Source organism: Curtobacterium sp. VKM Ac-2884 (assembly GCF_015350945.1).
GTDB lineage: Bacteria > Actinomycetota > Actinomycetes > Actinomycetales > Microbacteriaceae > Curtobacterium.
On sequence record NZ_JADKSA010000003.1, the window covers coordinates 108,304 to 164,022 of the forward strand.

Below are 55,719 nucleotides of genomic sequence, written 5' to 3' on the forward strand. Positions count from 1 at the left end.
GGGAGGAACGGGAACAGCACCCCGGACTCGATGAAGATCAGGACCGCGATCCCCGCAAGGACATAGGGGCCGAACGCGTGCAGGACGGATCCGGCGTCGAACAGGTGGACGGCGAGCGGGACGGTGGACATCAGTGCCTTTCCGGCTGGGTGCGGGCGAAGGGGTCTCGGTCAGCGGGACCAGGCGATCACGACGAGAGCTGCTCGTGGGCGTCGGTGCGCACGCGTTCGTGGCGGCCGACGGAGATCCATGCGATGAGCGCTGCGATGACGGCGAGGAAGACGATGCTGGTGGTGATGGTCCCGATGCCGAGTCCGCCGTCGTGCGTCGGCTGGGAGAGCAGGTCCCCGGTCGAGGCGCCGAGCGGGCGGGTGAGGATGTACGCGATCCAGAAGCAGGTGACGGCACCGCGACGGCCGATGAACCAGACGGCAGTGACTGTCGCGATCGCTGCCGCGAACAGCAGCAGGGACGGCAGGTAGCCGAGGCCGGTCTGCTCGGCGATGAGGTCACCGGCTGCGGTGCCGAGAGCGAAGGTGAACAGGATCGCCAGCCAGTAAAACGCTTCCCGCCTGGTGGTGTCGATCTTGTGGATCGAGAGCGTGCGCTCGCTCCGGTACCAAACGATGAACACCACGGCGAGAGCGACCGCGAACACGGTCGTGCTCACACCCAGCGGAACACCGAGCCCGTCGGTGAGGTTGTCCGTGATGCAGGTCCCGACAATGCTGATCAGCACGACCGTGACCCAGTACGTGACCGGCCGGTAGGCCCGCGCCCGGAACTGCAACACCAGGAACACGACGAGCACTGCGGCCATCACGGCCGTCGTCAGCGGGAGACCGAACCCGAGGGTGTCGCTGAGCAGATCGGCTGCGGTTTCACCGACGGTCGTGGCGAGGACCTTGATGATCCAGAACGACGGAGTGGGGTCGGGGACCTTGTTGCGCAGTGGGCGGGGCCGGGCGGTCAGCTGGGTCATGGCGTGCTCCTCGTCGTGCCGTGGGCCTCGAGCCCTGGTCGGTGCAACGACGGTATGAAAGGGCCTGCAAGACTTCACCAAGAAATCCGGATGGCCCGATTGGATCCGCTTCCTGGGCGTTTTCTTGCACTGAGTGACGAAACCTGGACCGGTGCTTTTCGTCGGCGGTCCCGATCTCGATCTCGATCTCGATGGAGCGCCAACCGGCCGGACGTCGATAGCAGGAACGGAGAGACCAGATGAGCAGCACACCATGGCATCGACTCATCGATGCCACTGCACGTTGGTCGCTCCGTCGTGCACCGGACCGGGATGCGGATCGACTCGCCTCTCAGCGTTCGGTCATTGGCATCGCCGTCCGCGTCGCGGCAGTGTCAGCCGCGTTGGTCGTCGGCATCATCGCTCTGGTCGTCGCGTACGTGCTCTGGCAACTCACCCCCGGACAGCAACGCGAGCAGCCCGGTCCGTTCGACGTGCACATCACCCTGGACACGCTCGATCTGACGGTCGCGATCATCGGGGTCGGCGGGCTCGCGATCGTCTTCGCGGGAATCGCGTCCTGGTTGATCGCGCGTCGCGCGGTCCGCCCGCTGACTGAGGCGTTGCGCGTGCAGCGGACGTTCGTCGCCGATGCCAGCCATGAACTTCGCACACCGCTCGCTGTCCTCCATGCCCGCGTGCAACGACTCCGCATGCAGACGCCCGTCGACGATCCGCGCCGCGTCATCGTCGACGATGTCACCAGCGACACGCGGATCCTGATCGACATCGTCAACGACCTGCTGGAAGCCGCTGCAGGCACGCCTTCCGAATCGGGTGTCGCGCGCCTGGAGGTGGGACTATCAGGGCTGCGTCGTGACATGAGCGTGCTTGCCGACGAGCGGCAGGTGCGTCTCTACGTGATCGACCACAGCGCCAGCGTGGGCCTGACGCCGACACAGCTGCACCGCTGTCTCGTCGCGCTCACGGACAACGCCATCGGCCACACCCCACCGGGCGGCACCGTCACCGTGACCACGACGCCGGAACACGACCGCGTGTGCGTCCGCGTGCAGGACGACGGCTCCGGCATCTCCGGGATCGAACCGACGCGGGTGTTCGACCGGTTCGCACACGGCACCGGCCACGGCGCGGACTCTTCCGGAACCCGCACAGGGAACGGCATCGGGCTTGCCCTGGTGCGTGAGATCGTGGTCCGCGCCGGCGGTGACGTCACCGTCGAATCCACTGGTGATCACGGTACCGTCTTCGCGCTCCGTATCCCGACGGTTCACGCAGCGACGTCCGTGCCGACCATCACTCGTCGCGCGGGCGGAAGATGATCGCCATGAGACAACGGCTGCTCCTCGTCGAGGACGACCCCAGGCTCGGACCGCTCGTCGCCGAGGTACTCAGCGACGACTGGGATGTCGTCCTCGCGTCCGACGGTGAGCAGGCACTCGTCACGGCAGTGGAACGGTACTTCGACGTCATGGTCGTCGATCGACGGCTCCCCGGCATGGACGGCACCGAGTTCATCAGCGCCATCCGGAGCCGGCGGATCAGTACCCCGGTGCTCATGCTCACCGCACTCGGCGAACTCCACGACCGCGTGTCCGGTCTCGACGCCGGAGCGAACGACTACCTCGTGAAACCGTTCGAGTTCGACGAACTCGCCGCCAGACTCCGGGCACTCACCCGCGACTACACCGGCACCGGAACCGGCGTGGAGATCGGAGGCTGGACCTTCTACCCCGACGACCACAGCATCCACTCGCCGTACACCGGTCGGGTCCTCCTCACCGAGAAGGAAAGCTCCCTGCTCCGGGTCCTCGCCGCTGAACCCGCGCGCGCATTCTCGCGGAAGCACCTGCTCTCCGCCGTCTTCGAACACGGCGAGCAGGAGAACACCGTCGACACGTACGTGCACTACATCCGGCGGAAGACCGACCGCGACCTCATCACCACGATCCGCGGCACCGGCTACCAGCTCGGCACGCCAACCTGACCTTCCCCACACCAGCCGCCAGCACGGCGACCTGAGCGTGTCCGCTGACCGATCCCCTACCGGGCAGGACCGCCAGGTGCGGAGGTGAGCAGGCGACCCTTTTCCGTGAACGGTCAAGGCGATCGCGGACCCGGCGCGGCTCCGGCTGATCTCGATGGTCGCCGCGCACGACGGCGCCGAGGCATGCGTGTGCGACCTGCAGGAACCGCTCGGCCTGTCGCAGCCGACAGTGTTGCACCACCTCAAGGTCCTCGTCGACGCAGGGATCCTCCGCTGTGAGAAGCGCGGCATCTGGGCGTACTTCTCCCTCGTTCCCGGCGCCCTCGACACCCTCGACACCCTCATCACCGCACCGACGAAGTAGGCGTTGGGCGAGCCCAGCGGATACTTGTCGCGGAGAATAGTGCGGAATTCGTCGGCCCATGGGAGGGCCGTACGGGCTTCGCGCTATGTCTTCGGTGTCCGCGACGTACGATTCGAACTCGGCTTCCAGCGGTCATTCGCTGATGACGGCGTTCTCGAATCCCGGTTGAGGTTTCCGTAGGACGTTCGGCCCTCCTCGTGCTGCTGTCAGTCTCGTACCGTCCAGGTGACGGCGTACCCAATCGTCGAATCGCGGAGAGCGGGCGCATCCCGCGAGGAGGAGACAACATGACCAGGTACACCGTTGCGATCGATGAGTCCCCAGCTGGTTGGAAGACCGTCGAGTGGGTCAGCACGTGCGTCGGCCAGCCGACGGACAGTGTTCGGCTGCTGACCGTGAGCGAGTTCTACGGGGAAGCATTGACCCGGTCGGAGCAGCGATTGCATAAGGCTGCCGCGTTCCTGCGCAAGGCGCACCCGGACCTTGTGGTCGAGGAAGACGTGACGGGGGGCCCGACCGCGGACCGGCTCGTCTTCGATGCCGGCGACGGCGATGTCCTGGTCATCGGTGGCAACCAGGTGCACCGGTTCCTCTCCGCGCTGTCCGGCCGGGTCGCGGAGCGGGTGGTCGCGCACGCGGTGACGCCGGTCGTCGTCGTCCCCGAGCGTTGGGTCGCAAGTACAGGGCCGGTGGTGGTCGGTGTGGACAGCCGCACGGCCGCGTCCGCGCTCGCCTTCGCCGCGGATGTCGCGTCGCAGCAGGGCCGAAGGTTGGTGTTCGTCCGCGCGTGGGAGCTGCCGTCGGTGGCGTCGCCGTACGGGATGGTGTACCTCGACACGGACCGGAAGCTGTGGGAGCACGAGTCGCAGCTGGAGCTCGACGCAGCAATCCGCGCCGTCAGCCGCTCGCACCCGGATCTGGTCAGCCGTGCGGAGATGCGACAGGGGTCCCCGCGGCATGTGATGCTCCGCGCTGCGGAGGAGGCATCCCTCGTCGTGGTCGGTCGGCGTCACCGCACGGCGATCGGTGCGTTCTTGCTCGGCTCGGTCGGTGAGACCCTGATGCACGACGGGCAGACGCCGGTGTGCATCGTCCCACCGTTGCGTGTCGCTGCGATCCGGCGCGAGGCTGTCGCTCAGACGACGTCCAGACGGGCGTAGTCGGCTGGTATGGCCGCCGCTTAGGCGGCGCGGAAGGTCCCGCGGTAGCGGGACCTTCGTGAGTCAGCGTGCTTGGTCGAAGAGTCGCCCAGTGACGCTCGTGGGCGTGATCGTGATGTGATGTGTCTTTGCGGGGGCGAACATGGGACGAATCTCGCTGCCCGCGGGGGTGGGGGCGGTGATGGTGGCGTGGCCGCGGACAATGACGCTCCATGCAGTCCACCCATCGTGGCCGTCGGCTTCGAACACCACTGATTCGTTGACGTCAGCTGCTGCGATAAGCGCCGTGCTTGCCGTCGCGAAGCTGATGACGCGTTCCTGGGCCGCGTAGTTCACGGGGCGGATATCGATGGCACTGTCTCGGATGAAAACGATGCGGCCGGTGCGGGAGTGCTGCAGCCATGACCAGCACTGGTCAGGTTCGAGCAGCAGCGTCACCGGGAACGTGTTCGGCGGGTTGGAGGTCGGCATCGGGTTGCCTTTCAGTTCACGGGTGGAGTGATGGTGTTCGTCGCGCCGTAGACGGCTGCTTGGGTGCGTCGTGCCATGCCGAGTTTCGCGAGCAGCCCGGAGACGTAGTTCTTCACGGTCTTCTCCGCGAGGTCTAGGCGTTCGGCGATCTGCCGGTTTGTGAGCCCGGCTGAGATCAGCGTGAGGACTTGCCGTTCCCGCATGGACAGGTCGGGGTCGGTGCTGGGCAGAGCGTGCGCGAGTCGGTCGCCGACTCGCGCTGTCAGCGCTTCCGGGAGCAGCCGCTCGCCGGCGGCGGCGCGGCGGATGTCGCTGACGAGGGACTGTCCGCGGATGTCTTTCACGACGTAGCCGGCGGCGCCGGCGAGGACGGCACCCTCAGCCGCGGCTTCGTCGTCGTATGCGGTGAGCATGAGGCACGCGATGTGTGGGAACGCGGACCGGATGTCGCGGCATGCGTCGATGCCGCTGCCATCCGGGAGCCTGACGTCGAGGACGACCACGTTCGGCTGCGTCGCGGCGACCCGGCCGAAGGTCTGCGCCACGGTCGCTGCTTCGCCGACGACGTCGAGGTCCGCTTCGGCATTGATCAGTTCGGCGACACCTCGTCGCACGATCTCGTGATCATCGAGCAAGAACACCGTTGTCATCGTCCTGCCCCGCTTTCGTCGTCCGGACGCAGTGGAACTGTCCACCGGACCTCCGTGCCGCCTCGCTCGCCTTTGGTGAGCGTGCAGGACCCGCCGCTCTGCTCAGCGCGGGCGGTGAGGTTCGCGATGCCGCTCTGCCGTTGCTGTGCCCCGGGGAAGGGACCTGGACCGTCGTCAGTGACGACGACGGTGAGCGTTCGGTCCTTCGTGGTGATCCGGAGCTGGCAGGACGCCCCAGGGGCGTGACGGGCCACGTTGGTGATCGTCTCGCGAACCACAGCGATGAGGTCGTCGGCGAGTTGGCCGTGCACGTCGAGATCAACGGGTCCGGAGAAAGTCACCTGTGGTGGGACGGCAAGCGAGGGCGCGATCGATGCGATCGTGGAGAGCACCTGGTCGCGGACCGAGTCCGTGCGGGGCCGTTCGATGGCACCGAGTGCGAAGATCGCGGTTCGGATCTCGCTGATCGCCGCGTCGATGTTGGTGACCTGTTCCTCGAGACGTTCCCGCAGCGCCTCGGGCCCGTCGCGGGCAGTCGCTTGGAGGGCCAGTCCGGTGCCGAAGAGCCGTTGCACCGCGTGGTCGTGGAGATCGCGGGCGATCCTGCTGCGTTCCTCGGCCCGGTCGAGTGCGCTGCGGTCGTGGCGGCTCCGTGCGACGGTGAGCACGACGCTGGTCTGCCGGCCGAACTCCGCAGCCATGGACAGTTCCGCCTCGGTGAACACGGCACCACCTGGAGCGCGTGCTGCGACCAACGCTCCGAGGGCGCCGCCGAACGCGCGAAGCGGGATCGCGATGGTCGGCCCGAGCGCGGGTTGCCAGTCGGCGACTGCAGGCGTAGTACTGAGATCGCTCGATACAGCGCGTTGCGCCGTCATCGCGTCACCGGCGAGGGTCCCGCGGATGTTGTACTCGCGGCCGCGCACGTCATGAGCGGCCGTTCCGGACGCGGCGGTGACGCGGATCGTTTCCGGGATGCCGGACGGTTCGACGATGCACACCAGGTCAGCTTCGACGAACGCTCCGACGCGCTCGACGACCATCGTCAGGACATCGGAGACGTCATCATCGGCTAGGAGCGCCGCGGTGACTTCCGAGGTGGTGGTTGTCCACTGCTCACGCAGTTGCACGTGCTCGAAGAGTTGGGCGTTGTCGATTGCGATACCGGCGGTCGCGGCGAGGGCGCCGGCGAGTTCCTCGTCCTCATCGGTGAACCCCGCATCGGCGGCGCCGTGCAGGCGGAGGGTGCCGTAGACGGTGTCACGGACACGGATTGGCACCGTGATGTGCTGCGACCCCGCACCTTGCAGCTCCGCCGAGGTGTCGTCTCCGATGTGGACGGAGCGTTCCGTTCCGCCGATCGCGCTGGAGACGGTCAGGACGCCGGAGCGCGCCGCGACGAGTTCGACGGCAGCCTCGACGACGGCGTGCAAGGTGTCGGCGAGGTCGAGGTGCTCGACGATGCGCCGGTTGGCGCTGAGGAGGCTCCGCAGCCTGCCTTGGGTGCGGAGCACAGCGTGGGCGTGTTGGACGAGGTCGGTGACGTTGCGTTCGAGATCTGATCGCGCCACGTCGGGGAAACGCAGTTGTCGTTCCATAGGGTTGGTCCCCTCCTGGGGTGCCCTGCACGCTAGCCCCGTGACGATGCGGGGACGGTCATTCCGGCAGCGGTGCGGATGGTCGACCGGCGCGGTCACTGCATGGCGGGTTGCCACGTGGGCGGGACGACGCAGACCGGTGTGCGGGTGCGGTGGAAGAGATCGCGTGCAGTGGAGCCGAACACGGCGCCGCCGATCGTTGTGCGATGTTTCCGCCCGACGACGATGAGCGCTGCGTCTGCCGCCACCTCGATCAGCGCGCGTGCCGGGGAGCCCTCGGCGAGCAGTTCGCGCACGTCGACCCCGGGCGCTTCTGCCCGGAGGACAGCCGTTGCGTCAGTCAGTTCAAGTTCGGCGCCCTCGCGGAACAGCTCGGGCCGCTCCGCGAGGGTCACGGGATGCGCGCCCATCGGGATCGGGAGCTGCCACGCGGACACAAGACGCACCGTGCTCCCGGCACGTGCTGCCTCCCGCGCGCTGAACACCACCGGAGGATCGGGCTCACCTTCGGCGATTCCGAGGACCACGTCGCCGTCGCGGATGTTCGCGTCATCGGCCACGACGACGGTCGGGACCGCGGCGAGGGTAGCGAGCGCTTCGGGCAGCGACCCGGCGAGGGCAGAGCGGATGATCCGTGAGCGGTGTGCACCGATCACGAGGAGGTCGCTTCGTTCAGATGCGTCGAGAAGAATCTGTTTCGGAGATCCAGCGCGGAGTGTGACGCTGACGGTTGCGTTCACGTTCTCGGCGGTGATGAGGTCACCGAGGTCCTGGAGCCGAGCCCGGGTCGTGTCCCAGTATGACTCCGCCTCGTACCACTCGATTGCGTGCACCAGTTCAACGCGCATCGGCCCGGTTCGTGCGCGGTGCGCCACCCACCGTAAGGCGGCATGCGCGCCAGTGCTGTCATCGATACCGACGGCGATCCGTTCGACGCTCATGATGCGGACCGCTCGAGGGTGTCGGTTCCGGATCGCTGAGGCGATTCCGTGGTTGTGGTCCGCGGGACGATGCAGACGGGGGTCTGGCTGTCGTGGATGAGTCGATGCGCGACCGATCCGCCAAGCGCACCACCGAGCGTCGTGAGGTGGTTCCGGCCGATGACGAGGAGCGTCGCAGCGACGGCGACGGATGCCAGAACCCGACCGGGGGTTCCCTCGAGCAGCAACGACCGGATGTGCAGACCCGGGAACCGAAGCGTGATGATCCGGGTCGCGTCATCGAGGACGCGACGCGCGTGCTCCTCGTGACGCGCCGGGTCGCCGAGCGCCGCGAGTATGCCCCCTTCATCGGTGCTCGGTGCGCGCCAGGCCCGGACGAGCACCAACCCGAGTCCGCGGGAACGTGCGGCACGCGCGGCGGCGTCGAGGGCGGGTACCGCGATGTCGTCGTCGACGCCGTGGACGACATCACCTGCACCGCGGGCCCAGTCTGATGGCACGACGACGGTGGGGACGGTCGACTGTGTCGGGATGCGCTCGGGCAACCACCCATCGAGTGCGGTGCGGATGGGGTGGTCCCGGCGGGAGCCGATGACGAGCAGATCCGTGTGACGGGCAGCGTCGACGAGCACCGTCGCCGCGTCGCCGAACCGAATGTCGAACCCGATCACGGAGCCGGCGCTCCCTGCAAGGCGGCGTTGCACCTCAGCGAGGTGCGCTCGGGCTGCGACAGGGCCCGACCCCATGCTGTCCATTGCAGTGATCAGTTCGATGTCACATGGGTGCGCTCGTGCGTGGTCTGCGACCCAATCCACCGCCCGGTTGTTCGCGTCGTGGTGGTCGATCCCAACCACGATGCGGTCGCGGCTTGTCGGCCCGTTCATCGTGCACCCAATACGGTGCGGACTGCGATGTCAGCCTTCAACTGAGCAATCTGCGCATCGGTATTGGCAGCGCTGGAGCGCACGGTTGCGTCCGGCGGGACCGTGGCGACGGGGATACCGGAGTCACGCAGCAGTTGCTGCCCGACTGAACCGAACAACGCGCCGCCGAACAGCGTGTGGTGCCGGCGGCCGACCACGAGCAGTGATGCCGACGTGGACAGCCCAGCGATGACATCACCGGCGCGCCCTTTTCGGACGGCCGTTCGGATGCGGAGGCCAGGGAACTGCTCCAACATGATGCGGGCGAAGTGCGCGACGAGCTCTTCGGCCTGGCGGGCCCAGATTGCTCGATCCTCTTCGACGTAGGCGTACCCGTAGGGGGTGGAAACGGTCGGCACCTGCCAGGCACGCACGATCGTCATCTCACACCCCGCGGCCAGGGCCCGCTCGGCCGCGAACTGGAGGGCAGCGCCGGAAGTGTCCGCGTCAACGCCGACGACGACACTTCCGGGACGTTCTTCCCAGTGTTCAGGAACAGCGATGACGGGGATCGTCGAGTTCGCGGTGACACGTTCCGGTACCCACCCAGACAGGGCCCGAGCAATCGGAGAGGCCTGCCGGACGCCGATGACGAGAACATCCGCGCCGGACGTGGCTGCCGCCGCGGTCTTCGTTTCCGACACGTCGTCGGTGATGACCAGCTGACGATGCCGCTGGTGCAACTGCTGACGTGCCGCCAACAGCCACCCGGCCCTGACCTCGTCCATCCCCGCATGCTGCTGCCCACCGACCAGGACGATTTCGACACGGTCGCCGTCTGGGCGGACGTTCCGCTCGATCCAGGCGAGAGCGTTCCGGTCGGCGATGGTCCCGTCGATGCCGATCCTGTACTGCGTCATGCTGTACTCCTTGACCTTCCGGCCGGAGGAAGCCCCGCCGACGCTTGAAACGGTAGGTCCGGGACCGCCAGCTGATCAGTGCCGAAGGTCCCACGCCCGCAGAACGCAGCACTTTTCTGATCGTCACTCAAGGCGTGGGGCGTTGTCCCCTACCCGGTGCCGGTGCCCGTATCGAGGCTCAGGGCATGACCCACACACCTGACTTCGAACCCTCCGACGTGGCCACGCAACCGTTCAACGTCAGAGCCCTGCAGGCCGCGATGCGAGTAACGCAGGGGCCTGACATCCTAAGTGGCAGCACAGTTCTCTCCTGGGGTGTGCAGAGCGTTCGACGTGGGACGTTCGACCCTGCGTCGACGGCGGTGCCGACCGTACGGTTCATCGCAGAGGCACCGATTGACCGCATGAGCGGCCGCGAACTGCCTCGTGGACCTCACCACACGTTGGTGAAGTAGGAGCCCCCACCATGACCGCCACTGCACCCTCCATCTCGACCGACCAGAGCACCAACGAACTCGGCACCACCACGATCGAACGCGACGTTGTCTCGAAAGTCGCCGGGATCGCCGCCCGCGACGTCGAAGGCGTTCACGCGCTCGGCGGAGCCACCCGCCGCGCGATCGGCGTCGTCCGCGACGCAATGAACAACACCGACCTCAGCCAGGGCATCGCCATCACGATCACCGACGACACGGTCAGCGTCGACGCTACCCTCTCCGCCGAGTACCCCATCGGCCTGCAGAAGGTCGCCTCCGACGTCCGCTCAGCAGTGGTCCTCGCCGTCGAGACGATCGTCGGCATGGAAGTCACCGCGGTGAACGTCACCATCAACGACATCTTCACCCCCGACCACGCGACGGACGCAGAGCCGGCGGAATAGCACCAAGCCACCACACTGACCAAGAACCCCGAGCCGCACGACAGCCCGGGGTTCTTCGCTGTGCGCCAACACTCGCGCGGACGCCCGAGTGCCCGTGGCGAGAACGTCCGCCAATCATCCCTGTCAAGCTCCGAGATCAGGTCGTGGGTGTCGGCGGCTGCGCTCGCGCGGTCCAGACGTCTCTGCCACGGAGCGCCCGCAGCGCGTTGAGCACCGTCGCGAAATCGAGGACTTCCTGCAGCGCTGCTCCGACGGTCGCCGGGATGGCTCCGGTCGAGGCGACGATCATCAAGACCATGCTGACGACGACTCCGATCCAGATGCTCTGGTACACGACACGCACGGTCTGTTGACTGATCGCGACGGCACGGCCGACGCGTGCGAAGTCATCGACGAGGATGACGGCCCCGGCTGTCTCACTGGCTGCGGTGGCACCGCGAGCCCCCATGGCCATGCCGACGTCGGCGGCAGCGAGGACCGGTGCGTCGTTGATGCCGTCACCGACCATGAGCGCTGGCCGCGCGGTGAGCCCGGCCACCGACGCGACCTTGTCACCGGGGAGGCAATCGGCCTCGAACGCGTCTGCTCCGACGACGCCGGCGATGTGACGAGCAGTCGAGGGAGCGTCGCCGGTGAGCATGATGATGCGCTCCACCCCGAGTTGTCGTAGCAGGTGGATCGTCTCAGGAGCTTCCGGTCGGACCGGGTCGGACGCGACAATCGTGCCGGCGAAGGCGCCCCCGATGGCGACGTACACAGCCAGTTCGCCGCCGACGAGCGGGGCCGGCGGAACATGGTGGCCCTCACTGCGGATGAAGGCCGCCGTGCCGATGGAGACCCTCTGCCCATCGACCGTCGCCGAGATGCCCTGAGCTTCCTTCTCTTCCGGCTCGCGCGCTTCTGCGATCGAGAGATGCTTCTCCTCCGCCGACGCGACGATCGATGCGGCGAGGACGTGCGAGGAGAGCCGCTCTGCCGAAGCGACGACCGCCAGGAGCGCATCGGCGGTCCACGGGGCGACCGGATCGATCCGAACGACCTGCGGGCGACCGGTCGTGAGGGTGCCGGTCTTGTCCACGACCACTGTTCGGATCCGGGAAAGGTTCTCGAGGACTGCCCCGCCCTTGACGATGACGCCGTTGCGGGCAGCGCGACTCATCCCTGCGATGAACCCGATCGGTGCTGCCAGCAGGAGCGGGCACGGCGTGGCGAGGACGACGACCTCAGCAAAGCGAACGGGATCGCCGGACAGCCACCAGGCGAGCCCGGCAATCGCCAACGCGATGACGGTGAACGGGATCGCGAAGCGGTCGGCCAACCGGACCATCGGGGCCTGATGCTTGGACGCATCGGCCACGAGCGCGACCACGGCCTGGTACTGACTGTCGCGGGCGAGGCGCTGCGCGGTGAGCGTGATCCCGGTTGCTCCGGTGACACAGCCACTCGGGACCTCATCGCCGCGTCGTCGCTCCACGGGCATGCTCTCACCGGTCAGGGGTGAGTCGTCGAAGACGGCGGACCCGGTGACGAGCACTCCGTCGACGGGGACGACTTCACCAGCCCGAACCATGAGGTGATCGCCGATCCGGACGGAGTCGACGGGGAGGTCTCGGATCTCCTCGCCGTGGACGAGGTGGGCCAGGCGCGGAGCTCGGTCGACGAGTGCGTCGAGGTCACGTGTGGCGCGCCGTTGGGCGAAGTCCTCGAGCGCGCTGCCGCTGGCGATCATGACGACGATGATGAGAGTCGCGACGACCTCACCGGTGAGGACGGTCGCAAGGATCGCGATCACCGCCAGGACGTCGACCCCGAACGTCCCACCGATCATCTGGCGCACCATGCGCACGGCGAGGAGCGCAGCGGCTCCGAGGCCGAACCACACCAACACGGTCCGTGCCGGTCCGATGTACCCGGAAGCCCAGAGGATCGCGGCGATGACAGCGACGACCGCAGCGGCGATCAGGAGCCACGACGCTGCTTTCCACTGGGCGGGCTTGCGCGCCGGCGCGAGCGGGTCTTCCTTCGCCGGCATCTCGCTGCGGTCACCCATCCGCGGGCAGCGGCTCGGGCACGGTGTACTGCGCCGGTTGTGGCATCTGCGGCCAGCGCGGGTTCGCCAGGTGCACGGCGAGCACGATGACCCCGGCGATCGGCAGGAGCAGCCAGAACAACTCCGGCCAGGCGCGTCCCGCGTCGCGGAGCCGCCGCACCGCCACCGCGAGGAGCGGCAGAATCGTCGCGACCCCGAAGACACCGGACAGGCTGGCGCCGAGATACGTCGTGCCCTCGTTCGTCACGATGTTCATCGAGTTCAACGCGAGATCCCCGAGCGCAACGAACAGTGCGAACCACCAGAACTCCGGCCGCGTCGCGATCCCGGTGAAGTCGCCGAAGCGGCGGAGCGCGCAGCGGACTGCATCCCAAAAGCTCACGATGTGCCCCTCAACAGCGGTGTCGGCGTCGGCCGGACCTGCTGGAGCCCGACCAGCTGTGTAAAGACGTCCAGCTCGAGCTCCTGCTCCTGCTCCTGCTCGTGGTCGCTGTCCGCTGGGCGGCTTATCCCGAGCCAGATCGATCGGTCGTGCCCGCCACTGACGAGTCGCTCACCGCACCGCACCGCTAGGACCCCGACGGGCAGCAGCACGGCGAGCCGTTCCAGGTAGAGCACGACGATCGGACCAACCGACGTCGGCACACCGAGCGCGACCTGGTTTCCGGCGACGATCGTCGCGGCGAGCTGCACGGCGAGCACTGGCGCCGGAACGCCGTCATCGACGATGAGTTCGACGGATCCGATCGCCGTCGGCTGCGAGGCCAGACCGTCACGGTCAGAGATCACGATCGGTGCGACAGCGGTGATCCGGGCGATGTTGCGAAACAGCCGATCGCTGCGACCGACGTCGCGCGCCCCACGGCGCACGCGGGACCGATCCGGATCGGTGCGGTCGAGGCTCGCGGTGTGGTCCACCGCCCGTTCACTCGACAGCGCGAGCAGTCCTGCTCGGTGTCCTATGGTGAGCCGTGCCCACGCGGTGCGCCGGTGGTCCGCGATGACCGGCGGCCGCACAGTCGTGATGGTGTCGATGCTCATGGTCGGGTCCTCTTCTGGTAAGCAGGGCCGGGTCGTAGGCAGGAGCCAGCGACCCGGCGGTCGGGTCAGAGCGTGATGCGTAGGTCGTTGTGGACTTCGGTGACGTGGGGTGAGGCCCACGCGGCGGCTTCGGCCTGCTTGCGCTCGACGTAGGAGCGCACCTTGCCGGTCAGCGTGACGATGGTGCCGGCGACGGCAACTTCCAGGCGGTTGGCGTCGAGCGTCGCGTTCCGGACCAGGGCCTTCCGGATGTTCTCCGCGGTCTCCGCGACGGACGCGCGGGGAACCAGGGTGATCTCGTTCACGACGAACGCGACTCCCTTGATGTGCTCGACCCTGCGCCGGACCCACTCGCGCTGGTAGTTCCACTCCACTTCGCCGCTCAGGGTGACGGTGTGGCCTTCGACCGTGGCTCGGACAGATTCGGGGAAGTTCGCAAGGACCGCGATGGCGCGCTTGACGTCGGCGGCGACGTCGGTCTCTGACACCGCCCACACGTACGACGCGTGGTGGATGACGAGGTCGTCGACGACCGTGGTCACGCCAGCGGTGCGCAGTGCGGCGTGTTCCGCGGCGATCCGTTCCGGGTGGTCTTCGATCTCTCCGGAGAGCGTGACGACCCGGTCCTGGACGGCGACGCCGATGCGGGCATCGTCGATCTCGGGACTCCAGAGCAGTTCGTCCTGAACGGCCTGCTGGATGTCGTGATCCGTCGTGGCGAGTGTGCCGGTGCTCATGGTGATGCCTTCCGTCGACGCAGTTCCGCGTGCCGCAACCATGACCCACGTCGAGCACTGCTGGCAGGGCACAAGGTCCCTGTCATGAGCGCAATGTTTGACCGCTGATCCGCCGGTTTCGGGCATCCGCGATGTTCAGCGGCATCATCGGGCACGGGTCCAGTGCGACTGGTCGCGGCGGGACGTCCGGCCGTTCCGCCGAGGTCATGACGTCGGTCCGTTCGGCGTGACGAGGATTTTGACCGCGGTCTCGCGGTGCTCGATCAGCGCCTGGAATCCGTCCGGTACGAGCCGCTCCAACGGGATCCTCGCGGTGATGAACGGTCCGAGGTCGACCCTCCCGGTCCGGACCAGGTCGATGGTCGCGGGATGGTCGTCTCGGTACGCGATCGTGCCGCGCAGGTCGAGTTCCTTCAAGACGACCTTCTGGATGTCGATCGATGCACGGGAGCTCCAGATCGACACGTTCACGATCACGCCGCCCGGGCGGACCACGTCGATGAGTTGGTCGAGGACCACCTGCACGCTGGAGCACTCGAAGCCGACGTCGGCTCCGCGCCCGTCCGTGAGTTCGAGGACCCGTGCGGGGACGTCGTCGGTCGTCGGGTCCAGCACGTGGTCGGCGACACCGGTGTTCGCGGCCATCGCCTTCCGAGCGGCACCGGGTTCGGAGATGATCACGGTCAGCCCCTCGGCGTGCAGCACGGCGGCGAGGAGGAGGCCGATGGGTCCGGCTCCGCCGACGAACGCGATGTCCCCGGACGTCGCGCCGCTCCGCATCCACGCGTGGTGGGCAACGGCGAGCGGTTCGATGAGCGCGGCTTGGTCGAACGGGATGTCGCCGATCGGATGCACCCAGCGCTGGTCGACGACGATGCGTTCGCTGAGCCCACCGCCGCCTCCGGCGAGACCGATGAACCCCATGCTCGTGCAGAGGTTGTAGCGGCCGGCGATGCACGGCGGGCAGTGACCGCACACGAAGTACGGTTCCACGACGACGTGCTCGCCGACGTGCAGGTCCGTGACGTCATCGCCGACCTGCGTGATGGTGCCGGAGAACTCGTGGCCCATCGTGACGGGCACCTGCTCGTGTGTCAGCGGGTGCGGGTGGCCGACGGGCGGGATGAAGATCGGACCGTCGAGGTACTCGTGCAGATCGGTGCCGCAGATGCCGCACCAGGCGATGTCGATGGTCACCGCCCCGGGGCGGGCCTGCGGGTCCGGGATGTCGTCGATGCGGATGTCACTTTGTCCGTGGAAGCGTGCTGCCCTCATGGTGTGCTCTCTCGTCGGGTCGGGGCGGCGAAGGTGCCGTCAGCTGAGCTTCGCCTCAAAGCCGCACTGCCCACAGAGCCAAAGGTCCTCGATCGCACCGACTCCCGGGACCTTCAGCCCTGCCCTCCGGCCGTCAGTCCGATGAGAGTTGCCGCAGCGGATCCTGACGGGCCGAACCTCGGCGGCGTCCCGATCCGATCGGGAAGGACCATTCCACGGTGATCATGTCGTCGGCAGTCATGTTCGTGTCTGAACTCGAACGCTCGATCCGGTTCTACGAACGTCTCATGCAGGTGCGGGCACGGCTCGTCACTGGCACCGCAGCGCTCCTCGAGACGCCTCAGCACCAGCAGCTCTACCTCCGTGCCGTCGGTGACCGCGCCACGCACCCTCTCGGAGCCGTCGGCATCCAGTACCTGGTGTGGGCGGCGGCGAACCCCGAAGAACTCGAGCGCTGCGAGGCGGTCCTGCGCGAGCAGTCGTCGCGGGTCACCCGACGGACCGTCGACGAGATCGACGTGGTCGAAGGGGTGGGACCGGACGACGTGCCGATCCTCGTCACGTTCCCCGGTCCGGAGCAGTTCCGCCGCACCGAGATCATCCCGCGGATCTACCGCTGGTGAGCAACGCGGACGCCGGGTGACTGCACGGGCCGTTCGGCCCTGTGGTGGCCGGCGCCGTGCGTCCAGGATCGTCCTGACCGGTGACCCGGGTCCGTCCAGGACCGGCGTCCCGGACCGAGCAGGAGGAACCCCGCCATGACCAGCTACACCATCGGACTCGACGACACCAGCAGCGGACGAGCGGCCTTCGACTGGGTGAAGTCGCTGCCACTCGATGCCCGAGACGTGGTGAAGGTGGTGACCGTCACGGAGTTCTTCGGCGAGGCGTCGGGTTCGGCGCGGCGGCGGCTCGTCGACGCCGCCGCCGCACTGCGCCGGGAACACCCGGGGGTCAACGTCGCGGAGATCTCCGCGGAGGGGCCGACCGTGCAGCGGCTGATCACCGAGGCCCGCGGCGGCGATCTGCTCGTCATCGGCTCGCACCGGGAGCGCATGCTGCGGTCCATGGCCACCGGTTGGCTCCCCGAACGCATCGCCGTCGCGTCCTCCGTGCCCACGGTCGTGGTCCCGGATGACTGGAACCGCTTCGACGGCGATGGTGACGTCGTGGTCGGCATCGACACGATCGACGAGGCGAACGCCGCTGTCGTGGGCGCCCGGTTCGCGGAGGTGTTCGGCCGATCGCTGCAGCTCGTCTCGGCGCGTCCGATCCCGGTCGGTGCCGTGGTCGCCGGCGGGCGGACCGCCGCGGTCGGCCTGGCGCAGATGCGCGCGCAGGACGCGGAGCTCCTGGAAGCGGTCATGGAGCGGGTCCGCACCCGGTACCCGGCCGTGCACGTCCGCGCGGAAGCCGTCGACGGCGATCCGATCGACGTCATCAGTGCCGCCGCGACCGATGCGCTCATCGTGTTCATCGGACGCGAGCACCACACTGCCGCCGGCGGCGCACTGTTCGGCTCGGTCGGCATGAACCTCATCCACGGATCCCGCACACCCGTGTGCGTCGTCCCGACCGCGTGACCGCCGTGCGCAGACCCCTGCTCACCACGCGCACCGTCGACACCGTGACCGAACAGTGGCGCGCATCCGCCGCGCTCGACGCGACTGGCCTCACCGCATCACTCCGGATCGACGAGGAACGCATCGTGCTTCGCGGGGACACCGGGTGCCACGCCGATCGGGCCCTCGCACTCGAGATCGCGGAAGCGGTCGCAGGCGCCGATGCCGTCCGGAGCGAGATCACGATCCGGCCCCTGCTCGTCGGCGCTGACGACTCCGACGGCACGGTCGCGGCACGCGTCGCCGCGGCGCTGGAGGTGCTGCCGGGTGGCGGCGCCATCACGGTGACCGTCGTGGACCACGTCGCGACCCTGCACGGTGTGGTGCCCGACACCGCGACCCGCGTCGCGGGTCACGCGGCGGTGGCGCGGACGGAAGGCGTCCACTTCGTCGACAACCGGCTGACGGTCCTCGAACGGGCAACGCCGTGACGGACGGGAGGCGCGGTGCACGCCCTCACCGTGCCTCCCGTCCGGCGCTCCGACGGCTGCTCTGGATCGTCGTCACGCTGGGCGCGCTCGGCTGGGCGGCCGCGCTGGCGGCACCGGAGGTGCCGACCGCACTGGCGACGGTCCGATCGCTCGGGACGGCGACCCCGCTGCTCCTGGGGACGGCGCTGCTGGCCGAGGCCGGTTCGCTGCTCGTGTACTCGCTGCTCACACGAGCGCTCCTCGCCCGGGACGCACCGACCATGCCCGTCGTCGTGGCGATCGACCTCACCGCGTTGGGATTGCGGAGCGTCGTCCCCGGCGGTGCGGCGGTGTCGGCCACCCTGCGGCTCCGCAGCTTCTCGCGAGCCGGGGTCCCGCTCGCCCGGACCACGGCGATCGTCGTCGTCCAAGCGGTGCTGGTCGCCCTCGCGCTGTGTTCGTTGTTCGCGATCGGGCTCGCAGTCTCCGCCGGGCGGTTCGCGTCCGACGAGTGGGTCGTCGTCGCGGCGGCGGTGGTGGCCGCCGTCATCGCCGGAGCGGTCCTGCTCGTGTGGTTCTGCATGCGCCGGCTCGGCCGCCTCGAACGGACGGCGGTCAGGGCCACCGTGCCGTTGCGGCGGTGGTCGGGCCGGTTCACCGAGGCCCGCGTGACCGCGTTCGTGCACTCCCTGGGGCTCGGTGTCCGGATCCTCGTCGACGCCCCGCGGTCCGCTGGCACCGCGTTCGCACTCGCCCTCGGCAACTGGGTCCTCGACGTCACAGCGTTCGGCCTCGTCTGCACGGCGGTCGGTGCGAGTCCCGGCCTGTCGGTCCTGCTCGTCGTCTACGGTCTCGGCAACCTGCTGGCGATGCTCCCGATCACCCCTGGCGGGGTCGGCATCGTCGAGAGCGCCATGGTCTCCGCGCTCGTGCTGACCGGCACACCATCGGGCGCCGCCCTCCTCGCGGTTGTCGGGTGGCGCGTGCTGGAGTACTGGCTCCCGATCCTCGCAGCTGGTGTCAGCTACCCGATCCTCCGCGTCGGGCTGCGCCGAGAGGCACGACGTCGGGCTGCGGGAAAGGTGCACGTTCCGGCCCCGGCACCGTCCGGACCAGGATCGCCTGGAGGTCAGCGAGCATGAGCAGCTGACGGTGGTTGATCTCGAGCAGCGCCTCGATGTCCACCTTCGCGGCCGCGTTGGTGTCGAAGTCGTGTTGCGCCAGAGCTGCAGCGATGCCGTCCTGCCGTTTCGCCGCGATCAGCAGGATCGCGCCCTGCAGGCCGGCGAGCATGCTGAGGAACAGGTTCAGCAGGATGTACGGGTACGGGTCCCATGCGACTCCCACCGTGTTGACGGCGGCCCAGACGAGCATGAGAACGACGAACCCGCCGACGAATCCCCAACTGCCCATCTTGTTGCGCATCGCGTCAGCCGCCCGTTCACCACGGGTGAGGGACGAATGGTGCCGTTGGTGCCAGGTCAGCCGGGGCTCGGAGCGGGCGCTCCGGCGCGGGGTTCCGGTGGTGTCCATGAGCGGTGCCTCTCGAGTGCGATGCGGATCCCGACGGACCCGGCACCATCCCAGTCGACGGCGGTCGGTTCGGCCAGAGCCGAACGTCCCGGGAGCGGAGGGACGGGCCCTTCGGCCCTGTGCACCGACTGCGAGTGGCCGGAGACTGACGACAGCCATCTCGGTCGAACCAGCAGGAGGACACGATGATGAACCGCCACAGCGTCGCACGGAGCACCGCCGAGATGCTCGACCCAGCCTCCCCGGCCGTCGCACTCGAGCCGTACCAGTGCTGGACGCGGCTGCAGACCTCTCGCACCGGCCGAATCGTCACCGTCGGGTCGGGCCGCATCGAGATCCGGCCGGTGAACTTCGTCGCGGACGGACACTCGATCGTGTTCGACACCTCGAGCGAGGTCGTGCGCTCCGCGGCAGCCGAGCACCGTGAGGTGGTCTTCGAGGTCGACGAGCACGACGGGTGGAGCGTCTGGAGCGTCATCGTGCGGGGAACCCTGGCGGAAGCGGAGGACCTCGACCTGCCCGAAGGCACGGAGTTGCGCTCCATGCTCCCCACCGTGAAACGGACGCGGCTCCGCGTCACTCCCGACGAGATCACGGGTCGCCTGTTCGACCAGGCGCCCTGAACATGGCCAGCGCAAGAACTCCGCAGCGCGTCCGGCCACCGGAGCCCGAGATCCTGCCGAGCATCCGCGACGGGATGATCGCTCGCTGGTCCGGCGCCGGCATCGTCGGGCGCGGATCGGCGCAGCTGTCGACGTCGGCGGCAATGAGGTCATCCTCACCGGGACGCACAACGGCGTCCTCGATCAGTGCATCACGCTCTGCCCCACCGATCCGACGAGGAGCGTCTGGACGATCGTGCGCCGATGTGGGCCCACGACGATGAACTGAGCCGGTTCGCCGGCACGGACGGGCACGTCCTCCGGTCGACCTTGGTGCAACTCACCCCGCATGCACAGTTCGGGATGCGACAGCGCGCCCTACATCGCGTTCTCAGCCCTTCCAGACGGACTCGGCGCCCGCGTGACCGATGATGACGACCTCGATCATCGAGACGACGCCGACCGTGAGCAGCAGCACCGGGCCGACGATCGCGACTGCCCGCAGCGCGCCGCCGCTCGTCATCCGAGCTGTCCCGAACCGGTGCCATCCCCACCACAGCAGCAGGAGCACGAAGACCGCGATCGACCAGGGCAGCAGCCCGTCGGCGAGCTCGGTGTGCCGCTCGAGCAGCGCTGTTTCCTGCTCGCGGTGTTCGAGCCACTCGCCGGACGAGGTCGCCAGGGGGACCGAGACGAGAGCGACCAGCCCGATGATCGGTGCGCCGACTGCGAGCCACCGTCGCGCTGCCGGCCAGACCGCGACCACGATCGCGGTCAGTGCCGCGACGGGGACCGCGACGGAGGTCAGGTGGACGAAGAGGGGGTGGAGCGGGATCCCGCCGAACTGCCAGTCCATGACGGCCTTTCACGTCGTGCGCCGGACGGTGCCGGCGGTGTTCGACCAGACAACAGGATCCTGCGGTCCGCGTCGTTCGAAACCTCACACGAACGGGGCGACCCGGACATGGTTCGCTGTGACCATGAGCACCTCGGAGCCGCACGCGGGCGAAGCACACACGGGCGACCTCGCTGCGCGCCTGAACTGGCTGCGAGCCGGGGTCCTCGGCGCGAACGACGGGATCGTGTCGACGGCGTCGATCGTCGTGGGCGTCGCCGGCGCCTCGTCATCCGTCCCGGCGATCGCGACCGCGGGGATCGCGGCGCTCGTGGGCGGTGCCGTGTCGATGGCGCTGGGGGAGTACGTGTCGGTGAGCAGTCAGAAGGACAGCCAGCAGTCCCTCATCGAGAAGGAACGCCGTGAGCTGGCCGACGACTCAGTCGCCGAGCTCGAGGAGCTCACCCAGCTGTGGCAGGGCCGTGGTCTCCGACGGTCCACGGCCGAACGTGTGGCGTCCGAACTGACCGAGCGGGATGCCCTCGCCGCGCACCTGAGCACCGAGCTCGGGATCGACGAGGACGAGGTGGTCAGCCCGTGGCACGCCGCGTTCGCGTCGGCGGCCGCGTTCTCGATCGGTGCCGTCCTGCCGCTGCTGGCGATCCTCCTCTCGCCCGAGGCCGTCCGGGTGCCCGTGACGTTCGTCGTCGTCCTCGTCGCACTCGCGCTGACCGGGGCCACGGGCGCCCGGATCGGAGGAGGCTCGGTGCGGCGTGCGACCGCACGCGTGGTCGTCGGCGGAGCCCTGGCCCTCGCGGCGACCTTCCTCATCGGATCCCTGCTCGGTACGAGCGGGGTGGTCTGAGATGGCGAACATCCTGGTGGTGGAGGACGACCCCGAGATGGGCGCCCTCGTCGAGCGCGGTCTGACCGGCGAGGGGCACACGGTCACGGTCGTGACGGACGGCGTCGCCGCACTGGTCCAGGCTCGGACGCAGTCGTTCGACGCCGCAGCGATCGACGTCATGCTCCCCGAGATGACCGGCTTCGAGGTCTGTCGACGGCTTCGTGAGATGGGGTCGGACTTCCCGGTGGTCCTGGTCACCGCACGCGACGCCGTGGACGACCGGGTGTTCGGGCTCGATTCCGGGGCCGACGACTACCTGACGAAGCCGTTCGCGATCGCCGAACTCAACGCGCGGATCCGGGCGCACCTGCGCCGTCGTGCCGCCGGTGGGACGACCGTCGTGGAAGCCGGCGCGGTGCGGCTCGACATCGTGGCCGTGCGCGCGTCAGTGCGTGGGCGGGACCTGCCGTTGAGCGTCAAGGAGTTCTCGCTCCTGCGGTTCCTCATGCAGGGAGCACCCGACACGCGCACCCGGACCGAGGTGCTCGAGGAGGTCTGGGGGAGCGCCGAGCACTTCGACCCGACCATCGTCGACCAGTACGTCAGCTACGTGCGCAAGAAGCTGCAGGCCTCGGACGCCGACGTCGCGATCCGGACGGTGCGCGGTGTGGGCTACGCCCTCGAGGTCGTGCCGGCCGCATGAGGTTCCTGCGCCGCCTGTCGATCCGTGCCCGGATCACCCTCGGGAGCCTGCTCGTCGGCGCCGTCGTGCTCTCCGGGGTCGCGATCGTGCTGCACGTGCAGATCGAACGCGCGACGCTCGAGACCGACCGCTCCCTCGCATCCGGCGATGCGGCGCCGTTCGTGTCCGATCTGCGGCACAACCCGGACGAGCCGCCTGACCGTCCGGCCGAGGACGTCCTCGTCGGCATCCGGTCAGCGTCCGGAGACTGGGTCGTGGACTCCCTGCCGCGCGACGTCCGCGCCGTGTTGCCCGCGTCGGTCCCGGACGACGACGTCACGCTGCGACTGCACACCGGCCACCGTGTCGTGACGGTCGTCGGTGTCCCGGTCACGAACGACGCCGGTTCGTTCGTCGTGTGGGCCGCGCACGACGGACGGGCCGGGCAGGAGACGGTGGCGCGGGTCGACCGGTCACTGGTCGCCGGCACGGTCCTTGCGCTGCTCGCCTTCGCGGCGACGGCCTGGCTGCTGTCGACCATTGCCCTCCGTCCGGTGGGGCGGATGCGCCGGACCGCCGAGCGCCTCAGCGCCGGGAACGGTGGCGGCCACCTGCCTGTCGGCGCGTCCGACGACGAGCTCGCGGCCCTCGCCCGGACGCTCAACACGTTCATCGACCGGCAGCGTGAGAACACCGAGCGGGAGCGGCGGATGGTCTCGGACGCCAGCCATGAGCTCCGCACGCCGCTCGCTGCCCTCACCGCCCGACTCGAACTGGCACACCGCTCGTCGGGCGACGCCGTCGCACTCGAGCGCGAGCTGCGCGCCGCCGAGGGCGATGCGGCACGGCTGGTCGCGCTGGCGAACACCCTCCTCGAACTCAGCCGGCTGGACGAGGCGGAGCGTGTTCCGTCGACGTCGGCCGCTGCGCTCGTCACGGAACTCATGGGGTCGATCGACCGCGCTCGCGCCATAACACACGTCGGGGCGCGCGACATCGACTTCGCCGTCGACCTGACGGCGCCGGAGGAGCACTACGGACTCGAGCCCGCGGCGTTCGCGCGGGTCGTCGACAACCTCGTCGCCAACGCGATCGCCGCGGGGGAGGACGGCGGGGTGGTCCGGGTCACGCTCGAGCAGTCCGCCGACGGTCGACTCGACCTGTGCGTCGTCGACGACGGACCCGGTGTCCCGGACGACTTCATCCCGCGCGCCTTCGACCGCTTCACCCGGGCCGACAGCGCCCGACGTGCCGTCCTCGGCGGGAGCGGCCTGGGGCTGGCCCTCGTCCGAGGCATCGCCGAACACGCGGGCGGGACGGCGGACCTCCGCAACGCGGCGTCCAGCGGCGCCGTCGCGACGGTCAGCGTCCCCGCGCGCTGACCGGGATCCCGGTCCGCGCCGATCACTCGAGGTCTCGAACGAACGGGGCGCTCCGTTCGGGGTCCGTCCACAGGACCGCTCCTGATGCTGTGAGTCACCCGATCGCATGCTGGAGAGGACCGAGACGATGATCGACACCGCTCGCCCCACACCGAGGACACCCCCGAGCACGACCGAACGCGCGCGCCTGCGGGACGCCGTGCCCCCGGCCGAGTCCCTCGACATCGCCGCCCGACGCCGCCGTCGAGCTGGTCGCCGCCGGAGCGCCATGACGGATCTGCTCGGGATCCTCGCCTGGGTCTCCGCCGCGATCGCGGTGACGCTCTGGCTCGCCTCGCCCGGCTCGCACACGGTCGTGGGTATCGGCGGCTGGCTCACCGACGCCGGGATCGTTGCGGGGCTCGTCGCCACGGACCTCGTCCTCGTGATGCTGGTGCTCGCCGCGCGCGTGCCGCTCATCGACCGGACGTTCGGCCAGGACAACGCCATCGCGGTGCACCGGTCGCTCGGGAAGCCCGTGCTGTACCTGCTGCTCGCGCACGGAGCGCTCCTGACCCTGGGGTACGGCGCCTCGGCGGGCACCGGGCCGATCGCCGAGACGATCGCGCTCTTCTCCACGCCGGACATGCCGCTTGCCTACCTCGGACTCGGGCTATTCGTCGCCGTGGTGGTGTCCTCGCTCGTCGCGGTCCGCAGTCGCCTGCCGTACGAGGCCTGGCACGTCATCCACCTCCTCAGCTACGCCGCGGTGCTCGTCGCGCTGCCGCACATGCTCAGCGTCGGCAGCGTCCTCGCGCAGGGCATGTGGCAGCGGGTCTACTGGATCGCGCTCTACGTACTGGCGCTCGGCCTGATCGTCCTGTACCGGTTCGCGCTGCCCGTCGTCGTGACGCTCCGTCACCGCATCCGTGTCGTCGGCGTCGAGCCCATCGCACCGGGTGTCGTGTCGATCCACCTCGCCGGACGGGACCTCGACCGACTCGGGGCCGAGGGCGGGCAGTACGGGGTGTGGCGCTTCTGGACCGCGCGCACCTGGTGGCACGCCCACCCGGTGTCGTTCTCCGCCGTCCCCGGCCGCGATCGTGCCCGGATCACGGTGCGCGACCTCGGCGCGGGCTCCGCGCGACTCGGCCGGATCACCCCGGGTGCGTTCGTCTCCCTCGAGGGCCCGTACGGCCTGTTCACCAGCCGGGCTCGGACCGCTCCCTACCTCGCGCTCGTCGCCTCCGGCATCGGCATCACCCCCGTGCGGTCGCTGCTCGAGGACACCGACCTCCGTCCGGGTGAGGCCACCGTGCTGCTGCGCGGGACGGACGCCGACCAGCAGTACCTGTGGCACGAGACCGCGGACCTCGCCGAGACGACGGGCAGCCACCTCTACACGATGGTCGGCCACCGGTCCCGCTCCCGCTCCCGCGAGAGCTGGATGACCGAGGAGGACGTCCGGCGCGGTGTCTCGCTCCGGTCCGTGTTCCCGAACCTGCTCCAGTCCGACCTGTACGTGTGCGGTCCGCGGGCCTGGTCCGACCTCGTCGTCCGCGAAGCCCGCACGGCCGGTGTCCCGGAGCACCAGATCCACCAGGAACGGTTCGAGTCATGAGAGCACGCATCATCGCCGGCGGGGTCGTGTCGTCGATTGCGGTCCTGGTCATCGGGTGGCAGCTTGGCGGCCAGACCGCGGTCACCGCACCGGCACAGCAGACCACGACGTCGGGTTCCGGCACGACCGGCACCAGCACCGGGACGAGCAGCAGCGGGTCGACGGGCACCGGCGCGACCAGCGGCACGGCCGGCAGCAGCGGCACCGGCACCGGCACCACCAGTGGGTCGTCCGCCTCTGGCACCTTCGCCGGCGACACGACCCAGACCCGGTACGGCCCGGTGCAGGTCCAGATCACCGTCGCGAACGGGAAGATCACCGACGTCACCGCGCTGCAGCTCACGAACAGCGACGGTCGGTCGGTGCAGATCAGCCAGCAGGCGGCCCCGATCCTCCGCCAGGAGGCGCTGCAGGCGCAGTCAGCGCAGATCCAGTCCGTCAGTGGCGCGACCTTCACCAGCGAGGGCTACACCACGTCCCTCCAGTCCGCGATCGACAAGGCAGGGCTGTGAGCGGCGTCGCCACCTTCGAGACGATGGGCACCGTCGTGAGTCTCCGGGGTGCCACCCCGGGGGCCGCATCCGAGGTGCGCGCCGTCTTCGCGGGCTACGACCACCGCTACAGCCTGTACGACCCGTCGTCGGTCCTCAGCCGCGTCGCGGACGGGTCCCTCCGGCTCGCGGACACCTCCAACGAGGTCCGCGAGGTGTACGCGCTCGCGCTCGACTGGCGGGAGCGCACCGGCGGAGCGTTCACCCCGCACCGCCCGGACGGCGTGATCGACCTCTCCGGCGTCGTGAAGGCGCTCGCGATCCGCGACGCCGGAGCCGTCCTCGACGCCGCGAGCAGCGGCGGCGACTGGATGCTCAGCGCCGGCGGCGACGTGCTCGTCCACGGCCACCACCGCGCCGACGACCCCTGGAGCGTCGGCGTCGTCGACCCGGCCCACCGGGACAGCGTCGTCGGCGTCGTCCGGCTCGAGGCACCTCGTCGTGCGGTCGCGACCTCCGGCACCGCTGAGCGCGGCGAGCACATCTGGCGCCGGGCGACCCCGACGTTCGTCCAGGCGACGGTCATCGCCGACGACATCGTCACGGCGGACGTCCTCGCGACCGCGGTCGTCGCCGGCGACGAGGACGACCTCCGGCGGCTCACGAGCGACGCCGACGTCGACGTGCTCGCCTTCGCTGCCGACGGAACGGTCTGGGCCACCCCCGGCGCCGCCGACACCGTCCGTCAGGTCCCCGCGGCCCCCTGATCGACGGTGCCGGCCTGCTGGGACACCACGCTCAACTCTGGCTCGGGCCCGGTCCGAGCACGGTCGGGTCCCGGTCCTCGACCGGCACATCGAGGAGCTCGAGCAGGATCGTGTGGGTCGGCGTGGAGCCGGTGTTCCGCCCGCTGTGTCGCTGCGCCGGGAGCCACACCGCGGTCCCGGCGGGCAACGCCACGTCGAGGTCCGGCCCACCGGCCACGAGTCGGCGATCGAAGCCCGTCAGCGTGACCATGACGCTCGCCGGGTGTCGGTGGACGTGGGTCAGGTCGCCCGGCGCGTCGGTGCAGCCGAACACGCGGACGTGCTCGCTTTCTAAGAGCAGCACACGCGCGACAGGTCTCCTAGGTTCGGCCTATGGTGCCTTGAGAACCCGTAATTGCTTACCGCGCGGAGCTGCGCGGTCTGATCGCTCCGTGGGACGACGATCGCGACGTCCGAAGCTTCCAAGCGCGGGCCGATTCTCACCATTCCGTGCCATCATCATCCGCGGACTGTTTGCCCATACGGCGGATTGCGCTCGGGCCGTTCTGGCCCTCCACGAGCGCTCCTTGCCGCTCCCGGCCGCGCCGATCATCTGCGTCCTCATCGAGGACGCGGTCACCGCCGGCTGGGTGCTATTGACTCCTGACGGATGGCGGCACTTCCTCGCGGGCGGGGCTGACCAGCGGCGGAGAGCGCTGAACGCTCTATGCTCGGCGACCCGGTCAGTACCAGGCCGCGGTCAGTCGCTAGCTGCTCGTCCTGGTCGGCGGCTGTCAGAGTCGACTTGCATGGGCTGAAGGCGCGGTAGAACAACACGCCGAACGGACGGGGCGCCGTTGTTCCGCCACCAGTGTGGTGTTGAGGCCGGGGATGAGGGTGAGCACCGTTGCGACCGCACGGAACCCCAAGAGCGCTGAAGTGCTGGGGGAGGCCGGCCAGATCTCCAGAACTACCACGATGAGCTAAGCAGTGCCGCAGCCCCTTGAGGCGGAAATACGAGCCTCGGAGCACACGGTCCTACCCCACGGTACATCCCGGGCCACTTCACGTCAGCGAGCTGCGAGAGTCCTCCCGTCTGCGGCTTCCAAGGTCACTGACCCTCGAACGAGCGGTGGGATGTGTCGGTGCGCGCACTCCTCGACGCCGGCACGATCACGGCGGCGGAGTTCGACGCGATCAAGGCGAACGCGGTCGGCAGCACCCGCGCGGCGCCGGCACCGGCTGCGGCGTGAGCGACCCGGCGACCGAGTTCGTCGTCATCGCCTTCGACGACGACGACGGCGCCCGGGCGGCGCACGACGCCGCACTGCGCCTCGACCGCCGCGCGGAGATCGCCCTCGACGGCATCGCCGTCGTGCACGTCGACGAGCACGGTCGCACCCACGTCGACTCCACCGGGCGTGATTCGCAGCGTGGTGCACGGGCGGCCTCGAGCGCGGTGTTCGGCACCGTGCTCGGGTTCCTGTTCCTCATGCCGTTCGCGGGGCTCGTCGTCGGCGGTGCGGTGGGGGCGCTCTTCGCGAGCCTGGACCGTGCCGGCGTGGACGCGGACTTCCGGGAGCGTCTCGCCGTCGAGCTGGCGCGGGGCGGGGCGGCCGTCGTCGTCTCCGTGGCGTCGGGCGACGGGGACCGGCTCGTCGGCGCGATGACGGACCTCGGCGGCACGGTGCTCCCGACGACGCTCTCCGACGAGGACCTCCGGGCGATCGCGCACGACCTTGGTGGGCACCCGTGACGAGCGCAGTCGGTCCGTCGGCTCGGACACTAGTCCTCGTGACGGCCGCGTCGCTCGTGTCCACCGTGGCCTTCTTCGTCGCCTTCGGCCTCGTGGCGCCCCTCGACTGGTGGTGGACGCTCCCGGTCGCGGGGGTCGGCCTCGTGGTCGTCGTGATCCTGGGGCTCCTGCTCCGCCGGTTCGACGGTCGGCACCTGGTGGTCCGGTCGACCGCCACGGCGGCCGAGGGACTCGGACTCCTGCCGATCGCGTGTGCGCTGGCGACCGCCGTCGCGGTGGCCGTCGCGCTGCTGACGGACTGAGCCGACGACGTCCACGATCTCACCCGGTCGGGGTGGCCCGCACCGGAGCGCACCCGAGCACGACTGCTGTGCGCCGGCGTCCGAGGCCGCGGCCGTCGAGCACCGGGTCGTGAAGGGCGGATCGTTCCTGTGCGCCGACAGCTACTGCCGCCGGTACCGCCCGGCGGCACGGCGCGGCCAGGAGACCGACACCGGGATGAGCCACATCGGCTTCCGCATCGCGGCCTGACCACTCCCGATCGGTCTGACCCCTCCCGACCGGCCTGACCCCTCCCGACCGGTCTGACCACCCCGTCCGGTGTCCCGCTACGCGGGGGTGATGCCGTCGAGTCGCGCCTCTTCCGCGTCGTAGCCGGCGCGGACCTGGCGGAGCACCAGGTCGTCGATCTCGTCCGAGTCACGGAGCCGCAGCAGGGTCGCGGCCTTGTGCTGCACCAGGGCGAGCTCGAGCGCGACGGCGGTGTCGTGCCGCTGCACCGCCGGGTGCTCGTCGTCGTCCTCCTCGCGCGCCTGGATGACGTCCAGGTGCGCCTCGTAGTCCTTGCGCACCCGGTCGACGGTGGCCTGGTCGGCTCCGGTGGACCGTGCCAACCGCGGCAGGGCGTCGAGGGCCTCCTCGATCGCGGTCCGCTCGGCGTAGCGACGTTCCTCACCGACCGACTCGTCCTCGGGCAGCGCGGCCCGCCGCAGGACCGCCGGCAGCACGAGTGCCTGACCGACGATGGTGACGACGACCACGCCGGCCGTCACGAAGACGATGAGGTCGCGGTCCGGGAAGTCCGCTCCGGACTCCAGCACGCGGGGCACAGCGACGGCCATCGCCAGCGAGACCGCGCCGCGGAACCCGGCGAAGCCGCTCACGAGCCGGTCGCGGTGGCCCTCACGGGGCGCGCCTCCCGTGCGTCGGGTGACGAGCCAGACGGTGCCGCCCGCGGCGTTGAGGAACGCGAACCGGACCACGACGAGCACGACCGCGACGGCCAGGACGACGCCGACGGCGCGGAGCAGCTCGGACGGCGTCAGCGCCCGGGCCGCGACCATCGCCTCGATGCCGACCAGGACGAACAGTGCACCGTTGAGCAGGAACGTCAGGAACGACCAGAAGGCGCGGACCTGCTGCCGGGTCTCGGCGCGGTCGAGCTTCGGCCCGACCTGGCTGACGACGATGCCGGCCGCCACCACGGCGAGCACACCGGAGGCGCCGATCGCCTCGGCAGCCAGGAACGCACCGAACGGCACGAGGAGCGTGACGAGGTTCTCGAGCACCACGGTGTCGACCCGGCGCAGCACGAGCGTGCCGACCCACGCCGCGGCGAGCCCTGCGGCGACCCCACCGAGGTACGACAGGACGAGCATCCCCGACACGCCCCAGAACGTGAGTTCCTGCGTGCCCACCGTGACGGCGACCGCGATGCCGTAGACGACGAGGGTCGTGCCGTCGTTCACCAGGCTCTCCGCCCGCAGCACGGTGACGTTGCGGCGCGGCAGCATCTTCGTGAGCACCCCGACCGCGGTCGCGTCGGTCGGGGCCACGGCGGCGCCGAGCACCCAGGCCGGACCCCACGGCATGCCGAGCGAGTGGAGCAGGACGGCGACAGCGCCCGCCGTGGCGACGACGAGCAGGGTGCCCATCAGGACGATGCCGCGCAGGTTCTTCCGGATCTCGCGGAGCGACGTCGTCAGGCTCTCCCAGTACAGGAGCGCCGGCAGGAATAACAGCAGGACGGCGTCGGCCGGCAGCTCGACATCCGCGAACTCGGGCACGAAGGCCAGCGCAGCGCCGAAGACGAGCAGCAGCACCGGAGGGGCCACCCGGATCCGGTCCGCGATCCCCGCCGTCAGTGCGATGGCGAGGCCGAGGACGACCACCAGTTCAGGACCCAGCACGTGCACTCCTCGTTCGACCGACACTCCAGTCAACGCGGCCGACGGTGATCGTGCACACGGGAGCCGGAGCGACGCTCGGCTCAGGGCCCGTTCGCCGCGTCGTGTCGCAGGCGCGCGAGCACCCGCCGGAGGGCGTCGACGTCCTTCGGACCCCAGTGGGCGAGGACCGCGTCGAGGTCCTGGCTGAGCTGGTCGCTGATCCGCTCGCCGTACCCGCGGCCCTCGGCGGTGAGCGCGATCAACACGCTGCGCTCGTCATCGGGAGCCGGTACCCGGACCACGAGCCCGATGTCCTCGAGCCGGTTCGCGATCTTCGTGAGGTTGGCACGACCGGTGCCCAACGCCCCCGCGAGCACGCTCGGCTTCGTCGCGCCGCGGTAGGTCAGCTGGTTGACCACCAGGAACATCGACAGATCGGCCACGGGGAAGTCGATCGCGGTCATCATGCGCTGCCGGACCTGCGGGCTGTCCGCCCAGTGCACGATGCCCGCGAGTGCGACCCGGATGTCGAACGGGTCGGGGGTGATGACGGGGCGCAGGTCCACACCGCTCGGTCGTCCGCCGCGACGGGTCATCCGACCACCAGACGAACGGGACCGAGCAGGCCGTGGTCGCGGACGTGCGTCGTCTGCACCGCGTCGGGGTCGCCGAGCAGCTGCGCGATGACGTCGGGGACGTCCTCGTAGTACCCGCGGGCGAGCAACCGGTTGTTGAGGGAGCTGGCGACCCGCACGACCACCGTGTTCTCTCCCACGCGCAGGTCGTCGGTGACGTCGACCACCGGGTGCGAGGTGTCGAACCCGCGTGCCGGTCCGCCGTTGAGCACGACCGAACCGAGCCCGCCGGCCGTCGACCCGAGGTCGAGCAGGAACCGGGCGCCGTCGTCGTCCACCGTGTCGACGGTGAACGACGTGGCGTACTCGCCGACCCCGGAGACCTCCGGTCCCACGGCGGGCAGGTCCTTCCACGGACGGAGTGGACCGGTACCGGCGTCGAGTCGTCGGACGTCGGTCAGCGGCCGGACCTCGCGCGTGACGTAGCCGTGGCCGCGGTCCTCGGTGATGAGTTCCTCACCGCCCGCGTCCCAGCTCTCGACCGCGATCCGCCAGTCGGTCATCTCGACGACGACGTCGGTCGTCGCCCGTCCGCCGAGCCGGGCGTCGAGTGCGGTCTCGCGCGCAGGCCCGCTGCGGTCGAGCGTGAACAGCGCGGTCTCACCGGGCGCGAGGTCCACGGTGACGATCGTCCGGTCGCCCTCGGTCCGTGCGGCTGGGTGGGGGAACACCGCGCCGGACCAGGCGTCCACGCGGTACACCGCGCCGGTGCCGGGCAGCGCGACCTCCACGGTGGTGGCCGAGGTCGTCTCGTACAGGAAGTGGTACAGGTACACGTGCAGCAGGTCACCGTCCTCGCGCAGGTGCGACAGGACGCTCCGGTCCTCCGTCACGAACTCGGCGCGGCCCGTCACCCCGAGGCCGCGAAGGGCAGCGACGGTTTCGGCGGCGTCGTCGATCGCGGTCACCGACGGCAGGGCCAGCAGCCGCTCGACGGTGTCCGCGAGCTCGGCGTCGCGCCCGTCGAGGCCCGGGGTGCGGGCGGCCGCTCGGGGGTGGTGCGTGTCCGTCCCGGCGATCAGCGACTTGAGCTCGCGCGTGCCGTGCACGACGAGGATCCGCACGCCGTCCTCGGCCCAGGCGAGCAACCGTGCAGCGACGTCGGCATCGAGCGCGCTCTGGAAGACGAGCAGTGCCTGGTACCCGGGGCCGTCCGGTTGCACCAGGCCGCCGTCCACCCGCACGTCGTCGCGGAGCAGCAGCGACCCGTCGAGGAACTCGTACGTCCACCCGGCGTCCTGCATGCCGAGGTCGCGCCACCAGTGGTTCTGCCGGTCGCGCATCCAGTACTGGCCGTAGGCGACCTCGTCGGGGACGCGGCCACCGTCGGCGTCGCGGAACACCATGCCGGACGCGTTGTCGGTGAAGTGGTCGGTGTGCAGGATGCCGACGTCGATCCGCGGGCGTCCCTGGCGCAGGACGTACTGGTACCGGCCGATCGCGTCGTTCCAGAGCGGGTAGAACTCGGCAGCGGGCTGCCGGGCGTCGAAGCGCTCCGAGAACATGCTCCACATCCCCTCGTGTCCCGGCCAGCTCGTGACGCCCTCGGCGCCCGTGGTGCTCGCCCAGCCGTGCAGGACGGTCTTCGTGATGCCGGCGGCGAGCTGCGTCGCGACGATCTGGTCGGTGAACCGGTGGTCGAGCATGTGGTTGCGGGTCGTCGCACCGGTCTCCGACGAGTACTGCTTGCCGAACAGGTGCGCCGGCCCTGCGAGCAGCCGGTACGCGTCGATCTGGGCGGCGAACTCGAGCGACTCCGTCTCGATCCCGTCGACCTCCGGCCCGGGGCGCGTCAACTCGAACGGCAGCCCGTAGCTGATCTCGGACCGCAGCGTCATGCCGTTGGTGTGCAGGAACGCCGCGAACGGACGCAGCATGTTCTCGATGTACAGGTCGGTGAGCGTCCGGACGTAGTCGAAGCGGACCTTCTCGACGTCGACCGCCCGGTCCGGCACCGGTTCGGCGTGGTACGTGGTGCTCGACGCCATGAACGGGGCGCTGCGGGTCAGGAACGGCAGCCACGGCGTGATCGGGTAGCCGCGGCGCGTCCGGAACTCCTCGGCGACGTGCGCTCCCCAGAAGAGGCCACCGGCGCCGTAGGTCGACAGCTCGAGGGAGTCCATGTACATCTGGGCACGGGGATTGCGGGCGATCTCGGCGCGGAGGCCAGGGGTCAGGACGACGTGTTCCCAGTAGTCGATCACGGCGTCGACGCCCGCTCGCTCCAGGTAGTTCACCGTCCAGTTGACCGTCGCCGACGGTGACGCCGTCTGGCCGGTGCCGTGGCTCCAGAACGTGGACAAGCGCCAGGTGCCGCCCTCCGGTGCGGTCCAGTCGAGCGCCTCGTCGGTGACCGCGCTGGTCAGGTCCACCACCGAGTCGGGGTCCAGCACGGATGCGGCGCCGGAACCGGCGGAGTCAGGGACGACGCGCGTCGCGACCACCGCGACGAGCGTCTGGACGCGCACCGTCCCGCGTTCACCGGGGAGCGTCGTGTGTGCGATCGGCGCGTCGAGGTCGATCCGACGGAGCGCACCCGAGCGGCTGGTCCCGCCGGGCAGGTCCTCGTGCACGACGTCGAGTTCCTGCGCAGCGGCGGGGTGGTCAGCGTCGATCGTCGGCAGGTTCGCGTTCGACCAGTTCGTCCCGGACGTGAAGCTCACCGACATGCCCCTGGCGGTGGTCTCCTCGACGACGATCTGCGAGTCGTGCACCCACTCCTCGGATCCCCAGCCGTACCGGCCGTGGTCGATCGCCCCTTCGTCCATCGCCAGGAACTCCATGCCACCGAACCCGAGTGCGTGGGCGGTGTCGACCTCGCGTCGGAGGGTCACGTCGGTGTGCAGGCCCTCGGCGAGCCACCACCGCAGCTCCGGACGGTACTCGATGGCCGGATGGGCGACGCCACGGGCGAGGTGCTCGATCGACATGGTGTTCTCCTCGGGAACGCGCGGCGACGGTGCCGCTGCGACGACCGTAGGTTCTGGGAGCTGCGGAAGTCAATGTCCTCAGGAAACGAACAGCGAGGCTGTGGACAGCAGGCGCAGTGAACGATCCTTGCGGTTGCGGCACTCGGCGGGCTACAGTGCCGCCGACTGGTTGAACCGTTTCATCCGGTGTTCGGCCGACGTTCAAGGGAGAACGCAGTGAACCGACCCCAGCAGCCCGCCCGGCGACCGCACCCCTGGTGGGTCGCCGTCGTCTCGGGGATGGCCTCGTACATCGACGCGGCCGCGATCGTGAGTTCCGGCACCGCGCTCGTCCTGTACCAGCAGTCGATCGGCATCACCGGCACGCAGATCGGGGTGCTCTCCGGCGCGCTCACGTTCTGCATCGCGATCGGCGCGCTCTCCGGCGGGCGGCTCGGCGACCTGTTCGGCCGGCGCGCGGTGTTCATCGTGACGATGGCCATGACCGTGGTCGGCGCAGGGGTCCTGGTGGCGAGCCCGGCGTTCGCGGGGCTGCTCATCGGCACGATCCTCGTCGGCCTCGGCACCGGAGCGGACCTGCCGGTCTCGCTCGCGACGATCTCCGAGGCTGCGACCGACGAGAACCGGGGCGGGCTCGTCGGCTTCTCCCAGGTGCTCTGGTTCGCCGGGATCCTGGCGACCTACGCCATCTCGGCGGGCGTCGGAGACCTCGGCCGCGCCGGTGGTCAGATCATGTTCGCGCACGTCGGGGTCGTCGCACTCGTCGTGATGGTCCTGCGCTTCACGATCCCGGAGTCCACCACGTGGTCCGACGCCCATGCCGAGAAGGCAGCGGGCGCACACACCGTCCGTGCTGCCCGCCACGGCATCCGCGACGTGCTGACGCAGCGCATCTTCCTGCTGCCGTTCCTGTCCCTGCTGGTCTTCTACACGTTGACGAACCTCGGTGCGAACACTGGCGGGCAGTTCGGCGCCTACGTGGCCGTCAACGTCGTCGGGCTGTCGGTTCCGTTCTTCTCGACGATGAACCTGATCAGCGTGCCGATCGGGATGCTGCTCGCGTTCTGGTTCATGCGCATCGTCGACGGTCGGCTGCGGATGCCGTTCTACATCGTCGGCGCCGTGTGCCTCGTGGTGAGCTACGGCCTGCCGCTCGTGTTCGGCTTCTCGCTGCCGACCCTCGTCGCGATGCTCGCGTTCGGCGCGGTGGGCAACGCGTTCGCCTTCGAGGCGATCATGAAGGTCTGGTCGCAGGAGTCGTTCCCGACGTTGCTCCGCGGTTCGGTCCAGGGCACGATCATCGCGGTGGCCCGGATCGCCGCGGCGCTGCTGGCGTTCGTGACCCCGCTGCTCCTCGACCACCCCGAGGTCATGTACGGCATCCTCACGGCGCTCGTCGCGGTCGGTGTCGTGGTCGGGTGGCTCGGGTTCCGGCACGCGGTCTTCGACGCGTTCTCGATCGAGGGCAAGGACCTCGCCGACGCGCAGGAGGCACTCTTCGCCGCCGGTGTCCGCGATGACGCTCCCGCAGCCGCCGCTCGCCGCGACCACCGCTGACTCACGGAGCGAGACCGCTGCTGCTGCGCGACCTCGCGGATCCCCGCGCCACCCGCCGCCACCACGCCCGCCACGGCAACGAGCTCGCGAGCGCCGAACCGATCACCACGCTGCCGAACCAGCCGACGACGACCCCGGGGATCGGCACGAGCAGGCTCGCCCACAGCAGCACCGCGAGCACTCCGAGCACGTACGCCGCCCCGGCCTTCAGGTACCGCAGCCGCTTCAGTCCCGCGGCCTCGTCCAGCCGTGAGGTCAACCGCGCCAGGAACACGGCACCGACACCGATCGCCGCCACCGCGACCGCCGCCTGTTCGAGCGCTCCGAGGCCGTCGGCGCCGAGGGTCCCGGACCCGGACAGGCTGTACACGCCGTCCAGGATCTCGAACAGCATGAACACCACGAGCCCCCGCTCGAACACCACCGTCGACGCGTAGGCGTGGATCCGCCAGGCACCCCGCCCGACCCCGATCGACGCGGTGTCCGAGCCGACCCCGTCGAGCGCCCAGGCGGCGACCCGCTTCGACCCGAGGTACGCGGCGATGCCCGCCACACCGCCGAGCACCACCGGCAGCAGGGCTCCCGGCGACCACGCGCGGTCGACGCCGACGAGGACGGCCGTGACGGCGACCCCCGTCGCAGCGGTGACCAGCGACCAGACGCGAGGACGCGCGACGGCGGCGAGCCGGGCCTCCAGGCGGCCCAGCCAGGACCTGCGCGACGCACGGTCGGTGTTGAACAGGTACTCGGCGAACACGAGCCAGATGAAGGCGGCGCCGAAGGCGGCGAGGGCGGGGCGCACCTCGGCGAGGTGCGCCGAGAACGAGCCGGGGGCGAAGACGGCTTCCTGCACGGAGCTCGCGGGGTCGGTCGCGTCGCCGACCGCGACCGCCGCCGGCGGCAGGAGCAGCCGCATCGCGAGGACGCCCGCGACGATCCCGAGCGACAGGAACAGCCGTCGGGCGGGGGAGTGCAGCCGTCCGGCGATGCCGGCCATCGGCACCGACGAGTCGGCGGCCATCGCGATCTCGAGGAGCGCGAGCGCGACGAACGCCAGCGCGGCGGCGGGGCCGAGGACGAACCAGGCCGCCGCGGCGGCCGCGACCGTGGTGAACAGGGGGACGGTCAAGAGCGATCTCGTGGCCATCACCCCATCCAGCACCGGTCGCCTGGGTGGGTGGTGGAGCGCTCCTGCGCATCAGCCTGGAGGCACGGGTCGATCCGCGCAGAACGGGTGACGGCCCGTCCCCACTTGCGGGGACGGGCCGTCGGGTCACGCGGGCAGGCGGTCGCCTCAGTCGTGGAACGTCTCGATGGACGCGCCGAGGGAGTTCAGCCGTTCCTGCAGCTGCTCGTAGCCGCGGGCGATGATGCCCACGTTCCGCAGGACGCTCTCGCCCTTCGCCGCGAGCATCGCCAGCAGGATGACCACCGCGGGGCGGAGGGCCGGCGGGCAGCTGATCTCCGCGCCGGAGAAGTGCGTCGGACCGGTGACGTCGAGGCGGTGCGGGTCGCGCAGGGTGACGCTCGCGCCGACACGGGTCAGGTCGAGCAGGTGGATCGCCCGGCCCTCGTAGACCCAGTCGTGCACGAGCGTGGTGCCCTCGGCCATCGCGGCGATGACCACGAAGAACGGCAGGTTGTCGATGTTCAGCCCGGGGAACGGCATCGCGTGGATCTTGTCGATCGGGGCGTGCAGCTCGGACGGGTGCACGGTGATGTCGACCAGGCGGGTGCGGCCGTTCGCTGCCGGGTACTCGTCGGTGACGTCGAACCGCAGGCCCATCTCGGCCAGGGTCGCGAGCTCGATCTCGAGGAACTCGATCGGCGCCCGGGTGACGGTGAGGGTGGAGTCGGTGACGATGCCGGCGGTCAGCAGGCTCATGGCCTCGACCGGGTCCTCGCTCGGCCAGTAGTCCACGACCTCGTCGATGCGGCTCTTGCCGGTGATGCGGAGCGTCGTGGTGCCGATGCCCTCGACCTGCACCCCGAGCAGCTCGAGGAAGAAGCAGAGGTCCTGCACCATGTAGTTGGGGCTGGCGTTGCGGATGACGGTCTCGCCGTCGCGGGCGGCCGCGGCGAGGATCGCGTTCTCGGTGACGGTGTCGCCGCGCTCGGTGAGGACGACGGACTTCGCGGGGACGTCCTGGTTCGCGACGCCGACCTCGTACCAGCCGGAGGTCGCCTCGACGTCGACGCCGAAGGGGCGCAGCGCGATGAGGTGCGGTTCGACCGTGCGGGTGCCGAGGTCGCAGCCGCCGGCGTAGGGGAGCCGGAAGGACTCGTACCGGCCGCTGAGCGGGCCGAGGAACATCAGGACGCTGCGGGTGCGGCGGGCGGCGTCGGCGTCGATCGCGTCGAGGTGCAGGTCGGACGGGGCGACGATCTCGAGGGTCTCGCCGTCCTCGGACCACGTGACGCTCGCGCCGAGGCTGCGGAGGACGTCGATGATCCGGTCGACCTCGACGATCCGGGCGACCTTGTGCAGGCGGGTGACGCCGCGGTTGAGCAGCGAGGCGCAGAGCAGCGCGACGGCGGCGTTCTTGCTCGAGTTGACGGCGATGGACCCGCTGAGCTTCCGCCCGCCCTGCACGCGCAGGTGGGCACGCTGCGGGGCGCCGCCGATCGAGACGATCTGCTGGTCGAGGGCGTCGCTGATGCGGGTGAGCATCTCGAGGGACAGGTTCTGGCCGCCCTGTTCGATGCGGTTGATCGCGCTCTGGCTGGTGCCGACGCGTTCGGCGAGCTGCGCCTGGGTCATGCTGCGGCCCTTGCGGGCGCCCCGGATGAGGGCACCGACCTCGCGGAGCGGGGCGGCGGATGCCGGGGTGGCCGGCGAGACGACGGTGGTGGTGTCGGACATGGCGCCAACGTAACACGCTCATGAGATAAAACGACTGGAGAACGACACCCGTTGCCCGGCTCGAGGTCTCGAATACGTCACAGCTGAGAATTCGGGGGACAGGGCGACTGTCCGACGCCGTCAGCGGAGCGGGACCCAGGCCTTCAGCTCTGGATCCCACCGACCTTCGGTCACCGAGCCGTCCAGCGCGGGACCCAGCATCCCGTTCGCCAGCGACTCCGCTTCTCGCCAGTCCTCAGTGAGACCCACCGCACGCTGCGCCGCCTTCCGGTACCCGCGCTGGATCGCATCAGAGGCGTCGACCGCGACGAATGGCTCGATTCCTCGCTCGCCCACCTGCCACGCGACCGCACCGCGGAGTGCACGCGCGCCGCAGGGCAGATGCACCGCGATCAGGGCGAGATCGACGAGGTCCTTCGCTCGCGAGGAGCGGCCGTCCCCGCCCACGTGCCGCGTCTCCATCATCGCAGCGGCCTTGTCGGCGATCTGCTGCTCGATCGCGATCATGAGGTAGTCGACGGACTCCACGGATCGGGTCAGGGGGACACGGAAAGCCGGAGCGGCGACGACGGTCGCGGCACCAGCCCGCGCGTGCACCGCGAGGTCGATCTTCACCACCTCCCGCGTCTCGTCGGCGCGGAACGCCAGGCGAGCCACCGACAGGTTGGGCTGGTCGTCGCCACCGCCGTCCGAACGGGACACGAGTCGGAAACGGAGGCGATCGCCGATGTCCACACTGACGAGGTCGGAGAGGTGCTTCACGGCGTCGTCGAGGCCGAGCGTGGTCTCCAGGTCCACGTCGACCGTGGCGCGTGCGGTCGGGATGAAGGCGAGCATCCTCGTGCCACCCTTCAGGATGAACGCATGCCGCGGATCGCGGAACACCCGGACCAGGAACCGGTCGAAAACGAGGTAGCTCCGAAGGTCACTCACCCGCAGGCCCATCGCCGGCGACGCAGCGCGCGCGGCGGCTGTGATCGCCTGCATCGTGGCCAGCGGGGTCGCGTAGTGCTCTGGCTTGCTCACCGTTCGTCGGTCTCCTCGGGCTGGGTGGTCGGATTGGACGTACCGTCGCGCCTCGCGCCGGACGGTCGCGTCGACTTCTGAGCGATCTGGTCGATCAGCGCGAGCGTCGACGGAGGCAGCGTGGTCTTCGGCAGGAGGCCCGGCGGGAGTGCGACCTTCGGCACCCCGATCCGGGAGGGACGCCCTGACTGCGCCGTCGGCGTCTCGACTGCTTCGGAACGGAGCACCGGCTCGATGACGGTGCGCGTCTGCCGGTCGATCTGCGCCGTCACGGCCTCGAGTGCCTCTCGCAGGTGAGTCTCCACCGCGGCGTCCACCTGCTCGACGATGTCCGTGTGCGCGATGAGGTCCCGCAGCCGGACCTCGTCCACCTGCGTCAGGGAGCGGAGGCGCTGGTACAGGGCGGCACCGTCGTCGAGGCCGAGACCCTTCGCCATCGGATCCAGGTGCTCGATCAAGGACTGCACGTCGACATCGGCGCCCGAGAGCTCTGCGTCGCGCAGTGCGTCCGCGACGGTCGAGATGTCAGCGCCGGGCTCGTCGAGCAGGTCGGCGATCGTGCGCTCGCGTGTCGTGACGGGGAGACCGTCCAGGATCATCACGTCTTCGGCTGGCACGGGGCGTGTGCTGTAGCGGACGTCATCGTGTCGAGTGCGCCGCCGCGTCGACGTGTAGAGCAGGTACGGGGCAGGGGAGAGGTCGCCGATGCCGTGTACCGCCGCGGCCGCTGCTCCACCGACGGTGACGTCGGGGTCGTCCAGTCGGTCACGCCCGATGGTCGAGGGATCCGAGGCGAGCCACGCGGCGCGGATGTCGTCTGCGGGGTCGACGGGAGCGCCAGGCAGGCGGTACACGCCGTGACGCATGCGTTCGAGCGCACCGGTCTGCTCTCGTCGCAGCAGCGTGCTCCGCGCGACACCCGCTTCGGTGGCTTGCGCGGCAGTGAGCATGCCCCACTGCCCGGCTGCGAGGCCGGCGAGCTTGCTCTCGGTTGATGCGGACATGGCGCAATTGTAAGCGGAAATGCAACAAATGTGGCAGTTGATTGTCGGCACGCGATCAGCCGGCGTTGCGTCTGTTGCTCAGGGATCGGTCAGCGTCCCGCGCACGATCGAGTCGCCGGAGTGCGCCGGGTCGCCGTCGTCCGCTTCGGCGGAGACGTCGACCACGGGGAACCGCGCGGTGTCCAGGTCGGCGGGCACGGTGAAGGTGCCGCGGTCGCCGTCCAGGTAGCCGACGCTCACCAGGCCGGCGAGGTCGGACCGCATCATCCAGACCTCGCGGAGCGGACCGGTACCGGATCGACCGCGTTCACCGTGCAGGTCGACCACGAGCGTCACCCGCCCGTCCCGGTCGCGTTCGAGTTCGGCGGTACCGGACGTGCCGGACCAGCCGGGGAGCGCCGCGAGTTCGGTGTTCGCGAGGACGGTCTCCGTGCCCCCACGGGGCAACCCGGGGACGACGCCGGTCGCCACGCCGATGCCCAGGACGACCGCGAGGACGCCGGCACCCGCGATCAGGACCGTCACGAGACGACGAAGACGCGTGGCCGACCGGGGTCGACGGGACACGACGTGGGACCGCGGGTCGACGGGGGCGGTCACCTGCTGCAGCGTCTGCGCGATCTCGGCCGCGATCCGGTCCCACACGTGGTCCGGTGGCGCGATGAGCTCGAGGTCGTCGGACGCCCGCGTGACGGCGGCGACCCGCTGCAGCACGGCGACCTCGTCGCGGCACCGGGCGCAGGACGCCAGGTGTTCGGCGACGTCGTCCTCAGCCACCTGGTCGGAGACCGCGAGCATCGCCAGGGTCTCGTCGTCGACGTGCTTCATTCGATCACCTCCAGACGTGTTCGGATCCGAGCCAGACTCCGGTGGATGTGGCTCTTCACGGTGCCCAGCGGCAGGTCGAGCCGTTCGGCGATCTCACGATGGCTGAGGTCGTCGTAGAACGCCAGTCGCATCACTCGTCTCGGTGTCTCGTCGAGTCGGTCGAGCTCGCCCGCGACCAGTGCGCGCTCCGCCAGGTCGAACGCCGGTTCCGGTGCGGGCGTCGTCGCTTCGACGACTTCGGGGTCGGCTGCGCTGGCGTGCCGACGGCGATCGTTCAGGGCGTCGACGATGCAGTTGCGGGTGATGCCGACCAGCCAGGCGCCGAGCGGACCCCTGGCAGGGTCGTAGCTGGCGCTCCGCTGCCAGGCCTTCACGAAGACCTGCCGCGTGACGTCCTCCGCGGCTGCCGGGTCCGACAGCGCCCGCAGGGCCAACGAGTACACGAGCGACGACCAGCGTTCGTAGACGGCGCGCAGGGCGTGCTCGCCCCCGGCGCTGAACGCGTCGGAGAGTTCGCCGTCGTCCGGGAGGATGGTCGTCACGTCTTCCTGTCGCTGGTGCGGTCGTCGTCGACCACGACCTGATCGTAAGCGGCCGTCGGTCGCCACGGTCAGATCGGTGCTGCGGTGACGACGAGGTTGCTCTCGTAGTGTCCGGTGCTCGTGTCGAACCGGCCGCCGCACGTGACCAGGACGAGTCGGCGCGGTCCGTCGTCGCGGAACACGTCGCCCCAGGGGAGGCCCTGCTTCTCGAGCGTGCTGACGGAGTCGATCCGCCACCGGGTGTCGGCACCGGCAGCGTCGGTGAGGGTGACCGTCGTCCCGCGGGGGACGTCCCGGAGCCGGGCGAAGGGTCCGATACCGTACCCGACGGCGTCGACGTGGGCGGCGATCACGACGGTGCCCTCCGGTGACGACGGCGCTGGGCCGAACCGGTACCACCCGGCGGTCGCGGGGTCGGGCGGGAGGCCCATCGCCCCGCTGCCGTCGACGCCCTCGGGCTGGACGGGGGCGCTGATGCCGTCGTGGTCGACGACGAGGCCGGTCGGAGCCGGTGCGCGCCGGACCGGGGGGATGGTGGCTGCCTGCTGCGGCACCGCGGTCGAGAACGCCGTCGGGACCGGAGTGGGGGTGCTCGTCGGCAGGGCGGGCGGCTGCCCGTCGGGGGCGTATCCGGCCGACGAGCACCCGGTCAGGGATGCGACCGCCACGGCGACGACGATGGCCGTCACCGTGACGGACCGCACTGGGGACCGCACGTTCAGCGGCGGGCCGCTGCGGTGCGTCGACGGAGCAGCACGGCACCGATCGCGGCGGCTGCGGCCAGGGCTGCTGCTGCACCACCGACAAGCGGCAGAGCGGCCTGGCCGTTCGTGGCCACCAGACCCGCGTTGCCGGCGGGGACACCGTTCGGCGTGCCACCCAGGTCCGAGATCGTCTGCGTGGCGAGCGCGAGGTTCGAGTCGTCCAGGCTGCCCCACGCGTACACGATGGTGTCGGCGCCGGCCGTGACCGCGACGTCTGCCGGGCCGATCACGGGGTCGGTCGTCCCGGCCGCGGCGACGCTCGCCGAGACCGTGCCGGCCGCCAGTTCCAGTGCCTGCTCATCCGGGTTCGACAGGTTCGTGACGACGGCCTTCCCGCCGGCGAGGACGTCGACCGCGGGTGCGGCCGCGACGTGCCGGACGACGAGACGCCCCTGGCCGGCGGGCACGGCGGAGGTGTCGTTGGTGAACACCGTGGCGGTCGGTGATCCGTCCGCCGCGTCGTGTGCGACCGCGGTGTAGTTGCCGCCCGCGTCGAACGAGACGTCCGCCGGTCCGATGATCGGTTTCGAGGCGTCGGCGGCGTCCGAGGCGGTGATGGCGAGCTGGTGGGCACCAGCCGGCACCATCATCGGACCGGCGAGGGTGCCGGGTGTGAAGTCGTCGATCGCCCGCTTCCCGTCGAGGTACACGTCCACGGTGACGTCCGGGACGGCGTGGAGGACCGAGAGCGTCGCCTCACCGGTGGCGGCGGTGGCGGCGGTCGCGGGCAGTACGACCGCGGCGGCGGCGAACAGCACACCGGCGCTCAGGCCGGTGACGAGTGTCTTGCGCATGGCGTTCTCCTTCGGGCCGGTCCGGGCCGGAGCGGACGATGTCGTCATCGACGTCGTACCCCCACTACCGGCCGTGAGGGCCGATCGGATGCACCGGTTCCCGGCGGATCCGCGGAGCCACCGCCGGATCGTCGCTAACGCCCCGGCCCCACCCGCCGATAGACCTCCCTGCAGGCCCACGGACGGGCAGCATCCCGCCCCACGGACGGCGGCGGGACGATCGAGAACCAGGACGGGCCATGATCGTCGTCACACGACTCAACGGCAGCGCATTCGCTGTCAACCCCGACCTCGTGGAGCGCATCCACGAGACGCCGGACACGACGCTCATCATGGTCGACGGGGCGAAGTACATCGTCCGCGAGTCCATGGCCGACGTCATCGACCTGATCGCCGCGTACCGCGCTCGCATCGTCGGCATGGCCTACGGCACCGACCTGCCGAACACGCGGAACGCCACCGGCCCCCAGCCGACGCTCGCGGCCGTCGCACCCCTCCGCACGCAGGACGGGGGCCGCTGACGTGGACATCGCAACGATCATCGGCATCCTGCTCGCCTTCGGCGCCCTGTTCGGCATGGTCGAGATGGAGCACGTCGAGCTCGCCGGGCTGTTCCTGCCCGCACCGATGCTGCTCGTGTTCGGCGCCACCATCGGTTGCGGCATCGCGAGCACCACGCTGAAGGACGCCATCGCGAGCTTCAAAGCCGTCCCGAAGGCGTTCACCGGCAAGGTCACGCCGCCGCAGTCGGTCATCGACGACGTCGTGGGCCTGGCGGAGACGGCTCGGTCGAACGGTCTGCTCGCCCTCGAGCAGGAGGCCGACAAGCACGACGACCCGTTCATGAAGAAGGCGCTGCAGAACATCGCGGACGGCACCGACGGCGACGAGCTGCGGATCCTGCTCGAGGACGAGATCGAGTCGAACGCGGCCCCCACGCGCAGTGCGAGTGCGTTCTTCATGGGTCTCGGCGGCTTCGCCCCGACGGTCGGCATCATCGGCACCGTGGTGTCCCTGACCCACGTGCTCGCGAACCTCGGCAAGCCCGACGAGCTCGGTCCGCTCATCGCGAGTGCGTTCGTCGCGACCCTGTGGGGCCTGCTCACCGCGAACTTCATGTGGCTGCCGATCGGCGGCAAGCTCCGGAAGCTCGCACAGCTCGAGTCGGACCGCCAGACGCTCCTGATGGAAGGGCTGCTCGCGGTCCAGGCCGGCAGCCAGCCCCGCCTGCTCGGTGAGCGCCTCAAGGCGATGGTGCCGCCGGCAGCGCGCACCGACACCTCGAAGAGCAAGGCCGGCAAGAACAAGCAGGACGCCGACGCCGACGACCAGCAGCTGGCGGCCTGACGATGAGCGCGAACCCCCGTGGCCGTGGCCGCGGTCGTGCGAAGAAGGGCCACGACGACGCCGAGCACCCCGACGAGCGCTGGATGGCCTCGTACATGGACATGATCACGGTGCTGATGTGCATGTTCCTGGTGCTGTTCGCCATGTCGACGGTCGACCAGGAGAAGTACATCGCCCTGAAGAACTCCCTGGCGACGGGCTTCGGCGAGGTGAAGTCGCAGAAGGTCGACACCGCCAGCGGAACGGTGGTGACGAAGGACCAGGTGGAGGACGGATCCGGTTACTCGACCGACAAGTCGCAGGCCGACCACTCGACGGCGTCGTCCGGCACGAAGGACACCAACGTCGACCCCGCGTCGACCGTCGTGCCGGTGACCGCGACGAAGCAGGACCTCGCCGACGCCCAGAAGGAGCTCGACGACCTCACCGCGATCGAGCAGGCGATCAAGCAGAACCTCGCGAAGGCCGGCCAGACCGCGAACGTGCAGTTCACCGTCGACGCCCGTGGCCTGATCGTCCGGCTCGTCGGCAGTGAGACCTACTTCGGCACGAACAGCGCCGACCTGTCCGACCAGGCGAGGTCGATCATGGACGCGATCGCCCCGGTCCTGCAGACGAGCCACCACGACGTCAGCGTCGAGGGGCACGCCGACCAGCGGAACTCGACGGCACCGTACGCCACCAACTGGGAGCTCAGCGCGGCCCGGGCGACGGGGGTGCTGCGCGACCTGGTCGAGCGTGGCGGGATGCCGGGCGACCACGTGCAGAGCGTCGGCTTCGGGTCGAGCCGGCCGCTCGCGAAGGGCGGGACCGACCAGGACCTCGCCCTGAACCGACGGGTCGACATCGTGGTGCTGTCGAACGCCGACCAGGACGTCAGCGCGCTGATGCCGGCACTGGCGAAGGCGCAGGACGGAGCACGCCAGGGCTGACCCACGACCGACGGGGCTGGAGACCCCGCATCCCCAGTACGGGGTACAGCACTGACGGGTGCCGCACAGGCGACCGATAGACGCACCCGTGACCGAGACCCTGCCAGCGCCCGAGGTGTACGACTTCGCGCGCCCGTCGACGCTCGCCCGCGAGCACGCCCGGGTCCTCGAGCTCGCGTTCGAGACCTTCGCGCGGCAGTGGGGCACGCAGCTCACCGCGAAGGTGCGCGCCGTCAGCCAGGTCACCTGCGAGCAGGTGCAGATGGTGACGTACGACGAGTACGCCGCCTCGCTGCCCGCGCTCACCGGCATGGTGCTGCTGCCGATCGCGGACGTCGTCCCGAAGGGCGTCCTGCAGGTCCCGCTCGACGCCGCGCTGACCTGGGTCTCGCACGCCCTCGGCGCGTCGAAGCCGCTGCCGACCCCGGAGCGCACCTTCACGCCCATCGAGCAGGCCCTCGTGCGCAAGATCGTCGAGGACGCCCTCGACGATCTCCGCTACTCGTTCGGCGGGTTGCTCGCGCACGACGTCACGGCTGGTGGCTTCCAGTTCAACTCGCAGTTCGCCCAGGCCGCCCAGAAGGGCGACCTGATGATCGTCGCGGCGTTCTCGATCCGCGTCGGCGACCGCGTCGCCCCCGGCACGCTCGCGCTGCCCGCCGAGGCCGTGCTGCCGCAGCTCGGCGAGGCCGCCGCGCACGTGTCGCCCGCCGACGCCCAGGCCCTGCTCGACGCGCAGCTCGCGGGCGTCCCCGTCGGCGTCAGCCTGCGCTTCGCCCCGGCGACGGTCCTGCCCACGCAGGTGCTCCGGCTCGCCGTCGGCGACGTCCTGCCGCTGCCGCACCCACAGCACCGCCCCCTCACCATCGCGGTCGACGGTGAACCCGTCGGCACCGCCGCGGTCGGCGCGAACGGCTCGCGCCTCGCCGGCATCGTCGTCACCACCACGAGCACGGAGCAGCACTGATGACCGAAACGACCACCCTCCAGACCACCGCGGCCGAGTCGCTCGCGGCGCAGCTCCCGACGGCCGTCCCGCTGGGTGCGCTGCTGCTGCCGGGAGGCGCGACCCCGGTCGTGCTCGAAGCGGCGACCGACGCCGTGGTCGCGTCGTTCGTCGGCGGCCTGTCGGCCGATCTGGCCCTCGTGCTCACCGACCTCGAGGCCGTCATCGCTGCCGGCGGCACCGACCACGGGATCGTGGCCGTCACCGACGTGCTGCGTCCGTCGCTCGAGGCCGCCGCGTCCGTGCTCGGCGTCGGGGTCCTCGGTGAGGCGAGCCGCGAGTCGGCGGCCGCGCTGCTGGCCGACCCCGACACGGTGGTGTTCGAGCTGACCGCCGGTGGTGTCCCGAGCGGCTGGTTCGGCATCCGGGTGCGCGAGCACGGCACGGTCTCGGCCGCCGCACCCGTCGGGGTGCCCGCCGGCAACCTCGGCCGCATCAACAACGTCGAGATGACCCTGACCGTGGAGATCGGCCGCACCCGCATGTCGGTCCGCGACGTGCTCGGCATGGAGCCCGGCGCGGTCGTCGAACTCGACCGCAGCGCCGGTGCGCCCGCCGACGTCCTGCTGAACGGTCGCCTCATCGCGCACGGCGAGGTCGTCGTCGTCGACCAGGACTACGCCGTCCGGATCACCCGCATCCTCGACGTCGCCGAATCCCTCTGAGCCCCGCGTGGACACCCTCCTCATCACGCTCCGCGTCGCGCTGTCGCTCGGCGTCGTGCTCGCCCTCATGTGGGTGCTGCACCGTGCCAGCAAGAAGCGCTTCGCCGGCAAGACCTCCGGGCGCCGTGCGGCGACCGTCGAGGTCGTCGGTCGCCAGGGCCTCGGCGGCAAGGCGAGCGTCGTGGTGGTGGACGTCGAGGGGGAGCGCCTGGTGCTCGGGGTGTCGGAGCAGGGCGTCAGCCTGCTCACGAGCGGGCAGGCGCCCGCTCCTGAGCTCACCATCGTGACCGGACCCGTGCAGCTGCCCGTGCGTCCCGCCCCGTCGGCCGACGCGTTCGGTCAGGAACTGACACTGCAGACGGACGCAACCGAGAGCCTCCCGGCCGACGCGGCGACGCCGCTGCCGATGCGCCCGCGCAACCGTCGTCCGCAGCGCACCACGGTGCCGACCGCGCAGCAGCTGCAGGGCTCGATCCTGTCGGTCGACACCTGGCGGCAGGCGGCCGCCGCCCTGCGGAACCGGCGCGCCGGGTGACCGCGGTCCGCACCGCACGCACCGCCGCCCTCGTCCTGCTCGGGCTGGCGGTCGTCGCCGGCTTCCTCATGCTCACCGCGACCGGTGCCCACGCCGCCGGCGTCGTCGAACCGACCGCCCCCGCGACGCCGACCGCTCCCGCGAACGGCGACTTCAGCGTCAGCGTGAACGGCCCGGACGGCACCCCGTCGTCGGCCGTCGTGACGCTCATCGGCATCACGCTGCTCAGCGTCGCCCCGGCGCTCATGCTCATGATGACGTCGTTCACGAAGATCTTCGTCGTCCTCGCGATGACCCGGAACGCGCTCGGGCTGCAGTCGATCCCGCCGAACCAGGTGATCGCGGGCCTGGCACTGTTCCTGTCGCTGTTCGTGATGGCGCCGGTGCTCGGGCACATCAACGACGACGCCCTGCAGCCCTACCTGGCCGGCCACCTCGACTTCAACCAGGCCGTCGAGATCGGCACGAAGCCGCTCCGGACCTTCATGCTGCACCAGACCCGTGACGAGGACGTCGCCCTGATCACCCGCGCCGCAGGGCTCGACAACCCGAAGTCGATGGCCGACGTGCCGATGACGACCGTCATCCCGGCGTTCATCATCTCGGAGCTCCGCAGCGCGTTCATCATCGGGTTCGTCATCTTCATCCCGTTCCTGGTGATCGACCTCGTCGTCTCGGCGGCGCTCATGTCGATGGGCATGATGATGCTCCCGCCGGTCATGATCTCGCTGCCCTTCAAGATCCTGCTCTTCGTCCTGGTCGACGGCTGGGGCCTCATCATCACGTCGCTCATCGAGAGCTACCACGTTGTCTAGGGGGCAGGCATGAACCAGCAGGCCGTCATCGACCTGGTCCTCCAGGCGCTCCTGGTCGCGGGCAAGCTCGCCGCTCCGGTGCTCGTCACGTCGCTCGTCGTCGGGTTCGCGATCTCGCTGTTCCAGTCCGTGACCCAGATCCAGGAGGTCACGCTCTCGTTCGTGCCGAAGGCCGTCGCCGTCGCGATCGCCCTGGTCGTCTGCGGCAACTGGATGATCTCGGAGATGGTGGCGTTCACGCACGTCGCCTTCGACATGATCCCGAAGCTGCTCGGCAGCGGCTGATGGAGCTCGCGATCAACGCCGACCGTCTGGAGGCGACCATGCTCGCCGGCGTCCGGCTCGTCGCGTTCTTCGTCATCGCGCCGCCGTTCTCGTACCGGGCGTTCCCCGGCACCGTGAAGGTGATCCTCGGGCTCGGCCTGGCGATCGGGGTCGCCCCCCGCGTCGCCGTCGGCTACGAGTCGCTCGACACCGGGCCCTTCCTGCTCGCGCTGCTCACCCAGCTCGTCGTCGGGTTGTCGCTCGGCTTCCTGGTGTTCCTGGTGTTCGCCGCGGTGCAGTCCGCCGGTGCGCTCATCGACCTGTTCGGCGGGTTCACGCTCGCGCAGGCGTTCGACCCGCAGTCGCAGGTCAACGGCGCCCAGTTCACCCGGCTGTTCCAGATGGCGGCGCTCGCGCTCCTGTTCACCTCGGGCGGGTACCAGCTCATCGTCGGTGGGCTCGTGCGGTCCTTCGACGCCGTGCCCCTCACCGGCAGCTTCGCGGTCGACGGTCTGGCCCACCTGCTCGTGGCGGCGATGTCGCAGATGTTCCTGGCGACGCTGCAGATCGCCGGGCCGCTGGTGGTCGTGCTGTTCCTGGCGGACGTCGGCCTCGGGCTGCTCACCCGTGTCGCACCGGCCCTCAACGCGTTCCAGATGGGGTTCCCGATCAAGATCGGGCTGACCGTCCTGTTCGCCGGAGCGCTCTTCATGGCCCTGCCCTCGGTGGTGTCGTCGCTGACCGGCGACGCCGTCCAGGCGATCACGGGACGGGGGTGAGGCGCCGTGTCCGACAGTGGTGAGAAGTCCGAGAAGGCCACCCAGAAGCGCATGCAGGAGGTCCACCGGAAGGGCCAGCTCGGCCGGTCCCAGGACCTCGGTGCGTGGATCGGCATCGCCGTCGTCGCCCTCATGGTGCCGTCGATGATCGGCAACGCGGCAGCCGCGGGCACGGCACAGCTCGTCGCCGTGCAGTCCGTCATCGCGAACCCGACCATCGGCACCATGAACCACGTGTTCGGCGATGCGATGGCGAGCGTCGGCGCGACCCTCGGCCCGATGCTCGCGGTGGTGCTCGTCGCCGTCACCGCGGCCGCCGTCGCGCAGGGCGGGGTGCACGTCCGGAAGCTCGCGCCCGAGGCCTCGCACTTCGACCCCATCGCGGGCCTGAAGCGCGTGTTCGGCGTCCAGGCGCTGTGGAACGGGGCGAAGGCCCTGCTGAAGACCACCGTCGTCGGGCTCGTGCTCTGGTTCGCCGTGCAGGGCCTGATGCCCGTGCTCATGACCAGCGGCTCGCTGCCGTTGTCCGCCGTGCTCGAGGCGGCAGCGGACGGCGCGGGCACCCTGCTCCGCGCCGCGATCGCCGCCGGGCTCGTCCTCGCCGCGATCGACGTGCTCGTGGTCATCCGCCGCAACCGCAAGCGCACCATGATGACCAAGCGCGAGGTCAAGGACGAGCAGAAGAAGAGCGACGGTGACCCGCTCGTGAAGGGCCAGCGCCGCTCCCGCCAGCTCGCGATGAGCCGCAACCGGATGATCCAGGCGGTCGGCACCGCGGACGTCGTCATGACGAACCCGACCCACTACGCCGTCGCGCTCAAGTACGAGCCGGGCAAGGCCGCACCGCGGGTGGTCGCGAAGGGCGCCGGGCCCGTCGCCGACGTCATCCGTGCCCGGGCGGAGGAGGACCGTGTGCCGATCGTGCGCGACGTCCCGCTCACCCGCGCGCTGCACGCCGCGTGCGAGCTCGGGCACGAGATCCCCGTCGACCTGTACACGCCGGTCGCCCGGGTGCTGTCGTTCGTGATGGCCCTGAAGGCCCGCGGCGCAGCGGCCGGCACCCACGCACCGCCGAGGCCGACCACGCCCGACGAGGTCGCGAGCGTCATCGACCCGGCCACGTTGACCGGTGACCTCCGCCCCCGAAAGCTCCGCGCACCGCGCATCGCCGAGACCCCGACCGAAGGACTCCCCGCATGAACCGCAAGGACCTGCCGAAGCTCGTCGTCCCGGTGTTCATCGTCGGCATCATCCTGCTGCTGATCCTGCCGGTGCCGTCGTTCCTGCTCGACTTCCTGATCATCATCAACATCCTGCTGGCGCTGGTGATCCTGCTCACGACGCTCTTCGTGAAGAAGCCGCTCGACTTCTCGGTGTTCCCGTCGCTGCTGCTCGTCGCGACGCTGTTCCGCCTCGGCCTGAACGTCGCGTCGACCCGTCTCGTGCTCGGCGAGGGCTTCGCCGGCGACGTCATCCAGGCGTTCGGCCACGTCGCCGTGTCCGGGTCGATCATCATCGGCGCGGTGATCTTCCTGATCCTCATCGTCATCCAGTTCGTCGTCGTGACGAAGGGTGCCGAGCGCGTCGCCGAGGTCGGGGCACGGTTCACCCTCGACGCCATGCCCGGCAAGCAGATGGCGATCGACGCCGACCTGAACGCGGGGCTCATCACCGACCAGCAGGCGAAGGACCGCCGCGCCGCGGTCTCCGCCGAGGCCGACTTCTACGGCGCGATGGACGGCGCCTCGAAGTTCGTCAAGGGCGACGCGATCGCCGGCATCCTGATCATCATCATCAACCTGGTCGGCGGCATCGCGATCGGCATGCTGCAGAACGGGCTGTCCGCCACCGACGCCCTGTCGAAGTACGGCATCCTGACGATCGGCGACGGCCTCGTCACGCAGATCCCGGCCCTGCTCATGGCGGTCTCCACCGGCATGATCGTCACGCGCTCCGGCGCGGAGTCCGAGATGGGTGCCTCGGCCGCCACCCAGCTCTCGCAGTCGCGCAACGCCCTGATGATCGCCGGCGTCGCCGCCATCGCGATGGGGTTCATCCCCGGCATGCCGATCCTGCCCTTCCTGCTCGTCGGTGCGACCCTGCTGTTCACCGCGTGGCGCATCGGCCGGAACGCCGCGAACGCCGAGTCGGCCGCCGCCGAGCAGCAGGCCCTCGAAGCCGCCGCTCCCTCCGGCGACACCCCCGAGGACCTCATCGAGCAGATGCGCGTGCACGCCCTCGAGATCCTGCTGGCGCCCGACCTGGTCGACATGGTGTCCGGCGCCTCCGACGACCTGCTCGGCCGGGTCCGTGCCCTCCGTCGCAAGATCGCGGTCGACATGGGCATCGTCGTGCCGCCGGTCCGCACCCGCGACAGCATCGACCTGCCGCCGTCGACCTACGCCATCCGGATCGCCGGCGTCGAGGCCGGCCGCGGCACCGCCCCGGCCCGCAGCGTCCTGGCGCTCGGCGACCACCTCGACGGGCTGCCGGGCACCTCGACGGTCGAGCCGGTGTTCGGCCTGACCGGCAAGTGGGTGCCCGCCGAACTCCGGCACGCCGCCGAGATGACCGGCGCCACGGTGATCGACCGGGTGTCCGTGCTCGTCACGCACCTGCAGGCCGTCATCGGCGACAACGCCGCCCGTTTGCTCACCCGAGAGGACGTCAAGGTCCTGACCGAGGGCGTCAAGCAGGTCAACCCCGCCGCGGTCGAGGAACTCGTGCCGGGCATGCTCTCGATGGCCGAACTCCAGCGCGTGCTGCAGGGCCTGCTCGCCGAACGCGTGCCGATCAACGACCTCGGGCGGATCTGCGAGGCGCTGACCCTGCGCGCCAAGGCCTCCACCGACCCCGAGGGGCTGGTCGAGGCCGCCCGCGCCGCACTCGGCCCCGCCCTCGCCGCCCGGTACACCGACCAGGGCACCCTGCGCGTCATCATGATCGACCCGCTGCTCGAGCAGTCGATGCTCGAGGGCCTGCGACCGTCCGAACAGGGCAGCCAGATCGTCCTCGACGCCCACCGCATCGAGCAGGTCCTGGGCTCCGTCCGCGATGCCGTGCGCAGCATCGAGGATCAGGGCCTGTCCGCCGTCCTGGTCTGCGCCCCGCAGCTCCGCCCGGCCGTGCACCGCATGGTCGCCGCCCAGTCGAACGGGCTCCCGGTGCTGTCGTACCAGGAGGCCACCGCCGCGGGCTCCACCATCGAGACCGTGGGAGTGGTCCGTGCCGCCGACCCGATTGCAGCGTAACGGCGCGACGCTCGACGAGGTCCGCGACGCCGTCCGGACCGAGTTCGGCGCGGGCGCGAGGATCGTCGCCGCCGAGCGGGTCACCACGCCGGGCATCGGCGGGCTGTTCCGCAAGGCGCACGTCGAGGCCACCGTCGAGGTGCCGGAACCGGGGGAGACCCCGACCGCCCGCGTCGTGATCGCCGACTCACCCGTCCAGCGGATCGGGATCGCGGCGCTGCTCGCCGACGCCGACGCGGCCGAGGCCCGCATCGCGCGCGGTGACGGCACCCAGGCGACGCGTGCCGACGCGTTCGCGTCGGTGCTCGACGGCTTCGTGGCGGACGGGATCACGGGGAGCGCCCCGCGCCCGACGCGCGCACTGCCCGGAGCGGACGGGCCTGCGGACGTCGACCCGCGCCTCCAGGCCGTCACCGACACCCTGCCAGGAGGCCCGGCCACCGTCCCCGACGTCGCGCCCGGCCGGCGCGCGGCCCGGCCCACGGCGCCTGCCGCGCGGTCTGCTGTCCCGGCAGTGCGGTCTGCTGACGGTGACCTGGTCCTGCTGGTCGGCCGGGCGAACGACGTCGACGCCGCGGCCGGGCTGTTCGCCGTCCGGCACGCGCTGCGGCCGACGGACGCCGCCGACCGGCGGTCGGCGATCCTCGCGCGTGCCGACGGCGTGCGCGACGGCCACGCGGTGCTCGCCGTCGCCGCGTGGGACGACCGGGCGACCGGCGAAGGGATCGAGGCCGACCAGGTCTGGGTGGTCGTCGACGTCGGACGGAAGCCCGAGGACACCGCGGCCATGGTGTCCGCAGTCGCCGCACGGCTGCCGGTGGCCGGTGTCGTCGCGATCGGCGCGGCGGAGACCGCCACGCCGGAGTCCGTCGACCTGCTGGGGGTCCCCGTCCTGTCGCTAGGCTGAGCGGGTGCTGGTACTCACGCGGAAGGTCGGCGAGCGGATCCTCGTCGGTGACGACATCGTCATCACGGTCCTCGACGCCCGGGGCGACGGCGTCCGGATCGGCATCGACGCACCACGTGGGGTGAAGATCCAGCGTGAAGAGGTCGTGCGGGCGGTCGCCGAGGCGAACGCCGAGGCCGCTGCGGCTGCCAGCGCGACCGGTGCCTCCGGTGACGACGCCGAGGCGCGGCTGCGTGCCGCGCTCGGCGAACGCGGCGGGGCCGACCGGGCGTAGTCCGGGCCGAGCGCGCGCGGGCTGCGCGTCCGGGCGCGGTCGTTGTCGCACCGTCGTCGGCGATCGCGCCCCGTGGTGGCCATCGCGCCCCGACTCTTCAGGGCGCGATGACGCTGGCGGGGCGCGGACCGGACGCGACGCCGTTCCTTGTGAGTGGCGCCGGCGGGGACGACCCGACCCGTGCCTCCAGGCCGGACCGTCCGCACCGGGCGGCTACGCGCGCGGCTTCTTCTCCTGTTCGGGGAGTCGTCCTGCTGCCGCCTCGGCGGCGAACCACGCACGGGCCTCGTCCTGGCGCGCCTGCTCCTCGCCGAGCGCGATCGGCGCCCGCACGTGGCCGGGCTCGTAGCCGAAGGTCTCGATGAGCTGCGGGACCACCGGACGGAGCCGCGCCACGAGCCGGTCGATCGACGCCGACACCGCACGGGCACGCTGCGCACTCAGGCGGCCGTGCACCAGGTACCAGTCGAGGTGCTGCTCGAGCAGGCCGAGCGCGAACAGGTCGCGCAGCCACACGAGGACCCGGCGGGTGTCGCCCTCGGGGACCGCGTCGAGCCCCTCGGTGAAGGCGTCCCACTGCATGAGTTCCGCGTGGGCGCGCGCGGCCTCGATCAGGTCGTGCTGCGACCGGTTCAGGAGCACGGCCTGGCGGGCGCGGTCCTTGCCGGCGGTGTTCAACCGCAGCCCGATCTCGGTGACCATCGTGTCCACGCGGCCGGCGAGCAGCGCGCGCTGCGTGGCGGGGTCGTGCAGGTCCGTGACGCTCGCGGCGAGCGACCCGCGGTCGGCGACGGTCTGGCCCAGGCGGCGGAGGCCCGAGGCGTCCGCGAGCTTCGCGCCCACCTGCGAGGCGACGAACTTCGCGGTCGATGCGGCATCGCGCGGCGCCCGCTTCCGGAAGTCGGTGAGCAGCCGCTTGCCGACGAGTTGCAGCAGGACGGTGTTGTCGCCCTCGAACGTCACGTAGACGTCGAGGTCGGCGCGCAGGCTCGTCAGGCGGTTCTCGGCGAGGAAGCCCGCGCCGCCGCAGGCCTCGCGGCACTCCTGCAGGGTGTCGAGGGCGGACCACGTCGACAGCGACTTGAACGCGGCGGCCTGGGTCTCCAGGTCCTCGCGGCGCTCCGGGGTGTCGGCGCGCCCGCTGAACACGTCGTCGAAGGTGCGGAGCAGCTGCTCGTGCGCGAACGACTGCGCGAACACCGTCGCCAGGCGGGGGATGAGTCGGCGCTGGTGCCGGCCGTAGTCGAGCAGGACGCCCTCGACACCTCCCGCCGTCGGGAACTGCCGGCGCTGCATCGCGTACGTCAGCGCGATCTGCAGCCCGATCTTCTGGGCGACGACCGCGGCGCCGTCGAGCGACACGCGGCCCTGCACCAGGGTGCCGAGCATCGTGAAGAAGCGGCGTCCG

Annotated in this window: 59 protein-coding genes and 2 pseudogenes (2 of these 61 cut by a window edge); 33 read left to right on the forward strand and 28 right to left on the reverse strand. The window is 70.4% G+C overall.

Annotation, left to right across the window (positions count from 1 at the left end; all coding sequences use genetic code 11):
- On the reverse strand, positions 1 to 131 hold the 5' portion of the coding sequence (locus ITJ60_RS08855; RefSeq protein ID WP_123314105.1) for a DedA family protein. It extends 526 nt beyond the left edge of the window; only the first 131 of its 657 coding nucleotides appear in the window; its start codon is at positions 129 to 131; the stop codon falls past the left edge of the window.
- 56 nt (positions 132 to 187) lie between these two features.
- Positions 188 to 982, reverse strand: a complete 795-nt coding sequence (locus ITJ60_RS08860) for a hypothetical protein (RefSeq protein ID WP_221180579.1) — start codon at positions 980 to 982, stop codon at positions 188 to 190.
- Between the two features lie 239 nt (positions 983 to 1,221).
- Here ITJ60_RS08860 and ITJ60_RS08865 point away from each other — a divergent pair, with 239 nt between their 5' ends.
- The 4 genes and pseudogenes from ITJ60_RS08865 (at position 1,222) to ITJ60_RS08880 (ending at position 4,493) form a co-directional block, all read left to right on the forward strand.
- Positions 1,222 to 2,304: a sensor histidine kinase gene (locus ITJ60_RS08865; RefSeq protein ID WP_194647683.1), complete on the forward strand. Its 1,083-nt coding sequence runs from the start codon at positions 1,222 to 1,224 to the stop codon at positions 2,302 to 2,304.
- 5 nt (positions 2,305 to 2,309) lie between these two features.
- Positions 2,310 to 2,969 (forward strand): response regulator transcription factor, encoded by a 660-nt coding sequence (locus tag ITJ60_RS08870; protein ID WP_323749130.1) that lies wholly within the window; start codon positions 2,310 to 2,312, stop codon positions 2,967 to 2,969.
- 112 nt (positions 2,970 to 3,081) lie between these two features.
- Positions 3,082 to 3,333: pseudogene (locus tag ITJ60_RS08875) on the forward strand (ArsR/SmtB family transcription factor); the annotation flags it as partial.
- 287 nt (positions 3,334 to 3,620) lie between these two features.
- The gene (locus ITJ60_RS08880) at positions 3,621 to 4,493 is read left to right on the forward strand and encodes a universal stress protein (protein WP_194647686.1); all 873 of its coding nucleotides are present in this window, start codon (positions 3,621 to 3,623) and stop codon (positions 4,491 to 4,493) included.
- 63 nt (positions 4,494 to 4,556) lie between these two features.
- Here ITJ60_RS08880 and ITJ60_RS08885 read toward each other — a convergent pair whose 3' ends face one another.
- Genes ITJ60_RS08885 through ITJ60_RS08910 form a run of 6 tightly spaced genes read right to left on the reverse strand, consistent with a single transcriptional unit; the run spans position 4,557 to position 9,936 of the window.
- Entirely contained in the window at positions 4,557 to 4,964 is a 408-nt protein-coding gene (locus tag ITJ60_RS08885) for a pyridoxamine 5'-phosphate oxidase family protein (RefSeq protein ID WP_194647687.1), read from the reverse strand.
- Positions 4,965 to 4,975: 11 nt separating this feature from the next.
- Complete coding sequence (locus ITJ60_RS08890; RefSeq protein WP_194647688.1) at positions 4,976 to 5,614, reverse strand: response regulator; 639 nt, start codon at positions 5,612 to 5,614, stop codon at positions 4,976 to 4,978.
- Positions 5,611 to 7,311, reverse strand: coding sequence for a GAF domain-containing protein (locus ITJ60_RS08895; RefSeq protein WP_194647689.1), 1,701 nt, complete (start codon positions 7,309 to 7,311; stop codon positions 5,611 to 5,613). The genes ITJ60_RS08890 and ITJ60_RS08895 overlap by 4 nt, the downstream gene beginning before the upstream one ends.
- The gene (locus tag ITJ60_RS08900) at positions 7,308 to 8,153 is read right to left on the reverse strand and encodes a universal stress protein (protein ID WP_194647690.1); all 846 of its coding nucleotides are present in this window, start codon (positions 8,151 to 8,153) and stop codon (positions 7,308 to 7,310) included. The genes ITJ60_RS08895 and ITJ60_RS08900 overlap by 4 nt, the downstream gene beginning before the upstream one ends.
- Complete coding sequence (locus ITJ60_RS08905; protein WP_194647691.1) at positions 8,150 to 9,037, reverse strand: universal stress protein; 888 nt, start codon at positions 9,035 to 9,037, stop codon at positions 8,150 to 8,152. Before ITJ60_RS08905 ends, ITJ60_RS08900 begins: the two co-directional genes overlap by 4 nt.
- Complete coding sequence (locus ITJ60_RS08910) at positions 9,034 to 9,936, reverse strand: universal stress protein (RefSeq protein ID WP_194647692.1); 903 nt, start codon at positions 9,934 to 9,936, stop codon at positions 9,034 to 9,036. Before ITJ60_RS08910 ends, ITJ60_RS08905 begins: the two co-directional genes overlap by 4 nt.
- 466 nt (positions 9,937 to 10,402) lie before the next feature.
- On the opposite strand from ITJ60_RS08910, the gene ITJ60_RS08915 reads away from it, so the two are divergent.
- Positions 10,403 to 10,816 carry an Asp23/Gls24 family envelope stress response protein gene (locus ITJ60_RS08915; protein ID WP_194647693.1) on the forward strand — a complete coding sequence of 138 codons (414 nt, stop codon included), beginning with the start codon at positions 10,403 to 10,405 and terminating at the stop codon, positions 10,814 to 10,816.
- Positions 10,817 to 10,952: 136 nt separating this feature from the next.
- Here the strand turns inward: ITJ60_RS08915 and ITJ60_RS08920 are convergent, their stop codons facing one another.
- The 5 genes from ITJ60_RS08920 to ITJ60_RS08940 form a co-directional block, all read right to left on the reverse strand.
- Positions 10,953 to 12,866: a heavy metal translocating P-type ATPase gene (locus ITJ60_RS08920; RefSeq protein ID WP_194647694.1), complete on the reverse strand. Its 1,914-nt coding sequence runs from the start codon at positions 12,864 to 12,866 to the stop codon at positions 10,953 to 10,955.
- Entirely contained in the window at positions 12,859 to 13,248 is a 390-nt protein-coding gene (locus tag ITJ60_RS08925) for a DUF805 domain-containing protein (protein WP_194647695.1), read from the reverse strand. Before ITJ60_RS08925 ends, ITJ60_RS08920 begins: the two co-directional genes overlap by 8 nt.
- Positions 13,245 to 13,907, reverse strand: a complete 663-nt coding sequence (locus ITJ60_RS08930) for a hypothetical protein (RefSeq protein ID WP_194647696.1) — start codon at positions 13,905 to 13,907, stop codon at positions 13,245 to 13,247. Before ITJ60_RS08930 ends, ITJ60_RS08925 begins: the two co-directional genes overlap by 4 nt.
- Positions 13,908 to 13,972: 65 nt before the next feature.
- A complete protein-coding gene (locus tag ITJ60_RS08935) occupies positions 13,973 to 14,644 on the reverse strand; it encodes a BON domain-containing protein (protein ID WP_194647697.1) in 672 nt (223 codons plus the stop codon).
- A 204-nt stretch (positions 14,645 to 14,848) separates the two neighbouring features.
- Entirely contained in the window at positions 14,849 to 15,919 is a 1,071-nt protein-coding gene (locus ITJ60_RS08940) for a 2,3-butanediol dehydrogenase (protein WP_194647698.1), read from the reverse strand.
- 245 nt (positions 15,920 to 16,164) lie between these two features.
- On the opposite strand from ITJ60_RS08940, the gene ITJ60_RS08945 reads away from it, so the two are divergent.
- The 4 genes and pseudogenes from ITJ60_RS08945 to ITJ60_RS18845 form a co-directional block, all read left to right on the forward strand.
- A complete protein-coding gene (locus ITJ60_RS08945) occupies positions 16,165 to 16,542 on the forward strand; it encodes a VOC family protein (protein ID WP_228510003.1) in 378 nt (125 codons plus the stop codon).
- Between the two features lie 135 nt (positions 16,543 to 16,677).
- Positions 16,678 to 17,502, forward strand: coding sequence for a universal stress protein (locus ITJ60_RS08950; protein ID WP_194647700.1), 825 nt, complete (start codon positions 16,678 to 16,680; stop codon positions 17,500 to 17,502).
- Between the two features lie 44 nt (positions 17,503 to 17,546).
- Complete coding sequence (locus ITJ60_RS08955) at positions 17,547 to 17,972, forward strand: BON domain-containing protein (protein ID WP_194647701.1); 426 nt, start codon at positions 17,547 to 17,549, stop codon at positions 17,970 to 17,972.
- Positions 17,969 to 18,952 (forward strand): annotated as a pseudogene (locus ITJ60_RS18845) (lysylphosphatidylglycerol synthase transmembrane domain-containing protein); the annotation flags it as partial. The gene ITJ60_RS08955 and the pseudogene ITJ60_RS18845, both read left to right, overlap by 4 nt.
- Before the next feature lie 19 nt (positions 18,953 to 18,971).
- Here ITJ60_RS18845 and ITJ60_RS08960 read toward each other — a convergent pair.
- Positions 18,972 to 19,484 (reverse strand): DUF1003 domain-containing protein, encoded by a 513-nt coding sequence (locus ITJ60_RS08960; RefSeq protein ID WP_323749131.1) that lies wholly within the window; start codon positions 19,482 to 19,484, stop codon positions 18,972 to 18,974.
- 188 nt (positions 19,485 to 19,672) lie between these two features.
- On the opposite strand from ITJ60_RS08960, the gene ITJ60_RS08965 reads away from it, so the two are divergent.
- Positions 19,673 to 20,107, forward strand: a complete 435-nt coding sequence (locus tag ITJ60_RS08965) for a pyridoxamine 5'-phosphate oxidase family protein (protein WP_194647702.1) — start codon at positions 19,673 to 19,675, stop codon at positions 20,105 to 20,107.
- A 370-nt stretch (positions 20,108 to 20,477) separates the two neighbouring features.
- On the opposite strand, the gene ITJ60_RS08970 is transcribed toward ITJ60_RS08965, so the two are convergent.
- A complete protein-coding gene (locus ITJ60_RS08970; RefSeq protein ID WP_194647703.1) occupies positions 20,478 to 20,942 on the reverse strand; it encodes a DUF2231 domain-containing protein in 465 nt (154 codons plus the stop codon).
- A gap of 124 nt (positions 20,943 to 21,066) precedes the next feature.
- On the opposite strand from ITJ60_RS08970, the gene ITJ60_RS08975 reads away from it, so the two are divergent.
- The 6 genes from ITJ60_RS08975 (at position 21,067) to ITJ60_RS09000 (ending at position 26,690) form a co-directional block, all read left to right on the forward strand.
- The gene (locus tag ITJ60_RS08975) at positions 21,067 to 21,786 is read left to right on the forward strand and encodes a VIT1/CCC1 transporter family protein (RefSeq protein WP_194647704.1); all 720 of its coding nucleotides are present in this window, start codon (positions 21,067 to 21,069) and stop codon (positions 21,784 to 21,786) included.
- A 1-nt stretch (position 21,787) separates the two neighbouring features.
- Positions 21,788 to 22,471 (forward strand): response regulator transcription factor, encoded by a 684-nt coding sequence (locus ITJ60_RS08980; protein WP_194647705.1) that lies wholly within the window; start codon positions 21,788 to 21,790, stop codon positions 22,469 to 22,471.
- Positions 22,468 to 23,832 (forward strand): sensor histidine kinase, encoded by a 1,365-nt coding sequence (locus ITJ60_RS08985; protein ID WP_194647706.1) that lies wholly within the window; start codon positions 22,468 to 22,470, stop codon positions 23,830 to 23,832. Before ITJ60_RS08980 ends, ITJ60_RS08985 begins: the two co-directional genes overlap by 4 nt.
- Positions 23,833 to 23,959: 127 nt before the next feature.
- A complete protein-coding gene (locus ITJ60_RS08990; protein ID WP_194647707.1) occupies positions 23,960 to 25,432 on the forward strand; it encodes a ferric reductase-like transmembrane domain-containing protein in 1,473 nt (490 codons plus the stop codon).
- Positions 25,429 to 25,944 (forward strand): FMN-binding protein, encoded by a 516-nt coding sequence (locus ITJ60_RS08995; RefSeq protein WP_194647708.1) that lies wholly within the window; start codon positions 25,429 to 25,431, stop codon positions 25,942 to 25,944. Before ITJ60_RS08990 ends, ITJ60_RS08995 begins: the two co-directional genes overlap by 4 nt.
- Positions 25,941 to 26,690, forward strand: a complete 750-nt coding sequence (locus ITJ60_RS09000; RefSeq protein WP_323749132.1) for an FAD:protein FMN transferase — start codon at positions 25,941 to 25,943, stop codon at positions 26,688 to 26,690. The genes ITJ60_RS08995 and ITJ60_RS09000 overlap by 4 nt, the downstream gene beginning before the upstream one ends.
- A 31-nt stretch (positions 26,691 to 26,721) precedes the next feature.
- On the opposite strand, the gene ITJ60_RS09005 is transcribed toward ITJ60_RS09000, so the two are convergent.
- Positions 26,722 to 27,003: a cytoplasmic protein gene (locus ITJ60_RS09005; RefSeq protein ID WP_323749133.1), complete on the reverse strand. Its 282-nt coding sequence runs from the start codon at positions 27,001 to 27,003 to the stop codon at positions 26,722 to 26,724.
- Positions 27,004 to 27,918: 915 nt separating this feature from the next.
- Here ITJ60_RS09005 and ITJ60_RS09010 point away from each other — a divergent pair.
- The 3 genes from ITJ60_RS09010 to ITJ60_RS09020 are packed head-to-tail and all read left to right on the forward strand — an operon-like array spanning position 27,919 to position 28,956.
- Positions 27,919 to 28,425, forward strand: a complete 507-nt coding sequence (locus ITJ60_RS09010; RefSeq protein WP_194647710.1) for a DUF1269 domain-containing protein — start codon at positions 27,919 to 27,921, stop codon at positions 28,423 to 28,425.
- Between the two features lie 38 nt (positions 28,426 to 28,463).
- The gene (locus ITJ60_RS09015) at positions 28,464 to 28,727 is read left to right on the forward strand and encodes a hypothetical protein (protein WP_194647711.1); all 264 of its coding nucleotides are present in this window, start codon (positions 28,464 to 28,466) and stop codon (positions 28,725 to 28,727) included.
- A 16-nt stretch (positions 28,728 to 28,743) separates the two neighbouring features.
- Positions 28,744 to 28,956, forward strand: coding sequence for an SUMF1/EgtB/PvdO family nonheme iron enzyme (locus ITJ60_RS09020; protein WP_323749160.1), 213 nt, complete (start codon positions 28,744 to 28,746; stop codon positions 28,954 to 28,956).
- Positions 28,957 to 29,033: 77 nt separating this feature from the next.
- Here ITJ60_RS09020 and ITJ60_RS09025 read toward each other — a convergent pair whose 3' ends face one another.
- The 3 genes from ITJ60_RS09025 to ITJ60_RS09035 form a co-directional block, all read right to left on the reverse strand.
- On the reverse strand, positions 29,034 to 30,614 hold the full coding sequence (locus ITJ60_RS09025; RefSeq protein WP_323749134.1) for a Na+/H+ antiporter: 1,581 nt from the start codon (positions 30,612 to 30,614) through the stop codon (positions 29,034 to 29,036).
- An 80-nt stretch (positions 30,615 to 30,694) separates the two neighbouring features.
- The gene (locus tag ITJ60_RS09030; protein ID WP_173168525.1) at positions 30,695 to 31,189 is read right to left on the reverse strand and encodes a MarR family winged helix-turn-helix transcriptional regulator; all 495 of its coding nucleotides are present in this window, start codon (positions 31,187 to 31,189) and stop codon (positions 30,695 to 30,697) included.
- On the reverse strand, positions 31,186 to 34,158 hold the full coding sequence (locus tag ITJ60_RS09035; protein ID WP_194647712.1) for a glycosyl hydrolase: 2,973 nt from the start codon (positions 34,156 to 34,158) through the stop codon (positions 31,186 to 31,188). Before ITJ60_RS09035 ends, ITJ60_RS09030 begins: the two co-directional genes overlap by 4 nt.
- A 216-nt stretch (positions 34,159 to 34,374) precedes the next feature.
- Between ITJ60_RS09035 and ITJ60_RS09040 the strand changes: the two genes are divergently transcribed.
- Positions 34,375 to 35,715: an MFS transporter gene (locus ITJ60_RS09040; RefSeq protein ID WP_307860876.1), complete on the forward strand. Its 1,341-nt coding sequence runs from the start codon at positions 34,375 to 34,377 to the stop codon at positions 35,713 to 35,715.
- 1 nt (position 35,716) lies between these two features.
- Here ITJ60_RS09040 and ITJ60_RS09045 read toward each other — a convergent pair whose 3' ends face one another.
- The 8 genes from ITJ60_RS09045 to ITJ60_RS09080 all read right to left on the reverse strand — a co-directional run bounded on the left by ITJ60_RS09045 (position 35,717) and on the right by ITJ60_RS09080 (position 43,536).
- Entirely contained in the window at positions 35,717 to 36,844 is a 1,128-nt protein-coding gene (locus tag ITJ60_RS09045) for a DUF475 domain-containing protein (protein ID WP_194647713.1), read from the reverse strand.
- A gap of 165 nt (positions 36,845 to 37,009) precedes the next feature.
- Entirely contained in the window at positions 37,010 to 38,578 is a 1,569-nt protein-coding gene (locus ITJ60_RS09050; RefSeq protein ID WP_194647714.1) for a helix-turn-helix domain-containing protein, read from the reverse strand.
- A gap of 120 nt (positions 38,579 to 38,698) precedes the next feature.
- Positions 38,699 to 39,604 carry a nucleotidyl transferase AbiEii/AbiGii toxin family protein gene (locus tag ITJ60_RS09055; RefSeq protein WP_131846862.1) on the reverse strand — a complete coding sequence of 302 codons (906 nt, stop codon included), beginning with the start codon at positions 39,602 to 39,604 and terminating at the stop codon, positions 38,699 to 38,701.
- Positions 39,601 to 40,608: a type IV toxin-antitoxin system AbiEi family antitoxin domain-containing protein gene (locus ITJ60_RS09060; RefSeq protein ID WP_194647715.1), complete on the reverse strand. Its 1,008-nt coding sequence runs from the start codon at positions 40,606 to 40,608 to the stop codon at positions 39,601 to 39,603. The genes ITJ60_RS09055 and ITJ60_RS09060 overlap by 4 nt, the downstream gene beginning before the upstream one ends.
- Before the next feature lie 78 nt (positions 40,609 to 40,686).
- Positions 40,687 to 41,436 (reverse strand): anti-sigma factor, encoded by a 750-nt coding sequence (locus ITJ60_RS09065; RefSeq protein ID WP_194647716.1) that lies wholly within the window; start codon positions 41,434 to 41,436, stop codon positions 40,687 to 40,689.
- Positions 41,433 to 41,978, reverse strand: coding sequence for an RNA polymerase sigma factor (locus ITJ60_RS09070; protein WP_194647717.1), 546 nt, complete (start codon positions 41,976 to 41,978; stop codon positions 41,433 to 41,435). Before ITJ60_RS09070 ends, ITJ60_RS09065 begins: the two co-directional genes overlap by 4 nt.
- Before the next feature lie 68 nt (positions 41,979 to 42,046).
- The gene (locus ITJ60_RS19305; RefSeq protein ID WP_194647718.1) at positions 42,047 to 42,667 is read right to left on the reverse strand and encodes a class F sortase; all 621 of its coding nucleotides are present in this window, start codon (positions 42,665 to 42,667) and stop codon (positions 42,047 to 42,049) included.
- A gap of 29 nt (positions 42,668 to 42,696) precedes the next feature.
- Positions 42,697 to 43,536 carry a DUF4397 domain-containing protein gene (locus tag ITJ60_RS09080; protein WP_194647719.1) on the reverse strand — a complete coding sequence of 280 codons (840 nt, stop codon included), beginning with the start codon at positions 43,534 to 43,536 and terminating at the stop codon, positions 42,697 to 42,699.
- A gap of 239 nt (positions 43,537 to 43,775) precedes the next feature.
- Here ITJ60_RS09080 and ITJ60_RS09085 point away from each other — a divergent pair, with 239 nt between their 5' ends.
- The 13 genes from ITJ60_RS09085 to csrA all read left to right on the forward strand — a co-directional run bounded on the left by ITJ60_RS09085 (position 43,776) and on the right by csrA (position 54,311).
- Positions 43,776 to 44,057, forward strand: coding sequence for a flagellar FlbD family protein (locus ITJ60_RS09085; RefSeq protein ID WP_123938088.1), 282 nt, complete (start codon positions 43,776 to 43,778; stop codon positions 44,055 to 44,057).
- A 1-nt stretch (position 44,058) separates the two neighbouring features.
- Positions 44,059 to 44,883: a motility protein A gene (locus tag ITJ60_RS09090; RefSeq protein WP_123339575.1), complete on the forward strand. Its 825-nt coding sequence runs from the start codon at positions 44,059 to 44,061 to the stop codon at positions 44,881 to 44,883.
- A 2-nt stretch (positions 44,884 to 44,885) separates the two neighbouring features.
- Entirely contained in the window at positions 44,886 to 45,815 is a 930-nt protein-coding gene (locus ITJ60_RS09095; protein ID WP_159573533.1) for an OmpA/MotB family protein, read from the forward strand.
- A gap of 88 nt (positions 45,816 to 45,903) precedes the next feature.
- Positions 45,904 to 46,782 carry a flagellar motor switch protein FliM gene (locus tag ITJ60_RS09100; RefSeq protein ID WP_123292756.1) on the forward strand — a complete coding sequence of 293 codons (879 nt, stop codon included), beginning with the start codon at positions 45,904 to 45,906 and terminating at the stop codon, positions 46,780 to 46,782.
- Positions 46,782 to 47,486, forward strand: coding sequence for a flagellar motor switch protein FliN (gene fliN, locus ITJ60_RS09105; protein WP_123292757.1), 705 nt, complete (start codon positions 46,782 to 46,784; stop codon positions 47,484 to 47,486). Before ITJ60_RS09100 ends, fliN begins: the two co-directional genes overlap by 1 nt.
- 7 nt (positions 47,487 to 47,493) lie before the next feature.
- Entirely contained in the window at positions 47,494 to 48,021 is a 528-nt protein-coding gene (locus tag ITJ60_RS09110; RefSeq protein WP_123938086.1) for a FliO/MopB family protein, read from the forward strand.
- On the forward strand, positions 48,018 to 48,836 hold the full coding sequence (fliP, locus tag ITJ60_RS09115) for a flagellar type III secretion system pore protein FliP (RefSeq protein WP_194647720.1): 819 nt from the start codon (positions 48,018 to 48,020) through the stop codon (positions 48,834 to 48,836). The genes ITJ60_RS09110 and fliP overlap by 4 nt, the downstream gene beginning before the upstream one ends.
- Before the next feature lie 9 nt (positions 48,837 to 48,845).
- Positions 48,846 to 49,121: a flagellar biosynthesis protein FliQ gene (gene fliQ / locus ITJ60_RS09120; RefSeq protein ID WP_111084131.1), complete on the forward strand. Its 276-nt coding sequence runs from the start codon at positions 48,846 to 48,848 to the stop codon at positions 49,119 to 49,121.
- A complete protein-coding gene (locus tag ITJ60_RS09125; protein ID WP_123339580.1) occupies positions 49,121 to 49,879 on the forward strand; it encodes a flagellar biosynthetic protein FliR in 759 nt (252 codons plus the stop codon). Before fliQ ends, ITJ60_RS09125 begins: the two co-directional genes overlap by 1 nt.
- Positions 49,880 to 49,885: 6 nt before the next feature.
- Positions 49,886 to 51,079, forward strand: coding sequence for an EscU/YscU/HrcU family type III secretion system export apparatus switch protein (locus tag ITJ60_RS09130; RefSeq protein ID WP_194647721.1), 1,194 nt, complete (start codon positions 49,886 to 49,888; stop codon positions 51,077 to 51,079).
- Complete coding sequence (locus tag ITJ60_RS09135) at positions 51,076 to 53,130, forward strand: flagellar biosynthesis protein FlhA (protein ID WP_123938084.1); 2,055 nt, start codon at positions 51,076 to 51,078, stop codon at positions 53,128 to 53,130. The genes ITJ60_RS09130 and ITJ60_RS09135 overlap by 4 nt, the downstream gene beginning before the upstream one ends.
- A complete protein-coding gene (locus ITJ60_RS09140) occupies positions 53,105 to 54,037 on the forward strand; it encodes a hypothetical protein (RefSeq protein WP_194647722.1) in 933 nt (310 codons plus the stop codon). The genes ITJ60_RS09135 and ITJ60_RS09140 overlap by 26 nt, the downstream gene beginning before the upstream one ends.
- A gap of 4 nt (positions 54,038 to 54,041) precedes the next feature.
- Positions 54,042 to 54,311, forward strand: coding sequence for a carbon storage regulator CsrA (csrA, locus tag ITJ60_RS09145; RefSeq protein ID WP_194647723.1), 270 nt, complete (start codon positions 54,042 to 54,044; stop codon positions 54,309 to 54,311).
- Between the two features lie 213 nt (positions 54,312 to 54,524).
- Here the strand turns inward: csrA and ITJ60_RS09150 are convergent, their stop codons facing one another.
- Positions 54,525 to 55,719, reverse strand: the 3' portion of a protein-coding gene (locus ITJ60_RS09150) for an acyl-CoA dehydrogenase (RefSeq protein WP_194647724.1). Its footprint extends 941 nt past the window's final position; only the last 1,195 of its 2,136 coding nucleotides appear in the window; its start codon lies beyond the right edge, outside the window — the gene reads right to left on this strand; the stop codon is at positions 54,525 to 54,527.

Coding starts and splice junctions, on each gene's coding strand:
- ITJ60_RS08965 (WP_194647702.1), top strand. CDS start 19,673: ATGAACCGCCACAGCGTCGCACGGAGCACCGCCGAGATGCTCGACCCA.
- ITJ60_RS08900 (WP_194647690.1), bottom strand. CDS start 8,153: ATGAGCGTCGAACGGATCGCCGTCGGTATCGATGACAGCACTGGCGCG.
- ITJ60_RS09125 (WP_123339580.1), top strand. CDS start 49,121: ATGGAGCTCGCGATCAACGCCGACCGTCTGGAGGCGACCATGCTCGCC.
- ITJ60_RS08910 (WP_194647692.1), bottom strand. CDS start 9,936: ATGACGCAGTACAGGATCGGCATCGACGGGACCATCGCCGACCGGAAC.
- ITJ60_RS08960 (WP_323749131.1), bottom strand. CDS start 19,484: ATGGACACCACCGGAACCCCGCGCCGGAGCGCCCGCTCCGAGCCCCGG.
- ITJ60_RS08985 (WP_194647706.1), top strand. CDS start 22,468: ATGAGGTTCCTGCGCCGCCTGTCGATCCGTGCCCGGATCACCCTCGGG.
- ITJ60_RS08930 (WP_194647696.1), bottom strand. CDS start 13,907: ATGAGCATCGACACCATCACGACTGTGCGGCCGCCGGTCATCGCGGAC.
- fliQ (WP_111084131.1), top strand. CDS start 48,846: ATGAACCAGCAGGCCGTCATCGACCTGGTCCTCCAGGCGCTCCTGGTC.
- ITJ60_RS08950 (WP_194647700.1), top strand. CDS start 16,678: ATGACCAGCTACACCATCGGACTCGACGACACCAGCAGCGGACGAGCG.
- ITJ60_RS08920 (WP_194647694.1), bottom strand. CDS start 12,866: ATGGGTGACCGCAGCGAGATGCCGGCGAAGGAAGACCCGCTCGCGCCG.
- ITJ60_RS08915 (WP_194647693.1), top strand. CDS start 10,403: ATGACCGCCACTGCACCCTCCATCTCGACCGACCAGAGCACCAACGAA.
- ITJ60_RS08970 (WP_194647703.1), bottom strand. CDS start 20,942: ATGGACTGGCAGTTCGGCGGGATCCCGCTCCACCCCCTCTTCGTCCAC.
- ITJ60_RS08880 (WP_194647686.1), top strand. CDS start 3,621: ATGACCAGGTACACCGTTGCGATCGATGAGTCCCCAGCTGGTTGGAAG.
- ITJ60_RS08990 (WP_194647707.1), top strand. CDS start 23,960: ATGATCGACACCGCTCGCCCCACACCGAGGACACCCCCGAGCACGACC.
- ITJ60_RS08890 (WP_194647688.1), bottom strand. CDS start 5,614: ATGACAACGGTGTTCTTGCTCGATGATCACGAGATCGTGCGACGAGGT.
- ITJ60_RS08860 (WP_221180579.1), bottom strand. CDS start 982: ATGACCCAGCTGACCGCCCGGCCCCGCCCACTGCGCAACAAGGTCCCC.
- ITJ60_RS09065 (WP_194647716.1), bottom strand. CDS start 41,436: ATGAAGCACGTCGACGACGAGACCCTGGCGATGCTCGCGGTCTCCGAC.
- ITJ60_RS08975 (WP_194647704.1), top strand. CDS start 21,067: ATGAGCACCTCGGAGCCGCACGCGGGCGAAGCACACACGGGCGACCTC.
- ITJ60_RS09095 (WP_159573533.1), top strand. CDS start 44,886: ATGAGCGCGAACCCCCGTGGCCGTGGCCGCGGTCGTGCGAAGAAGGGC.
- ITJ60_RS08865 (WP_194647683.1), top strand. CDS start 1,222: ATGAGCAGCACACCATGGCATCGACTCATCGATGCCACTGCACGTTGG.
- ITJ60_RS09030 (WP_173168525.1), bottom strand. CDS start 31,189: ATGACCCGTCGCGGCGGACGACCGAGCGGTGTGGACCTGCGCCCCGTC.
- ITJ60_RS09035 (WP_194647712.1), bottom strand. CDS start 34,158: ATGTCGATCGAGCACCTCGCCCGTGGCGTCGCCCATCCGGCCATCGAG.
- ITJ60_RS08885 (WP_194647687.1), bottom strand. CDS start 4,964: ATGCCGACCTCCAACCCGCCGAACACGTTCCCGGTGACGCTGCTGCTC.
- fliN (WP_123292757.1), top strand. CDS start 46,782: ATGACCGAAACGACCACCCTCCAGACCACCGCGGCCGAGTCGCTCGCG.
- ITJ60_RS08940 (WP_194647698.1), bottom strand. CDS start 15,919: ATGAGGGCAGCACGCTTCCACGGACAAAGTGACATCCGCATCGACGAC.
- ITJ60_RS09080 (WP_194647719.1), bottom strand. CDS start 43,536: ATGCGCAAGACACTCGTCACCGGCCTGAGCGCCGGTGTGCTGTTCGCC.
- ITJ60_RS08870 (WP_323749130.1), top strand. CDS start 2,310: ATGAGACAACGGCTGCTCCTCGTCGAGGACGACCCCAGGCTCGGACCG.
- ITJ60_RS08935 (WP_194647697.1), bottom strand. CDS start 14,644: ATGAGCACCGGCACACTCGCCACGACGGATCACGACATCCAGCAGGCC.
- ITJ60_RS08980 (WP_194647705.1), top strand. CDS start 21,788: ATGGCGAACATCCTGGTGGTGGAGGACGACCCCGAGATGGGCGCCCTC.
- ITJ60_RS09135 (WP_123938084.1), top strand. CDS start 51,076: ATGAACCGCAAGGACCTGCCGAAGCTCGTCGTCCCGGTGTTCATCGTC.
- ITJ60_RS08905 (WP_194647691.1), bottom strand. CDS start 9,037: ATGAACGGGCCGACAAGCCGCGACCGCATCGTGGTTGGGATCGACCAC.
- ITJ60_RS09050 (WP_194647714.1), bottom strand. CDS start 38,578: ATGTCCGACACCACCACCGTCGTCTCGCCGGCCACCCCGGCATCCGCC.
- ITJ60_RS08995 (WP_194647708.1), top strand. CDS start 25,429: ATGAGAGCACGCATCATCGCCGGCGGGGTCGTGTCGTCGATTGCGGTC.
- ITJ60_RS09060 (WP_194647715.1), bottom strand. CDS start 40,608: ATGTCCGCATCAACCGAGAGCAAGCTCGCCGGCCTCGCAGCCGGGCAG.
- ITJ60_RS09085 (WP_123938088.1), top strand. CDS start 43,776: ATGATCGTCGTCACACGACTCAACGGCAGCGCATTCGCTGTCAACCCC.